The sequence below is a fragment of the Plantibacter sp. LMC-P-059a genome (assembly GCF_030209505.1).
Taxonomy (GTDB): domain Bacteria; phylum Actinomycetota; class Actinomycetes; order Actinomycetales; family Microbacteriaceae; genus Plantibacter.
This window is the reverse complement of sequence record NZ_JARVRZ010000006.1, coordinates 1-57,510: the sequence shown is the minus strand read 5'-3', so window position 1 is coordinate 57,510 and position 57,510 is coordinate 1. Positions and strand designations below refer to the sequence as shown.

Annotated in this window: 48 protein-coding genes (1 of these 48 only partly in view); 32 read left to right on the top strand and 16 right to left on the bottom strand. The window is 70.6% G+C overall.

Going from position 1 to position 57,510, the window contains the following annotated elements:
- The 3 genes from QRN27_RS13550 to QRN27_RS13540 form a co-directional block, all read left to right on the top strand.
- Nucleotides 1-921: the 3' portion of an ABC transporter substrate-binding protein gene (locus QRN27_RS13550; protein ID WP_056014135.1), read on the top strand. Its footprint begins 393 nt before the window's first position; only the last 921 of its 1,314 coding nucleotides appear in the window; its start codon lies beyond the left edge, outside the window; it ends in the stop codon at nt 919-921.
- A gap of 127 nt (nt 922-1,048) precedes the next feature.
- Nucleotides 1,049-2,182, top strand: coding sequence for a carbohydrate ABC transporter permease (locus QRN27_RS13545; RefSeq protein ID WP_056014137.1), 1,134 nt, complete (start codon nt 1,049-1,051; stop codon nt 2,180-2,182).
- Entirely contained in the window at nt 2,179-3,153 is a 975-nt protein-coding gene (locus QRN27_RS13540; RefSeq protein WP_194671033.1) for a carbohydrate ABC transporter permease, read from the top strand. The genes QRN27_RS13545 and QRN27_RS13540 overlap by 4 nt, the downstream gene beginning before the upstream one ends.
- Before the next feature lie 344 nt (nt 3,154-3,497).
- Here QRN27_RS13540 and QRN27_RS13535 read toward each other — a convergent pair whose 3' ends face one another.
- Nucleotides 3,498-4,208: an endonuclease domain-containing protein gene (locus QRN27_RS13535; RefSeq protein ID WP_285042679.1), complete on the bottom strand. Its 711-nt coding sequence runs from the start codon at nt 4,206-4,208 to the stop codon at nt 3,498-3,500.
- 410 nt (nt 4,209-4,618) lie between these two features.
- Between QRN27_RS13535 and QRN27_RS13530 the strand changes: the two genes are divergently transcribed.
- From QRN27_RS13530 to QRN27_RS13505, 6 genes are all read left to right on the top strand, one after another.
- A complete protein-coding gene (locus tag QRN27_RS13530) occupies nt 4,619-6,508 on the top strand; it encodes an ABC transporter ATP-binding protein (RefSeq protein WP_502929535.1) in 1,890 nt (629 codons plus the stop codon).
- A 206-nt stretch (nt 6,509-6,714) separates the two neighbouring features.
- A complete protein-coding gene (locus QRN27_RS13525; protein ID WP_285042677.1) occupies nt 6,715-8,952 on the top strand; it encodes an adenylate/guanylate cyclase domain-containing protein in 2,238 nt (745 codons plus the stop codon).
- The gene (locus QRN27_RS13520) at nt 8,949-10,370 is read left to right on the top strand and encodes a mechanosensitive ion channel domain-containing protein (protein ID WP_285042676.1); all 1,422 of its coding nucleotides are present in this window, start codon (nt 8,949-8,951) and stop codon (nt 10,368-10,370) included. The genes QRN27_RS13525 and QRN27_RS13520 overlap by 4 nt, the downstream gene beginning before the upstream one ends.
- A gap of 32 nt (nt 10,371-10,402) precedes the next feature.
- Nucleotides 10,403-11,065, top strand: coding sequence for a GntR family transcriptional regulator (locus tag QRN27_RS13515; RefSeq protein WP_285043110.1), 663 nt, complete (start codon nt 10,403-10,405; stop codon nt 11,063-11,065).
- A 122-nt stretch (nt 11,066-11,187) separates the two neighbouring features.
- A complete protein-coding gene (locus QRN27_RS13510; RefSeq protein ID WP_285042675.1) occupies nt 11,188-11,979 on the top strand; it encodes an aquaporin in 792 nt (263 codons plus the stop codon).
- A 165-nt stretch (nt 11,980-12,144) separates the two neighbouring features.
- Nucleotides 12,145-12,648, top strand: coding sequence for a hypothetical protein (locus QRN27_RS13505; RefSeq protein ID WP_285042674.1), 504 nt, complete (start codon nt 12,145-12,147; stop codon nt 12,646-12,648).
- A 101-nt stretch (nt 12,649-12,749) separates the two neighbouring features.
- On the opposite strand, the gene QRN27_RS13500 is transcribed toward QRN27_RS13505, so the two are convergent.
- From QRN27_RS13500 to QRN27_RS13490, 3 genes are all read right to left on the bottom strand, one after another.
- Nucleotides 12,750-12,959: an antitoxin gene (locus QRN27_RS13500; RefSeq protein WP_056014153.1), complete on the bottom strand. Its 210-nt coding sequence runs from the start codon at nt 12,957-12,959 to the stop codon at nt 12,750-12,752.
- 116 nt (nt 12,960-13,075) lie between these two features.
- Nucleotides 13,076-13,864 carry a DUF305 domain-containing protein gene (locus QRN27_RS13495; protein ID WP_285042673.1) on the bottom strand — a complete coding sequence of 263 codons (789 nt, stop codon included), beginning with the start codon at nt 13,862-13,864 and terminating at the stop codon, nt 13,076-13,078.
- A gap of 4 nt (nt 13,865-13,868) precedes the next feature.
- Nucleotides 13,869-14,573, bottom strand: coding sequence for a thioredoxin-like domain-containing protein (locus QRN27_RS13490; protein WP_056014157.1), 705 nt, complete (start codon nt 14,571-14,573; stop codon nt 13,869-13,871).
- Nucleotides 14,574-14,738: 165 nt separating this feature from the next.
- Between QRN27_RS13490 and QRN27_RS13485 the strand changes: the two genes are divergently transcribed.
- On the top strand, nt 14,739-15,992 hold the full coding sequence (locus QRN27_RS13485; protein ID WP_285042672.1) for an Nramp family divalent metal transporter: 1,254 nt from the start codon (nt 14,739-14,741) through the stop codon (nt 15,990-15,992).
- Between the two features lie 66 nt (nt 15,993-16,058).
- Here QRN27_RS13485 and QRN27_RS13480 read toward each other — a convergent pair whose 3' ends face one another.
- Complete coding sequence (locus tag QRN27_RS13480) at nt 16,059-16,736, bottom strand: metal-dependent transcriptional regulator (RefSeq protein ID WP_285042671.1); 678 nt, start codon at nt 16,734-16,736, stop codon at nt 16,059-16,061.
- Nucleotides 16,737-16,910: 174 nt separating this feature from the next.
- Between QRN27_RS13480 and QRN27_RS13475 the strand changes: the two genes are divergently transcribed.
- The 5 genes from QRN27_RS13475 to QRN27_RS13455 all read left to right on the top strand — a co-directional run bounded on the left by QRN27_RS13475 (nt 16,911) and on the right by QRN27_RS13455 (nt 22,891).
- Nucleotides 16,911-17,216 (top strand): hypothetical protein, encoded by a 306-nt coding sequence (locus tag QRN27_RS13475; RefSeq protein ID WP_285042670.1) that lies wholly within the window; start codon nt 16,911-16,913, stop codon nt 17,214-17,216.
- Between the two features lie 208 nt (nt 17,217-17,424).
- Entirely contained in the window at nt 17,425-18,789 is a 1,365-nt protein-coding gene (locus tag QRN27_RS13470) for a cystathionine beta-synthase (RefSeq protein ID WP_285042669.1), read from the top strand.
- A 119-nt stretch (nt 18,790-18,908) separates the two neighbouring features.
- Nucleotides 18,909-20,087 (top strand): cystathionine gamma-synthase, encoded by a 1,179-nt coding sequence (locus tag QRN27_RS13465; protein WP_285042668.1) that lies wholly within the window; start codon nt 18,909-18,911, stop codon nt 20,085-20,087.
- A 197-nt stretch (nt 20,088-20,284) separates the two neighbouring features.
- Nucleotides 20,285-21,787 carry an MFS transporter gene (locus tag QRN27_RS13460; RefSeq protein WP_502929528.1) on the top strand — a complete coding sequence of 501 codons (1,503 nt, stop codon included), beginning with the start codon at nt 20,285-20,287 and terminating at the stop codon, nt 21,785-21,787.
- A 216-nt stretch (nt 21,788-22,003) separates the two neighbouring features.
- Nucleotides 22,004-22,891 (top strand): DarT ssDNA thymidine ADP-ribosyltransferase family protein, encoded by an 888-nt coding sequence (locus QRN27_RS13455; protein WP_285042667.1) that lies wholly within the window; start codon nt 22,004-22,006, stop codon nt 22,889-22,891.
- A gap of 307 nt (nt 22,892-23,198) precedes the next feature.
- Here the strand turns inward: QRN27_RS13455 and QRN27_RS13450 are convergent, their stop codons facing one another.
- The 4 genes from QRN27_RS13450 to QRN27_RS13435 are packed head-to-tail and all read right to left on the bottom strand — an operon-like array spanning nt 23,199 to nt 27,629.
- Nucleotides 23,199-24,248, bottom strand: coding sequence for a LacI family DNA-binding transcriptional regulator (locus QRN27_RS13450; protein ID WP_285042666.1), 1,050 nt, complete (start codon nt 24,246-24,248; stop codon nt 23,199-23,201).
- Between the two features lie 59 nt (nt 24,249-24,307).
- Nucleotides 24,308-25,288, bottom strand: coding sequence for a sugar phosphate isomerase/epimerase family protein (locus QRN27_RS13445; protein ID WP_285042665.1), 981 nt, complete (start codon nt 25,286-25,288; stop codon nt 24,308-24,310).
- Nucleotides 25,285-26,472 (bottom strand): dihydrodipicolinate synthase family protein, encoded by a 1,188-nt coding sequence (locus tag QRN27_RS13440; RefSeq protein WP_285042664.1) that lies wholly within the window; start codon nt 26,470-26,472, stop codon nt 25,285-25,287. The genes QRN27_RS13445 and QRN27_RS13440 overlap by 4 nt, the downstream gene beginning before the upstream one ends.
- Entirely contained in the window at nt 26,469-27,629 is a 1,161-nt protein-coding gene (locus tag QRN27_RS13435) for a Gfo/Idh/MocA family protein (protein ID WP_285043108.1), read from the bottom strand. Before QRN27_RS13435 ends, QRN27_RS13440 begins: the two co-directional genes overlap by 4 nt.
- A 358-nt stretch (nt 27,630-27,987) precedes the next feature.
- On the opposite strand from QRN27_RS13435, the gene QRN27_RS13430 reads away from it, so the two are divergent.
- The 6 genes from QRN27_RS13430 (at nt 27,988) to QRN27_RS13405 (ending at nt 35,253) form a co-directional block, all read left to right on the top strand.
- Complete coding sequence (locus QRN27_RS13430; RefSeq protein ID WP_502929527.1) at nt 27,988-28,944, top strand: carbohydrate ABC transporter permease; 957 nt, start codon at nt 27,988-27,990, stop codon at nt 28,942-28,944.
- Entirely contained in the window at nt 28,937-29,863 is a 927-nt protein-coding gene (locus QRN27_RS13425) for a carbohydrate ABC transporter permease (protein WP_502929526.1), read from the top strand. Before QRN27_RS13430 ends, QRN27_RS13425 begins: the two co-directional genes overlap by 8 nt.
- A gap of 118 nt (nt 29,864-29,981) precedes the next feature.
- Nucleotides 29,982-31,295, top strand: a complete 1,314-nt coding sequence (locus tag QRN27_RS13420; protein ID WP_285042663.1) for an ABC transporter substrate-binding protein — start codon at nt 29,982-29,984, stop codon at nt 31,293-31,295.
- A 96-nt stretch (nt 31,296-31,391) separates the two neighbouring features.
- Nucleotides 31,392-32,327, top strand: coding sequence for a DUF6807 domain-containing protein (locus QRN27_RS13415; protein ID WP_285042662.1), 936 nt, complete (start codon nt 31,392-31,394; stop codon nt 32,325-32,327).
- A 74-nt stretch (nt 32,328-32,401) separates the two neighbouring features.
- Entirely contained in the window at nt 32,402-33,766 is a 1,365-nt protein-coding gene (locus tag QRN27_RS13410; RefSeq protein ID WP_285042661.1) for a Gfo/Idh/MocA family protein, read from the top strand.
- Nucleotides 33,763-35,253 carry an acetylesterase gene (locus QRN27_RS13405; RefSeq protein WP_285042660.1) on the top strand — a complete coding sequence of 497 codons (1,491 nt, stop codon included), beginning with the start codon at nt 33,763-33,765 and terminating at the stop codon, nt 35,251-35,253. Before QRN27_RS13410 ends, QRN27_RS13405 begins: the two co-directional genes overlap by 4 nt.
- 153 nt (nt 35,254-35,406) lie before the next feature.
- Here QRN27_RS13405 and QRN27_RS13400 read toward each other — a convergent pair whose 3' ends face one another.
- Genes QRN27_RS13400 through QRN27_RS13385 form a run of 4 tightly spaced genes read right to left on the bottom strand, consistent with a single transcriptional unit; the run spans nt 35,407 to nt 39,981 of the window.
- Nucleotides 35,407-36,873: an aldehyde dehydrogenase (NADP(+)) gene (locus tag QRN27_RS13400; protein ID WP_285042659.1), complete on the bottom strand. Its 1,467-nt coding sequence runs from the start codon at nt 36,871-36,873 to the stop codon at nt 35,407-35,409.
- Nucleotides 36,874-36,932: 59 nt separating this feature from the next.
- Nucleotides 36,933-38,024, bottom strand: coding sequence for a mandelate racemase/muconate lactonizing enzyme family protein (locus tag QRN27_RS13395; RefSeq protein ID WP_285042658.1), 1,092 nt, complete (start codon nt 38,022-38,024; stop codon nt 36,933-36,935).
- 2 nt (nt 38,025-38,026) lie between these two features.
- Entirely contained in the window at nt 38,027-38,968 is a 942-nt protein-coding gene (locus QRN27_RS13390; protein ID WP_285042657.1) for a 5-dehydro-4-deoxyglucarate dehydratase, read from the bottom strand.
- A gap of 14 nt (nt 38,969-38,982) precedes the next feature.
- The gene (locus QRN27_RS13385) at nt 38,983-39,981 is read right to left on the bottom strand and encodes an NAD-dependent epimerase/dehydratase family protein (RefSeq protein WP_285042656.1); all 999 of its coding nucleotides are present in this window, start codon (nt 39,979-39,981) and stop codon (nt 38,983-38,985) included.
- 125 nt (nt 39,982-40,106) lie between these two features.
- Here QRN27_RS13385 and QRN27_RS13380 point away from each other — a divergent pair, with 125 nt between their 5' ends.
- From QRN27_RS13380 to QRN27_RS13365, 4 genes are read left to right on the top strand one after another with little or no spacing between them, the layout of a single operon-like run.
- Complete coding sequence (locus QRN27_RS13380; protein WP_285042655.1) at nt 40,107-42,143, top strand: DUF6807 family protein; 2,037 nt, start codon at nt 40,107-40,109, stop codon at nt 42,141-42,143.
- Nucleotides 42,140-43,300, top strand: coding sequence for a Gfo/Idh/MocA family protein (locus QRN27_RS13375; RefSeq protein WP_285042654.1), 1,161 nt, complete (start codon nt 42,140-42,142; stop codon nt 43,298-43,300). The genes QRN27_RS13380 and QRN27_RS13375 overlap by 4 nt, the downstream gene beginning before the upstream one ends.
- A complete protein-coding gene (locus tag QRN27_RS13370) occupies nt 43,297-44,352 on the top strand; it encodes a M24 family metallopeptidase (RefSeq protein WP_285042653.1) in 1,056 nt (351 codons plus the stop codon). The genes QRN27_RS13375 and QRN27_RS13370 overlap by 4 nt, the downstream gene beginning before the upstream one ends.
- 4 nt (nt 44,353-44,356) lie before the next feature.
- The gene (locus tag QRN27_RS13365; protein WP_285042652.1) at nt 44,357-45,469 is read left to right on the top strand and encodes a glycerate kinase; all 1,113 of its coding nucleotides are present in this window, start codon (nt 44,357-44,359) and stop codon (nt 45,467-45,469) included.
- A gap of 21 nt (nt 45,470-45,490) precedes the next feature.
- Here the strand turns inward: QRN27_RS13365 and QRN27_RS13360 are convergent, their stop codons facing one another.
- The 3 genes from QRN27_RS13360 to xylA form a co-directional block, all read right to left on the bottom strand.
- A complete protein-coding gene (locus QRN27_RS13360) occupies nt 45,491-46,531 on the bottom strand; it encodes an NADPH:quinone reductase (protein ID WP_285042651.1) in 1,041 nt (346 codons plus the stop codon).
- A 253-nt stretch (nt 46,532-46,784) separates the two neighbouring features.
- On the bottom strand, nt 46,785-48,215 hold the full coding sequence (locus QRN27_RS13355) for a xylulokinase (protein ID WP_285042650.1): 1,431 nt from the start codon (nt 48,213-48,215) through the stop codon (nt 46,785-46,787).
- Nucleotides 48,216-48,347: 132 nt separating this feature from the next.
- On the bottom strand, nt 48,348-49,538 hold the full coding sequence (xylA, locus tag QRN27_RS13350; RefSeq protein ID WP_056776530.1) for a xylose isomerase: 1,191 nt from the start codon (nt 49,536-49,538) through the stop codon (nt 48,348-48,350).
- A 187-nt stretch (nt 49,539-49,725) separates the two neighbouring features.
- On the opposite strand from xylA, the gene QRN27_RS13345 reads away from it, so the two are divergent.
- From QRN27_RS13345 to QRN27_RS13315, 7 genes are all read left to right on the top strand, one after another.
- Nucleotides 49,726-50,760, top strand: coding sequence for a LacI family DNA-binding transcriptional regulator (locus QRN27_RS13345; RefSeq protein ID WP_285042649.1), 1,035 nt, complete (start codon nt 49,726-49,728; stop codon nt 50,758-50,760).
- 200 nt (nt 50,761-50,960) lie between these two features.
- The gene (locus QRN27_RS13340) at nt 50,961-52,151 is read left to right on the top strand and encodes a Gfo/Idh/MocA family protein (RefSeq protein ID WP_285042648.1); all 1,191 of its coding nucleotides are present in this window, start codon (nt 50,961-50,963) and stop codon (nt 52,149-52,151) included.
- Nucleotides 52,152-52,201: 50 nt separating this feature from the next.
- Complete coding sequence (locus QRN27_RS13335; protein WP_285042647.1) at nt 52,202-53,512, top strand: extracellular solute-binding protein; 1,311 nt, start codon at nt 52,202-52,204, stop codon at nt 53,510-53,512.
- 7 nt (nt 53,513-53,519) lie between these two features.
- On the top strand, nt 53,520-54,446 hold the full coding sequence (locus QRN27_RS13330) for a carbohydrate ABC transporter permease (RefSeq protein WP_056014229.1): 927 nt from the start codon (nt 53,520-53,522) through the stop codon (nt 54,444-54,446).
- Nucleotides 54,446-55,399, top strand: coding sequence for a carbohydrate ABC transporter permease (locus tag QRN27_RS13325; protein ID WP_082498793.1), 954 nt, complete (start codon nt 54,446-54,448; stop codon nt 55,397-55,399). Before QRN27_RS13330 ends, QRN27_RS13325 begins: the two co-directional genes overlap by 1 nt.
- A 48-nt stretch (nt 55,400-55,447) precedes the next feature.
- Nucleotides 55,448-56,143: a ThuA domain-containing protein gene (locus tag QRN27_RS13320; protein ID WP_194671002.1), complete on the top strand. Its 696-nt coding sequence runs from the start codon at nt 55,448-55,450 to the stop codon at nt 56,141-56,143.
- Nucleotides 56,144-56,204: 61 nt separating this feature from the next.
- Nucleotides 56,205-57,338, top strand: coding sequence for a Gfo/Idh/MocA family protein (locus QRN27_RS13315; RefSeq protein ID WP_285042646.1), 1,134 nt, complete (start codon nt 56,205-56,207; stop codon nt 57,336-57,338).
- Nucleotides 57,339-57,510: the final 172 nt, after the last annotated feature.

Here is a 57,510-nt window from a genome sequence, read left to right as displayed (position 1 = left end):
TGGGCTCGCTACGGCACCGTCAACGACACGCTGTACGGCGCTCCGCTCATGGCGAGCGTCAAGGGCCTCATCTGGTACCAGCCGTCGAAGTTCGCCGAGTGGGGTGTCGAGGTCCCGAAGACCTGGGACGAGCTGCTCGCCGTGACGAAGACCATCCAGGAGAAGACCGGTGCGGCTCCCTGGTGCGCCGGCTTCGGCTCCGGCGACGCTTCGGGCTGGCCCGGCACGGACTGGATCGAAGACCTCGTCCTGCGTCAGCAGGGCCCGGACGTCTACGACGACTGGGTGGCCAACAAGGTCAAGTTCACCGACCCGAAGATCAAGGAAGCCTTCGACTCGGCCGGCGAGATCCTCAAGAACCCGGAGTACGTCAACGCCAGCTTCGGCGACGTGACCTCGATCAACTCCACGGAGTTCGGCGACGTCGCCCCGGCACTCGCGTCCGGCGCCTGCGCGCTGCACCACCAGGCGTCGTTCTTCTCCGGCTTCCTCGAGGACGCCGGCGCGACCGTCGCTCCCGACGGTGACGTGTGGGCCTTCGTGACCCCCGGCATCGAAGAGGGCGAGACCGCCGTCACCGGTGGTGGCGAGATCGTCGGCGCGTTCAGCGACGACGAGAGCACCGTCAAGGTCCAGGAGTACCTGTCGAGCGCCGAGTGGGCGAACAGCCGCGTGAAGCTGGGTGGCGTCATCTCCGCCAACAACGGCCTCGACCCGGCCAACGCCTCCACGCCGATCCTCAGCCAGGCGATCGAGATCCTGCAGGACGAGAAGACCACGTTCCGCTTCGACGCCTCCGACCTGATGCCCGGTGCCGTCGGCGCCGGAACCTTCTGGAAGGGCCTCGTGAACTGGATCAACGGCGACGAGACCGACCAGGTGCTCAAGGACATCGAAGCCGGTTGGCCGTCCGCCGAGTAGTCGACAACCGGAACTGCTGCTCATGAGCGGAAGCGTCGGAGGGTGATCACCCTCCGACGCTTCCGCCTCGGCAGTGGATCCCCCTAGGGTTCACTCAGGGTCCAACGCCGTACTCGAAAGGCTAGCTATGTCAGGTTTCCTCAACTGGTTGGGCGGACTCCCACCGCTCGCCCAGATCCCGATCGTCGTCATCGCCTTCGCCGCGGTGGTCGCCCTCCTCCTCTTCTTCGTGGACATCGCTCCGCGCAAGGGCACGCTCTACACGGTCATCCGCCTGGCGTTCTGCGTCCTGGTGCCCGTCATCGTCGTCCTGTTCTTCGGCTCCTTCCTCTGGGCCGCGGCCGTCGCCGCCGTCCTCGGTGGAGTGCTCTTCCTGCTCGACTACCGGTCGAAGAAGGGCGTCGGCTACCTCGTGCAGCTCGTCGGCTTCCTCGCTCCGGCGTTCCTGCTGCTCCTCATCGGCCTCATCCTCCCGACGATCAACACCACCATCGCCGCCTTCATGTCGGCCTCGGGCAAGAACTTCGTCGGACTGAACAACTTCATCTGGCTGTTCACGCAGCCGAGCGCCATCCGGACCGTCGTCAACACGATCATCTGGGTGCTCCTCGTCCCCGCGCTGTCGACGGCGTTCGGTCTCGCGTACGCGGTGTTCATCGACAAGTCCCGCGGCGAGAAGTACTTCAAGATCCTCGTCTTCATGCCGATGGCGATCTCCTTCGTCGGAGCGTCCATCATCTGGCGCTTCATCTACGCCTACCGTGAGGCCGACGCCACTCAGATCGGTCTGCTCAACCAGATCGTCGTCTGGTTCGGCGGCACCCCGGTGCAGTGGTTGCAGAACGAGCCGTGGAACACGCTGTTCCTCATCGTCGTGCTCATCTGGGTGCAGACCGGATTCGCGATGGTTGTCCTGTCCGCCGCGATCAAGGGCGTCCCGACCGAGCAGATCGAAGCCGCCGAGCTCGACGGCACCAACGGTTGGCAGCGCTTCACCAACGTCATCGTCCCCGGTATCCGCTCCTCGCTGGTCGTCGTCGTGACGACGATCTCGATCGCGTCGCTGAAGGTCTTCGACATCGTCCGCACCATGACCGCCGGCAACAACGGCACCTCGGTCATCGCGAATGAGATGTACACCCAGTTCAAGAACTTCGAGAACGGCCGGAGTGCGGCGTTCGCCGTGATCCTGTTCATCCTCGTGCTGCCGATCGTCATCTACAACGCACGGCAGATCAAGAAGCAGAGGGAGATCCGATGAGTGCTGTGCAGCCGATCGAACTACCGATCGACGAATCCACCAAGAAGCAGCTCGAGCAGGGTGAACGCGGCATCGAGGCCGCGAGCCGACGGACGAAGAAGCGCCTCACGAGCCGTGGTGCGACCATCGCCGCGGTCGTCATCGCGGTGCTCTGGACCATCCCGACGTTCGGACTCTTCGTCTCTTCGTTCCGGCCCGAGCAGCAGGTGAAGACCACCGGTTGGTGGACGATCTTCGCCGACTTCCAGGTCACCATCGACAACTACGTGCAGGTGCTCCAGGCCGGCAACTCGACGCTGAACCTGGCGGGGTCGTGGGTCAACTCGATCGCCATCGCCATCCCGGCGACGCTCCTCCCGCTCGTGATCGCGAGCCTCGCGGCGTACGCGTTCGCGTGGATCGACTTCCGTGGCAAGAACTTCCTGTTCATCATGGTGTTCGCCCTGCAGGTCGTGCCGATCCAGATGGCCCTCGTCCCGCTGCTGTCGACGTTCTCCCGTGGGCTGAACGTCTTCGGCCTGCAGGTCGGTGAAGGCCTGGACGCGAGCGGCACGTTCGCGCAGGTGTGGATCGCGCACACCATGTTCGCGCTGCCGCTGGCGATCTTCCTGCTGCACAACTTCGTCGCCGAGATCCCTGGTGAGGTCATCGAGGCGGCCCGGGTGGACGGTGCCGGTCACGGCCAGATCTTCTTCCGGATCGTGCTGCCGCTGACGATGCCCGCCATCGCGTCCTTCGCGATCTTCCAGTTCCTGTGGGTGTGGAACGACCTCCTGGTCGCCCTCATCTTCGCGGACGGCGAGGTCGCGCCGATCACGAAGCTGCTCGCCGAGATCACGGGTACCCGAGGCAACGAGTGGCACCTCCTCACGGCCGGTGCGTTCATCTCGATCCTCGTCCCGCTCGTGGTGTTCTTCGCCCTGCAGCGCTACTTCGTCCGCGGGCTCCTGGCCGGTTCGACGAAGGGCTGACCCGACGCCGCGGTTCGATCCTCCGATCGACAGCGTCGTCGGTGCGCCGATGCCCCGGGAGCTCACGCTCCTGGGGCATCCGTGCATCTGCGGGCCGTGCTGCGGTTCACAATTCAGGACCATGCCCGCGTGTCGGGCCTGTCACCGGGTTACAACGTTCGACGCGCCGGGTCCGTCCTGAGTTGTGAACACAGAGACGTGGATGGGGGAGTTCGGCGGCAGCGTTCACAATTCAGGCAAGCTTCAGCGTGCCCCACCCGTTCGAGCGGATGGTGGTCGCGACACGCGGTGACGCTCCTGAGTTGTGGACCGAGAGCAGCGGCGCGTCGAACGACCGGAGGTGTTCACGACTCGGCGAGAGCCGAGCGTACGGCGCCTTCGACGGCGTACCAGTCGTCCATGACCATCCGGTAGGTGAAGCGGAGGACGCGGTACCCGCGGATCGCGAGCATCGCGTCCCGCCACCGGTCCTGCTCGTGGGCATCGGGTGTGTCGTGAAACTCGCGTCCGTCCCACTCGATCACGACCCGCCCGCCCAAGACGAGGTCGACCCGCCCCACTCCTGCGATGGGTACTTGATGTACTCCGCGGATGCCCACGCGCTCGAGGCGGATCCGACCGATGGTCTCGAGGAAGCTGTGGCAGCCGCTCTCTCGTCGTGGGAGGGCGTCGAAGAAGCGGCGGGGGAGCTCCCGCAACCAGTCCTCGAGACGTGCTGCACCGCGCGGATCGATGTTGATGAAGGAGTCGAACGCGGCCACGGCGATGTCCGGGTGCTGGCAGGCCGCGATCTGCAGGGTGGTCTCGTACGGCGAGGTCAGGAGCTTCGGGCGGTCAGGTCTGGAGAGGGGCGAGTGCCAGTGCAGGACGAGACCTTGCAGGTCTCGGAACTCCTCGGCACTGGGGTACGTCGTCCGATCGTCGGGGTGGCGGAGTCGTGAGGCGTTCTCCGGAAGGCTCACATGCAGCTCGCCCCTCCTTGCGACGGCCCAGCCATGACGCTCGGCGGCGGAGACGCAGCCCAGGCGGCCACCCACCCGGACGGCACGGATCAATGCGGGATCTGCGTCGGGAGCCGCGTACCAGCCTCGGCGCGGACGAATGAGCAGGCCGGTCGCCACTGCGAAGGTCAGTTGTCGTCCTGTGAAACCGTGGTCGATCAGTTCACGCCGAGTCACCACCTGTCCCAGGCGCTCGACTGCGCTCGCGAGTCCGATCATCACCTCAGCGTCGTCGTCTCACCGCAGGGGCAGCGAGCGTCCTCGTGCTTGGTGTCTGGAGTGGAGCAGATCGACCGGCTGTGGAGCGCCCTCGTATCGGTTCACAATTCAGGACCGGGCGCGGCGCGTCGGCCAGCGGGCACACAAACGGAGGCGAAACGCCGGGTCGCTCCTGAGTTGTGAACTGGCGGGGGAGGACCGGGGGCGGGGAGGTCGGTGGGCGGGGATAAGGTGGCGGGATGAGCATGCACGGGGGACGGGGCGGACCACGCGGTGGTGCCCCCGGCGGCGGTGGGCCCCGCGCCGGCAGCCGCGTGAGCGGCGGCGACACCGAGGCGCAGAAGGCGCTCAACGCCGAAGCTCCGAGGATCCCCGACCTCGGCAAGCGCATCGTCGCGCTGTTCGTCCCGTTCCGCTCGAAGATCATCCTCACGATGGTGCTCGTCGTCATCGGCGCGGCCCTCGCGGTGCTGCCACCGCTCCTCGTCAAGCAGGCGTTCGACGTCGGCCTGTTCCCCACCGACGGCGGCTCCCCGAACCTCGTCGCCCTCGCGGAGATCGTCGGCGTCATGGTCGCGCTGTTCATCATCGCGGCCCTCCTCGGCGTCTGGCAGACCTACCTCACCGCCACCGTCGGCAACAGCGTCATGGGTGCCCTGCGCATCAAACTGTTCTCGCAACTCCAGGCGATGGAGCTGAGCTTCTTCACCCGCACGAAGACGGGCATCATCCAGTCGCGCCTGCAGAACGACGTCGGTGGCGTCGCGAACGTCCTCACCAACACGGTGTCGAGCGTGCTCGGCAACACCGTCACCGTCATCTCCGCCCTCGTCGCCATGCTCATCCTCAACTGGCAGCTCACGATCGTCGCGCTCATCCTCATGCCGATCCTCGTGGTCGCCCAGCGCCGGGTCGGCCAGGTGCGTGCGCGGATCGCGACGAAGACGCAGGAGTCCCTGTCGGAGATGACCGCGATCACCCAGGAGGCGTTGAGCGTCTCCGGGGTCCTGCTCGCGAAGAGTTTCAACCGGCAGGACACCGAGGTCGAGCGTTACAGCGCCGAGAACCGCACCCAGATCCGCCTCCAGGTGAGCCAGGCGATGAGCGGCCAGTGGTTCTTCGCGATGGTCAACATCTTCCTGTCGTCCATCCCCGCGATCGTCTACCTCGTCGCCGGTTACCTCATCACCGGGGGCGTGACCGACGTCACCGCAGGCTCCATCGTCGCGTTCACGACGATCCAGGCGCGCCTCCTGTTCCCGCTCATGGGCGTCATGCGCGTCGCCCTCGACCTGCAGACCTCCGGCGCCCTGTTCGCCCGCATCTTCGAGTACCTCGACCTCAAACCGTCGATCGCCGACCGCCCAGGGGCAGCGCCGCTCCCGGACACCGCCCCGGAGATCCGCTTCGACGACGTCACCTTCCGGTACGCGGACGCACAGGACGACTCCACCCCGACGCTCGACGGCGTCTCGTTCACGATCGAACCCGGACAGTTCGCAGCGTTCGTCGGGCCGTCTGGCGCCGGGAAGACCACGATCTCCTACCTGATCCCGCGCTTCCAGGAGGTCTCCGGCGGCCGGGTCACGGTCGCGGGGGCGGACGTCCGCGACGTGACCCAGGCCTCGCTCGTCTCACGCATCGGGATCGTCAGCCAGGAGACCTACCTCTTCCACGCGACGATCGCGGAGAACCTCCGGTACGCGAAGCCCGACGCGACGGCCGAGGAGCTCGAGGCGGCCTGCCGCGCGGCGAACATCCACGAGGCGATCATGCGCTTCGAGGACGGCTACGACACGCTCGTCGGCGAACGCGGCTACCGGCTGTCTGGCGGGGAGAAGCAGCGCATCGCCATCGCCCGCGTGCTGCTGAAGGATCCCGAGGTACTCATCCTCGACGAGGCGACGAGCGCGCTCGACACGATCTCCGAGCGGGTGGTGCAGCTCGCCCTCGACGACGCGACCCGCGGACGCACGACCGTCTCCATCGCCCACCGCCTGTCCACGATCGTGCATGCCGACGTCATCTTCGTCCTCGACCGCGGGCGCATCGTCGAACGGGGCACGCACCAGGAGCTCCTCGCCGCCGGTGGCGTGTACGCGACCCTCTACGCGCAGCAGGCCGTCACCGCCTGACCCGGACGTCGCCCGACGCACGCTCCGCGCGCCGACGGTTCGCCGAGCCGGCGGTTCGAACGTGCAGGCCACCGTCGCGCGGTTCGTGGACGACCGTGGCCCAGCCATTGTGGGTCCGGGTCGCGGATGGCTAGAGTGAGCGCCATCGTGACCCCCGAAGGAGGGGGTCCGACCGCGCACCGCCGGATCGAGTAGGGGACTCGTCGATGACCGCAGCTGTGGACGCACCATCAGGATCCTCGCCCGACGGCGCCGCACCGACCGACCCGCCGGGGCCGCCGATCCCACCCGCGCCGTCCTCCGCGGCCCGTCAACGTGGACTCGGTCGCGGTCGGTTCGGCCGCCCGGGCTTCAGTATCCAGTCGAAGCTCCTCGTCATGCTGTTGCTCGTCAGCGTCGGTGCGTCGGTCGTGACCGGGATCGTCGGCTACCTGTCCGGTAGCGACTCGCTCCGGCAGGCGTCGTTCGAGCGGCTCACCGAGGTCCGGGAGTCCCGCGCCCGCGAGATCACCAACTACTACGAGCAGACGCGCGACTCACTCGTCGTCTACACGCGCGGCACCACCGTGGTGGACGCCATGAACGGCTTCCACGACGCCTTCCACGAGTTGGAGGAGCAGCCCGAGGACGCGGCACGCACCGCCACGGTGACGTCGTTCTACGAGGACACCTTCGCGCCGGAACTCGCCGAGCGCACCGGGGACGAGGCCGACCCGTCTGCGTTCATCCCGACGAACCCGGCCGAGACCTACCTGCAGTCGGTCTACACCCCGGACGACCTCGACTACGACACGGCCATCGCCGTCGACGACGCCGGCGACGGCAGCGCCTGGTCGGCCGTCCACGCCCGGTACCACGACTACTTCCGCGAGATCATCGACCGCTTCGGCTACGAGGACGCGCTGCTCATCGACGACGAGGGCGACGTGGTCTACAGCGCCTACAAGGGACCGGACCTCGGCACGAACGTGCTCACCGGGCCCTACCGGGGCGGGGTCCTCGAGGACGGCTTCACGGCAGCGCTCCGGTCGAACGCGATCGACTACGTCGGCATCACGGACTTCGAGCGGTACCAGCCGTCGCTCAACGTGCCGACGCAGTGGATCTTCTCCCCGGTCGGCCAGGACGGACGGATCGACGGGGTGATGGCGTTGCAGGTCCCGATCGGGGCGATCAACGACATCATGACCGGGTCCGGCGAGTGGGAGCAGGACGGCCTGGGGGAGACCGGCGAGACCTACCTCGCCGGCCCCGACCAGCTCATGCGGTCGACGTCCCGCCTGCTGATCGAGGACCCGAAGGCCTACGAACGCACCGCGATCGCCGCCGGGACACCGCCCGAGACGGCAGCACGTGCGGTGGCCGTCGCAGGGACCGTCCAGATCCAGCCGACCCGCACCGTCTCGGTCGAGCGGGCCCTCGCCGGTGAGACGGGCACGACGATCGGACGCGGCTACCTCGGCGAGGAGAACCTCACCGCCTACACGCCGGTCGACATCGACGGGCTGCAGTGGGTGCTCGTCGCCCGGATCGATTCCGCCGAGGCCTTCGCCCCGGTCACCGACTTCACCCGCAACCTCATCATCTCCGTGCTCGCGATCATCGTCGTCGTGTCGCTCCTCTCGCTCCTGCTCGCCCAGGTGTTCGCCCGCCCGGTGCGATCGCTCGTCGGCGCGGTCCGGCGCGTGGCCGGCGGTGACTACAGCGTCGAGGTGCCGAACACGCGGCGAGACGAGTTCGGCGACCTGGGTGCGGCCTTCAACGACATGAGTCGGAGCCTGCGAGTGAAGCAGGAGCTCATCGACGAGCAGCGCGCCGAGAACGAGCGGTTGCTGCTGACCCTGATGCCCGCGACCGTCGCGAAGCGGTACAAGGACGGGGAGGAGACGATCTCCGAGGTCCACCAGGACGTGTCGGTCATCTTCGCCGACCTCGTGGGGTTCGACGACCTCACCAGGGGCCTCGACTCCGAACGGGAGCTCTCCCTCCTGAACGGCCTCGTCCGCAGCTTCGACGAGGCGGCCGAACGACTCGGCATCGAGCAGGTACGGACCCTGCGGGAGGGGTACCTGGCGAGCTGCGGACTGATCGTCCCGCGCGTCGACAACGTCCGTCGCACCCTCGACTTCGCGCTGGAGATGCGCACCATCGTCGAGCGGTTCAATGCGCAGCACCAGGCGAACCTGACCCTCCGGGTCGGCGTCGACGCAGGCGTGGTGACGAGCGGACTCGTCGGTCGGACGAGTCTCGCCTACGACATGTGGGGTGACGCCGTGAGCCTCGCCAACCGGGTGCAGTCCGTGGCGGGGACGGCGGGCATCTTCGTCAGTCAGCGCGTCAGGGACCGGCTGCAGGACACCGTGACGTTCGAGGCCGCCGGCACGGTCGAGACGCGGGAAGGTCCGCAGGCGGTCTGGCGGGTCGTCGCGGGGCCGACCTCGTGACCGAGGTGTGGCAGGAGCCGTGGTTCCCGTGGGCCGTCGGGCTCGCGGTCGGTGTCCCGGTGCTGCTGATCGTCCTCACGGAGGTGCTCGGGGCGCTCAGCCGCCGCGGGAACGCCGCGGCGAAACCGGTCCGCCTCCTGCGCAACTTCGTCGTCCCCGTCGGCGCCGTCTTCGCGCTCCTGGTCTTCGCGACGGCGAGGGCGGACGACATCACCTGGGTGCGCATCGTCGGGACGCTCCTCGGCTTCCTGCTGATCCTGCTCATCCTCTCGGCGTTCAACGTCGCCCTGTTCGCGAACGCCGAGGAGGGGTCCTGGCGCGATCGGATCCCGTCCATCTTCGTCGACCTCGCCAGACTGGCCCTCATCCTCATCGGCCTGGCGATCCTGTTCTCCTGGGTGTGGGGAGCCGACATCGGCGGGCTCGTCACCGCACTGGGTGTCACCTCGATCGTCATCGGCCTCGCCCTCCAGAACGCCGTCGGCGGGGTCATCTCCGGGTTGCTCCTGCTGTTCGAGCAGCCGTTCCGCCTCGGTGACTGGCTCGACACGGGCAGCGTGCGTGGCCGGGTGGTCGAGGTGAACTGGCGCGCGGTGCACCTCGACACCGGCAACGGCATCCAGATCGTGCCCAACTCCTCGCTCGCGGGGGCCTCGTTCACGAACCTCAGCCAGCCCGTCGGCGCGTTCACGGCGAGTGTCGAGGTGACCTTCTCCACCGACGACGCGCCCGACGACGTGCTGCGGTTGCTCCGAGAGGTCGCATCGGCGCTCCCGATGCTCGAACCGTCGGACGAGGTGTCCGCCTCTTACCTCGGCGCGGCACGGTTCTCGGTGACCCTGCCGGTGACCGGCCCGTCCGCCGCCGACGAGGCGGTCGCCCGCTTCCGCGCGTGGCTCTGGTACGCGGCCAGGCGCCGCGGCCTCGCGCTCGACGGCGACGGCACCGACCCGATCGCGACCCCGGAGCGACTGGGAGCGGCGCTCGTCACCCTCGCCCCCACCCTCCACGCCCGCGAGGAGGACCTCGACGAGCTGGCCGGGAGCTGCACGCTCGAGCGGTACGGGCCGGGGGAGACCGTCCAAGCCGCCGGGACCGTCCCGGACGCCATCCGCTTCCTCATCGAGGGCGGCGTGCAACTCGCCGTCCCGACGAAGGACGGGCTCATCACCTTCCAGTACCTCGGCACGGGCGACGTCATCGGCCAGACGGCCCTGACCCGGGAAGTCGCCATGGCCGCCGCGATCGCCGACGGCACGACCCTGGTCCTCAGGATGCCCCTGTCCAGCATCGACCGACTCGTCCGCACCCGGCCCCGGCTCGCCCAGGAGATCGGTGCCTCCATCGACCACAAGCACCGACAGGCGCAGGCGGCGCTCGCCGAAGCCGGGATCGTCCGCGGTACGATCGGCCGGTAGCCAGCCGTCGTCACCATCGGAGCGTGAGCCAGATGTCGAACCCCGACCACCCGCAGGGGACCCGCTCCGCGCCCGGCGACACGACGGACCGGATCCGTGCCGCGATCTACGACGGCACGCTCGCCTCGGGTGAGCTGCTCATCGAGGAGGAGTTGCAGGCCTGGCTTGGGGTGCCGGCGGAGGACGTGCGCGCCGCCCTGACCTCGCTCGAACAGCTCGGGCTCGTCGAGACCGCCCCGCAGCGGCACACGCGCGTGGCGCAGCCTCGGGTCGAGGACCGGACCGCGGTCCTCCAGACGCTCGGGGCCCTCGTCAGCGGCGTCGTCCGCGTCACCGTGCCGACGCTCACGGCGGGGCAGCGGGCGGAGCTCATCGCCTTCGTCGAGCACACGATGGCGACGGTGGAGGCCGAAGACGCCGACGCGCATGGCCGGTGCATCTGGGGCCTCGTCGACCGGTTCCTGAAGCACTGTGCGAACCCGGTGCTCGTCGCGGCGACGGCGGACGTGATCGGAGCGCTCGCGTATCGGCTCGCCGCCACCCGTTCCGCCGAGACGGTCGAGTGGGCCGATCTCCGCGTCGGGTACCCGCACCTGCGGTCGTCCATCGCGGCCGGTGACGCCGTCGGGGCGGAGCTCGCGATGGAACACGTCTTCCGGCTGCAGGTGCCGCTGCACGACCTCGAAGTCCACTGACCGACGGCCCCGCGAGACGCGCGGGACTGTGCCGGTCGGGACGCGTGGCAATAGTCTGCTGATGACGCGGTTCCCGCCAGCCGACCGCATCTCCGTCGTCACCCCGAGCGAGAAGAGACCAGATGTCCTCACCGGAAGTCCAACCCTCTGTCGAACCGACCACCATGGCGCAGCTGGTCGCCGAGCTCGCCGGCACCTTCCTCCTCGTCTTCGGACTCGTCGGCACGGCCACGTTCTCCGCGTTCTTCGGCGAGGAGACCTCCAACCCCCTCGGCGTCGGGTTCCTCGGGGTGGCGGTCGCCCTCGGGCTCTCGGTGACCATCGCCGCCTACGCCTTCGGCCCCATCTCCGGCGGGCACTTCAACCCGGCCGTGACGCTCGGCCTCGCGGCTGCCGGCCGGTTCCCCTGGCGGGCGACCTGGACCTTCGTCCTCGCCCAGCTCGTCGGCGCGTTCCTCGGCGCGCTCGCGGTGTTCGGCCTGGCGGCCGGCGGGCCGGACGGTTTCCTCGACCGCGCGGTCTCGAGCGGCTTCGTCTCGAACGGCTTCGGTGAGCTCTCACCGGGCGGGTTCGGACTTGTGTCGGCCATCGTGGTCGAGGTCGTCATCACCGCCGTCTTCCTGTACGTGATCCTCGGCGTGACCCACAATCGGGCGGCGCCGGGTTTCGCGCCCATCGCGATCGGCGCCACGTTGACGCTGCTGCTGCTCGTCGCGATCCCCATCGACAATGGATCGGTCAACCCGGCCCGCTCGATCGCGACGGCCGTCTTCGCCGGTGGTGACTGGCTGGCGCAGGTGTGGGTGTTCATCGTGTTCCCCGTCATCGGCGCCCTCATCGCCGGATTCAGCTACCGGATCCTGTTCGGGGGCACACGTCCGGTGGGTGCTCGGCCCGTCGCGAACCGCGGCTGATCCCGCCGATAGCCACCTGCACCCCGTCTGCCCGAGGCAGGCGGGGTGCGTCGTTTCGGGGGCGGCACCCCGCGAACGCGGGCAACCCGCATTGGGGGACGCGCTTTCGGGAGGCACCGTCCATGCTTGAGGTTCGAGCGCCAGATCCTTGGAGGGGCGATGACGATGACCGAACGCGAAGCCCCCACGACCAGGTGGGCGGATCCGCTGACCGCCGACGGCGAGGTGGCCGACGCGCCGCTCCCGGCGGACGTCGCCTGGGAGCTGCTGCAGGAGGCACTCGTCGAGGACTTCATCGACGACCTCCCTCGTCCCGTGCGCACGGCCGAGCTCGCAGCACGGCTCCACGTGAGCCGGGCGTCGCTGATGACGAACATCCGTCGTGGCAACGTGATCGCCAGCCGTCGGTCCGGCCGTTGGGAGATCGACACGGTCGCGAGCCGCACGTACCTCCGCTCGGCGATCCTCAGCCTGGGCGAACGCCGTCGCACCCTGAGCGGCGTTGACGAGGACCGATCCACCAACGTGCAGTTGACGCTCACCGGCCGGGCCTCGGCGGTGCTGTCGGACCTCATGCAGGACACGCACCTGTCGGCGCCGGAGCTCGTGGCGATCGCCCTGGACCGGTTCCGGAGCGCAGCCGCCGACACGGACGCCGAAGCGAGCTGACGACGCCGAGGTGTGTCGGACGTCGCGTCTGACGCCGGACACGCGAATCGGCCGGCCGCACGTGGTGCGTCGGCCGGCCGATCGGGTGGTGCTGGTGCGGACTACTCCGTGCCGACGGCCTTGTCGGCTGCGTCGCGGGCACCGTCGATCTGCTCGTCGAACTTGCCGCCGGTGACCTTCTTCGCCGCGTCGGCGACGCCGCCGAGCAGCTTGTCGCTGATGTCCTCGGCCTGCTGGCTCGTGAGGGCGTCCTTGACCTTGTTGTCGTTCAGGAACTCCTGAGCCTTCTTGGTGATGTCTTCGATTCCCATGCGTCGCTCCTGTTCGTCGGGCCCACTCGGGCGTACCGCTCATTCTCGGCCCTCTGGCGGATTCTGGCTAGACCTCGTCGGGGAGCTCCCAGGACCTCCATCGCTCCCGCGCAGGGTCAGTCGGCGAGGGGGACCGGGCCTCCGCGGTCGTCGAGCATGCGCGTCATGAGGTCGATCTCGGCCTGCTGACTCGCGATGACCGCACTGGCGAACGCGAGGGCGGTGGCGTTCGTGGTCCGCGGCTGCAGCGCCTCCGCCATCTCCACCGCACCCCGGTGGTGCGCGATCATCAGGGTGAGGAACAGTCGCTCGGCCTCGAGCCCCGACGACGCCGTGAGCTGGTCGATCTGTGCCGGCGTGGCGAGGCCGGGCATCGGATCGCCCGGGGTGTGGCTCGTGCCGGGCGTCGACGAGTCGCCGCCGTGGGCGTGACCGCTGGCACCCGCGAGGGTGGGGAGCGTCATCCAGGTCATGTCCGGCTGGCGTGAGCCCTGCGGCAGGTTCCACTGCACGAGCCAGTCGTAGAGCTGCCCGGACTGCTGGGCCTGGGTGGTCGCGATGTCGTACGCGAGGGTGCGGACGTCCACCGCGTCCGTCCGATCACGGATGATCATGGCGAGCTCGACACCCTGGTTGTGGTGCACCTGCATGTCGCGCGAGAAGCCGGCCTCCGCGCTCGTGGTCGAAGGCGTCGGGTCGGCGAGTGTGCTCAGCCGGCCCACCGAGAACCCGATGGCCGCGGCGACGACGATCGCGACGATCGCCATCGCCGCGATGACGACGCGGGTGCGGCTCGAGCCCCCAGCGGCCTGCTCGGCGTCGAACGCGGCGAGCTCCTCGTCGCTGACGCCGCCGTCGTCTTCGATCGCGTCCGGCGGGACTGCTGCGGAGGGCTCGGTCGTCACCGGATCAGACCTTGCCGGGTCCGTCGATCGCGCCCGTGCAGGCCGCGCCGGGCTCTGGGACGTTGTTGCTCTTCCAGAACTCCTCGAAGAAGTCGGCGATGCGCGAGTCGCTCGCGTTGTTGACCTGCAGCTGCGAGTTCCAGCCGCTCAGGACGATCGGCGACGGGAGGTCGGACTTCGGCGACAGCACGACGTACGTGGTGGGGAGCAGCTCCTTGAGCTTCGTGAGCTCGGCGTCGCTGATGGACGGGTCGTAGGTGACCCAGATCGCGCCGTGCTCGAGGGAGTGGACCGCGTTCTCGTTGGTCTGCTCCTCGGTGTAGACGCCGCAGTTCAGCCAGTACTGGTTGTGCGGGCCGCCGGCCGGCGGGTTCTGCGGGTAGTCGACGGTGCCCTCGACGTGCTCGGAGGTGTTCGTGAAGAGTTCGACGCCGGCGATGTCGGCTCCCGTGCCGGTACCGCCGCCGGGGTAGCTCGCGTTCTTCGGCAGCGTGAGGATGACGCTCGTGATGAGGACCGCGATCACGGCCACGCCGCCGACGACGCCGGCCCAGACACCGATGCGACGGTTGCGGTTCTTGCGCTTCTGCGCCTGTTTGAACGCGGCGACCTTCGCCTGGCGCTGGGCTTCGCGTTCCTGTTTCGCGCTCTGCTGCTTGACGGCGGGCGGGACGGGAGCGTTCTTGGGGCGGTCTGCTGCGGGGGTCACGGGGGCCTCTCGAAAAGTTGTATGCGTAACTATCGAACCAGACGGCGTTCTCGGCGTCGTCCGGGCACCCGACGATGCGCAGTCGATTCTCAGCCTCATCCAAGCAGACGGCTTGGGAATCCGAGAGTTAGACGCGTCTAACAAATGTAGCTCGGCATTGCTAACATGGCTCGTGTGACCACCGACCTCACCGCTCCGAAGACCCGCGCACCCCGGGGCCCGAGGCTCCTCTTCCTCCTCGGCCCGGCCTTCGTCGCGGCGATCGCCTACGTCGACCCCGGCAACGTGGCAGCCAACCTCACGGCGGGTGCGCAGTACGGCTACCTGCTCGTGTGGGTGCTCGTCGCCGCGAACGCCATGGCCGTGCTCGTCCAGTACCTCTCGGCGAAGCTCGGACTCGTCACCGGCAAGAGCCTGCCGGAGTTGCTCGGCTCACGACTGCGCACCGGGCCGCGTCGGCTCTACTGGGTGCAGGCGGAACTCGTCGCCGCCGCGACCGACCTCGCCGAGGTGATCGGCGGCGCCGTGGCGCTGTACCTGCTCTTCGGGATCCCGCTCGTGCTCGGCGGCGTCATCGTCGGGGTCTTCTCGATCGTGCTCCTCGCCGTGCAGAACTGGTACGGCCAGCGGCACTTCGAATTCGCGATCCTGACGCTCCTCGCCGTGATCGCCGTGGGCTTCCTCGCCGGCCTGTTCGTCAGTCCCGTCGACTGGGGTGCTGCGGCCGGTGGCCTGGTGCCGCGGTTCGAGGGCACGGCGACGGTGCTGCTCGCTGCGAGCATGCTGGGGGCGACGGTCATGCCGCACGCGATCTACCTCCACTCCTCACTCAGCCGCGACCGGCACGGCGTCCAGACGAGCGACGGTGCCATCCGGCGGCTCATCGTCGCCACCCGTTGGGACGTCGCCTCGGCGCTCGTCCTGGCTGGAGCGGTCAACATCGCGATGCTGCTGCTCGCGGCCGCGTCGCTCGGCGGGGTCGAGGGGACCGACTCGATCGAGGGTGCGCACGCAGCGATCACCGCGGCGCTCGGGCCGGTCATCGGCGTGATCTTCGCCATCGGCCTGCTCGCCTCCGGGCTCGCCTCGACCTCGGTGGGTGCCTACGCGGGAGCGTCGATCATGGGCGGGCTCCTCAAGGTGCGCATCCCGTTGCTCGCTCGACGGGTGGTCACCCTCATCCCGGCACTCGCCATCCTGGCGGCGGGCATCGACCCGACCACCGCCCTCGTGCTCAGCCAGGTGTTCCTCAGTCTCGGGATCCCGTTCGCGCTCATCCCGCTCGTGCGCTACACCGGCGACCGGCGGATCATGGGCGTCCACGTCGACCAGCTCGTCACGAGGGTGCTCGCCTGGATCGTCGTCGGACTCATCGTGGCGTTGAACGTCGCCCTCATCGTGCTGACGTTCTTCGGCTGACGGTCACCTCGACGAGGCCCGTCCGGTGGCTGGGTCGGCCAGCCGCTGCGGCGGAGTGGCCGACGGTCAGGCGCCGACGGTGACCCAGACGGCGTCGGCGGCGAGGCGGCCGAGCGTGAGACGCGTGCCGGTCGCGGTCAGGCGGAGTCCGAGTTCGCCCGCGAAGGCACGGTGGTCGTCGACGGCGAGCTCGGTGTCGAGGACGATGCCGAGCGTGCTCAGGTGGCGGAGCGTCTCCGGGTCGGCGTCCGAGATGCGGCACACCGTCAGGGCGCTGTCCGACGGGGCCTCGTTCAACCGGACGGCGTCCGGCCGGTGCGGGGTGCCGTCGGCCGAGGGGATCGGGTCGCCATGTGGATCGCGGATGGGGTGACCGAGCGCCGCGTCGATGCGCTCGATCATGGTGTCGCTCGCCGCGTGCTCGAGGATCTCCGCCTCGTCGTGCACCTCGTCCCACCCGTAGCCGAGCATCTCGACGAGGAACGTCTCGATCAGTCGGTGCCGACGGACCATCGCGACCGCGTGCGCCTGGCCGGCCGGCGTGAGCTCGATGCTGCCGTACGGCTCGTGCACGACGAGCCCCTGGGCGGCCAAGCGCTTCACCGCGTCGGAGGCGGTCGCGGGGCGGACGCCCATGCGGTCTGCGAGCAGCTTGACGGTGGCGGACTCGTCCGCCCATTCCGAGGTCGTCCAGATCGTCTTGAGGTAGTCCTGGGAGACGGAGGAGAGGCCGGAGACGGACATGCGTCCAGTCTAGGGAGGCGGCGGCGGTCCACCGGGCGGCCGTCAGCGGGTCACCGGCCGTTCAGATGGGCCTGGCAGAATGGTCGGCGACACCCCCGAACGGGGCACCCGGCTGCTACGGTCGAGTTCCCCAGCCATCCGCACACCGATCCACTCGACGAGAAGGGCCATGCGATGCCTCAGGCGCTCAGCAGCTCGACCGCACGACTCGGATCCGGTGCGCGCGCGACGCTCGAACTCGTCGCGGCGGCGATGGCCGGGGACGGACACCGTGCGCCGGCCGAGCAGGATGGCACGCCCACCCGTCGTCCGATGGAACTCACCCTCCGCCGCTTGCCGGCGATCATCGCGGTGCTGCTGCTGGCTGCCGTGATCCTCACGGTCATCGGCGTCCTCGTCGTGCTCTCGCTCGTCGCGCGCGTGCTCGCCGCCGGTGTCGCGGCCCTCGGCCCCCGGCCCCACCTCGTCGCCCTCCGCTGACGCCTCCGCCGGCTCCTTGTGTCGGCCGCGTCATCGGGCTGCACTCCGCAGACGCTCCGGGTAGGCTGGGCGACATGCGTCTCCGCCTGTCGTGTTCCTGCTGTCCCCGCTGAACCGTCCCTACCGGGATGCCGCCTCAGCCGTCCCAGCCATCCGGTGACGCACGCGAGAGTCGTGCGGTGACGCACCACAGGAACAGATTGCAGACATGAACTACGCAGACTCCGTCCTCGATCTCATCGGGAACACCCCACTCGTGAAGCTCAACCGGGTCACCGAGGGCATCGCCGCCACGGTGCTCGTCAAGGTCGAGTACCTCAACCCCGGTGGTTCCTCGAAGGACCGCATCGCGACGCGCATCATCGACGCCGCCGAGGCCTCCGGACAGTTGCAGCCGGGCGGCACGATCGTCGAACCGACCTCCGGCAACACCGGCGTCGGCCTCGCCCTCGTCGCCCAGCAGCGCGGGTACCGGTGCGTGTTCGTGCTGCCGGACAAGGTGGGCGAGGACAAGCGCAACGTGCTCACCGCCTACGGTGCCGAGATCGTCGTCACCCCGACCTCCGTCGCACCGGACAGCCCCGACTCCTACTACAGCGTCTCCGACCGCCTGACGGCCGAGATCCCCGGCGCGTTCAAGCCCAACCAGTACGCGAACCCGAACGGGCCGCTCAGCCACTACGAGTCCACCGGTCCCGAGATCTGGCGCGACACCGAGGGCCAGATCACCCACTTCGTCGCCGGCGTCGGCACCGGCGGCACCATCTCCGGGACGGGCAAGTACCTCAAGGAGGTCTCCGAGGGCGGCGTGCGCATCATCGGCGCCGACCCGGAGGGCTCGGTCTACTCGGGCGGCACCGGGCGCCCGTACCTCGTCGAGGGCGTCGGCGAGGACTTCTGGCCGTCGGCCTACGACCCGTCCATCCCGGACGAGATCATCGCGGTCACGGACGCCGAGTCGTTCGCGATGACGCGCCGCCTCGCCCGCGAGGAGGGCCTGCTCGTCGGCGGCTCCAGCGGCATGGCCGTGCAGGCGGCGCTCGTCGCCGCGCGCGAGCTCCCGGCGTCCGCCGTGGTCGTGGTGCTCCTGCCCGACGGTGGCCGCGGCTACCTCGGCAAAATCTTCAACGACTCGTGGCTGGAGTCCTACGGCTTCAGCGAGGTCGCGGACGACCGCACCGTCGGCGACATCCTCCGTGGCAAGGGCGACGCGATGCCCGGCCTCGTGCACGTGCACCCGAGCGACACCGTCCGCGACGTCATCGACATCATGACGGAGTACGGCGTCTCCCAGCTGCCCGTCCTGAGCGCCGAACCACCCGTCGTGATGGGTGAGGTCGCCGGCGCGATCGACGAGGCCAGCCTCATGGCCGCCGTGTTCAGTGGCACCGCCTCGATGACGGACGCGGTCAGCGGCTTCGTCGGCGACCCGTTGCCGCTCATCGGCGTCGGCGCGTCCATCCCAGCGGCCCGCACGGCCCTCGGCTCCGCGCCCGCGTTCCTCGTCACGGACGGTGGCAAGCCCGTCGGCGTCATCACGCGGCACGACCTGCTCACCTACCTGGCGGGCTGACGATGGACGGCATGCCACGCCGCCTGCCGGACGCCGGACGATGTCGGGCCCGCGCCTGACCCCGGACCGTCCGGCGGCCCCATCCGACACCCCCGCATCCTGAACCGAAAGAGTCACCCATGAGCAAGCACGACCACGGCTTCGCCACCCGCAGCATCCACGCCGGCCAGGAGTTCGACCCCACCACCGGGGCGATCATCCCGCCGATCTACCAGACGTCCACGTTCGTGCAGGACGGCGTCGGCGGGCTCCGCGGCGGCTATGAGTACAGCCGTTCCGCGAACCCCACCCGCTCCGCGCTGGAGACGCAGCTCGCCGCCCTGGAGGGCGCGAAGCACGGCTTCTCGTTCGCCTCCGGCCTCGCGGCGGAGGACGCCCTCATCCGCACCGCGCTCCGCCCCGGCGACCACATCGTCATCGGCAACGACGTCTACGGTGGCACCTACCGCCTCATCAACCGCGTGCACGGCGCGTGGGGAATCGAGCACACCGTCGTCGACCTCGGCGACCTCGCGGCCGTCGAAGCGGCGATCATCCCCGGCCGCACGAAGCTGCTGTGGGTCGAGACGCCGAGCAACCCGCTCATGAAGATCAGCGACATCGCGGCGCTCGCCGCCCTCGCCCACCGCCACGAGGTGCTCTCGGTGGTCGACAACACCTTCGCGTCCCCGGCGCTCCAGCAGCCGCTCTCGCTCGGCGCGGACATCGTCGTGCACTCCACCACCAAGTACCTCGGTGGACACTCCGACGTCCTCGGCGGCGCCATCATCATGAACGACGACGAGCTCGCGGAACAGCTCGGCTTCGTGCAGTTCGCCGCCGGTGCCGTCTCGGCGCCGCTCGACGCCTGGCTCACGACCCGCGGCATCAAGACGCTCGCAGTCCGCATGCGCCAGCACAGCGCGAACGCGCAGGCGATCGCGGAGCACCTCGAGGGCCACCCGGCCGTGGAGCGCGTGTACTACCCGGGTCTCGAGAGCCACATCGGCCACGAGCTCGCCGCCAAGCAGATGTCCGGGTTCGGCGGCATGCTGTCGCTCGCGCTCGTCGGTGGCCCGGCGGCGGCGAAGCGGCTCGTCGAGAAGACGAAGCTGTTCGCGCTCGCGGAGTCGCTCGGTGGTGTCGAGTCCCTCATCGGACTGCCGGCGCAGATGACCCACGCCTCGGTCAAGGGCACCGAGCTGGCCGTGCCGGAGAACGTCGTCCGGCTGTCGGTGGGCATCGAGGACGTCTCCGACCTCATCGCCGACCTCGACCGCGCCCTCGCCAAGGTCGTTAAGGCGAGCGCCAAGCACTAGTCGTCGTCAGAGACCCCGTTCCCGTCCCGTTCGTCTCCGTTCGCAATTCAGGACCGCCTCGGCGTGTCCGGCGCTGACGAAGCCGCCTGCCCGCGGCGCGCCGGGCGCGTCCTGAATTGTAGACGGGAGCGGGGAGCGGGTACCCATCCGGATCACGGCTTGACCTCAACTCGACTTGAGGTTCTAGGCTCGGACCTGTGACCGCAGCCTCCCCGCAGACCTCCCCGACACCCGTGCCGACGGACACCACCGACGACGGCATCTTCGGACGTCGGTTCCTCCTGATCACCATCGGCGCCTGTGCGCTCGTCTTCCTCGGCGCGTTCGAATCGCTCGCCGTCACCACGATCATGCCGCTCGTGAGTGCCGAGCTCGACGGTGAGCAGCTCTACGCCCTCGCCTTCGCCGGCCCGCTCGCCGTGAGCGTCATCGGCATGGTCGCGGCCGGCTCCGTCGCCGACCGCATCGGACCCGTCCAGCCGCTCCTCGCCTCGGTCGCCCTGTTCATCGTCGGGCTGCTCCTCGCGGGGACGGCGACGACCATGTGGACGCTCGTGGCCGGGCGCCTCGTGCAGTCCCTCGGCTCCGGGGCGATGACGGTCGCGCTCTACGTCCTCGTCGCACGCATCTACCCGCCCGCGCTCCACCCGCGGATCTTCGCCGGGTTCGCCGCCGCGTGGGTCGTCCCCTCGCTCATCGGACCGTTCCTCGCCGGTGTCGTCGCCGAGCAGTTCACCTGGCACTGGGTGTTCCTCGGCGTGGTCGGGCTCGTCGTGATCGCGACCGTCCTGCTCCTCCCGGCCCTGCGGATGCTCCGCGCGGCGGCGGCCGAGCGCGCCGATCGACAGGCGGCGGAAGCGGCAGCGACCGGCGGCCCGACGGTGGCACCCGGATCGACGACCGGCGCCGACGTCCGCCGGCTCGGCTGGGCCGTGCTCGTCGCCGCGGCGGTGCTCGCGGTCAACGTCTCGACCGAGTTCTCCGGCTGGACCGCGTGGCTCCTCCCGATCGTCGGTGCGGTCGTCGCGCTCCTCGCCCTCCGCCCGCTCGTCCCGCTCGGCACGCTGACCGCCCGGCGCGGACTGCCCACCGTCATCCTCGTCCGCGGTCTCACCTCCGCCGCGTTCTTCGGCGCCGAGGTCTACGTGCCGTACCTGCTGACCCGCGAGCACGGGCTCACCCCGGCACTCGCCGGACTGGCGCTGACCGGCGGGGCCATCGCGTGGTCGGTGTCGTCCTGGTTGCAGGGACGCCTCGGGGACCGGTTGTCGAACGCGAATGCCGTGCAGATCGGCTCGTCACTCGTGACGGTCGCCGTCGCGGTCGCGCTGCTCGCCGCGCTCCTCGGCCTGCCGCCCGTGGTGCCGATCGCCGCCTGGGTGGTGAGCGGTGGCGGGATGGGGCTCATGTTCCCGCGCCTCAGCGTCATGACGCTCGCATACTCGGACGAGCGCTCCCAGGGGTTCAACAGTGCGGCCATGTCGATCGGCGATGCGATCGGCGGTGCGCTCGCCCTCGCAGCGACCGGGCTGGCGTTCACCGCGCTCGACGGCTCCGTCGGCCTCGCGGGTGCGGGGTGGGTCGCCTCGGGTGGGGTCGCATTCGCCGGATGCTTCGCGATCGCGCTGCTCGCCGGGGTCGCGGCCGTGATCGTCGCGCGACGCGTGCGTCGGCCGGAGCCGTCCCGCACGGACGGGTGAGCCGGAACGCCGTCGCCTGGGTAGTGCTGCGGTGCGTGGGGGGTAGCGTCGCCCACGCATCGCTGCAGTGCCCAGGGGGCGGTGGTTGGAGCCCATTCGGGCCGTTCGCGTGCGCGAGGGTTCCCGAAGCCGCGTACCCTTGATGCGTACGTCTCGGCTCGTCCCCCCAGTGACCGCTCCTCGTGTCTCGGAGCCGGAGACTGCAGAAGGACTCTCTTGAGCGACGAATGCAAACACGGTTTCGACAACGGCCTCTGCGCGACCTGCTTCCCACCCCCGCCGCGTGAGGTGCCGGTCGCCGAAGCGCCGGCCCCCAAGGTCCGTCGGTCGACCGTCGCACCCTCCCTGCGCGAGCCGGCCCCGACCCGCGTCCGCGCCGCAGCGACCACGAAGACGGCCACCCGTGCCGCCGCCGCGTTGCCGGTCGTACGCGTCGGCGAACAGCGCCTGTACCACGTCACCCACATCCGCAACCTCGAGCGCATCCTCGAGACCGGGAGCATCCTCCCCGTCGCCTCCGCGGCCCTCCCCGACGGCCCCGTCGTCGACATCGCCGCCCCCAGCCACCGCGACGCACGCCGCACCATGGTCCTCGCGGGCACCGAAGGCCTGACCCCGGCCGACTTCGTCCCCTTCTTCCTCACGCCGGACGCCGACCTCTGGGCCGGCATCCGCGCCGGCGAGGGCGACATCCGCCTGTCCGCCGACGCGCTCGCCTCCGCCGTGAACGACTACGTCGTGCTCGTCACCACGATCGACGGCGCCTCGGTGCACCCCGGCGAGTTCGACGCCGACACCGGTCGGCCGTCCCGCGCACGGGTCGTAGTCGCAGACGGCGACGCGTCCCACGTGCTCACGAGCATCGGCGCCAACGCGATGACCGCCGACCGCATGGTGCAGCGCTTCGCCACCGACGAGGACCCAGGCGCGCTCCGCCGGGCCGAGGTGCTCATCGAGGACGCCGTCCCGTTCGACCGGATCACCGTGATCGGCGTCGCGACCGTGAACGTCCGCGAACACGTCAAGCGCCTCGTCGCCGCCGCCGGCCTCCGCACGAAGGTCGCCGCCTACACGCCCTGGTTCCAGGAGCACGTCGCCGAGTAGGCGGGAGCGCTACCCGTCCGTCCCCGGTCACAACTCCTGCTGGACGTCGCCGGAACCAGCTGCCCGGGCCGTGTCGGGCGGTCCAGCCGCCCGCAGCAGGAGTTGTGCGCGGAGCGAATGCGCACGTCGACTGCGCGGAGGCGAACGCCTCTCCTTCCGACGGCACCGCACTCCGGGCACGCTGCCGTGCGCAACTCCTGCTGCACGGCCCCAGGACCAGCGGGTCGGACGCTGCAAGGCCGGATCGGGGCGAGCTGCAGGAGTTGTGCACGGAGGAACACCCCGGGATAGGGGACGGACTGGCCGCTCAGGCGCGGGGCGGGGTGCTCTCACGGAGCACGACGGTCGCGCCGACCGGTTCGACCGTGGTGCTGTCCGTCGCCGGGTCGAGCGCGAGCCGGACCGCGTGCTCGCCGACCTCCTCGAGTGGCACCGCGACCGTGGTGAGCGCGGGCGTCACATCGCGTGAGGTCGCGATGTCGTCGTAGCCCGCGACCGCGATGTCCGTCGGCAGGGAGAGTCCCGCCGCCCGGAACGCCGACATCGCCCCGATGGCCATGACGTCGCTGACGGCGAAGACCAGCTCGACGCCCTCGAGCCCCTGCTCGAGGAGTTGCTCGGCGCCGTGACGCCCGCCGTCGCGGCTGAAGTCCGCCCGGACGATCCTCGACGGGTGGATCGCGATCCCGTGCTCGGCCAGGCCGTCGGCGAAGCCGCGCACGCGTTCGCGGGCGGTGAGGAGCCGGTCGTCACCCGCGATGACGGCGAACCGACGGTACCCGGCGGCGACGAGGGCGCGCGCCAGCTCCCGGGCGCCGGTGGCGTTGCCGAGTTGCACCGTGGCGAACGGCAGCGTGCGCTGCGAGACGAGCACCACCCGGCCGCCCGTGGACTCGTACGCCGCGAGCTCCTCGGCCAGCCGATGTTCGGAGGCGACACCGTCCCACCGGCTGCCGGTGAGGATGATCGCCCGTGGTCGCTGCCCCCGGAGCACCCGCACGAGTTCGAGCTCCCGCTCCGCGTCGCGATGCGTGACGGCCATCGTGGTGGCGATGCGCTGTTCGTCGGCCGCGCGGATCGCCCCGGCCGCGATCGACGAGAAGTACGGGTCGGCGATGTCGCTCACGAGGAGCGAGATCGTCGTCGACAGTCCCTTCGCGACCGCCTGGGCGGAGAGGTTCGGCGTGTAGTTCAGCCGGAGCGCGGCGTCGAGCACGCGGCGACGGAAGGACTCGTTGACCGTGCGGGTGCTGCCGTTCAGGGCGCGCGACGCGGTGGCGAGGGAGACCCCCGCCTCACGGGCGACGTCGTGCAGCGTCGGCGGGACCGGCGTCGCACGGTGGTCGTCGACCGTCATGGTGCTCCTTCGTACTGGCGGCTGCTGAGACACACTCTGCCACAGGGCGGCCGTGGGGATCAGGGGTGGAGATCCGCGGCATCCGTGGGATCGAGGTGCGGGACGACCGCCGACTGGAACGTCTCGACGGTGCGCCTGACGACCGCGTCGAACGGGGCGTCCCAGATCTCCTGGTTGAAGAGCTCGACCTCGACGTCACCGGTGTACCCGGCTGCCTCGACGGCGCGGGTGAGCGAGGCGAAGTCGACGACGCCGTCGCCCGGGTAGTGCCGGGCCAGCAGGACGTCCGCGGGCAGTGGCGTCGCCCAATCGCAGGCCTGGTAGCTGGAGATCCGGCCGGTCGCGCCGGCGCGGGCGATCTGCTCGAGGACCAGCGGATCCCACCAGAGGTGGAAGGTGTCGACGACGACGCCGACGGCCTCCGGCGCGAACTGCTCGGCGATGTCGAGCGCCTGACCGAGCGTCGAGATCACGGCACGATCCGAGGCGTACATCGGGTGCAACGGTTCGATGGCGAGCTGGACCCCGGACTCGAGGGCGTGGTCGGCGAGTTCGCCGATCGCGTCGCGGACGAGCTCTCGGGCGCCGACGATGTCGCGGGACCCCTCGGGGAGGCCACCGACGACGAGGACGAGGGCCGGGGCGCCGAGGGCTGCGGCCTCGTCGACCGCGGTGCGGTTGTCGTCGATCGAGGCGCGGCGGTGCGGACCCTCCGGCATGGTGAAGAACCCGCCACGGCAAAGGCTCGACACGCGCAGCCCCGCCTCGGCGAGGAGCCGGGCGGACGCGGCGACGCCGAACTCCTGCACCGGCTCCCGCCAGGCGCCGAAGCTCGTGACGCCGGCGGCTGCGACGGCCGAGACGGCCTCGGGCAGGGTCGCGTACTTGATGGTCGCCTGGTTGATCGAGAGTCGCGGGTGCGGGGCGGTGCTGCCGCCCACCGCTCCCTGGGCCTGTCCCTCCGGTTCCTGCGCCTGTCCCTCCGGTCCCTGCGCCTGTCCTTCCGGTCCCTGAGCCTGTCGAAGGGCGGTGCTGCTCATCGGGCTCCTCCCGCACTGGTCAGCGTGCCGACGACACCGGCCGTGCGCAGCAGGCCCGTCCAGCGCTCGGCGGCGAGCTCCGGGTGCTCGAGCGCGCCGGCGGCGTCGGCCAGACGGACGATCTCGGACAGGTGCGGCAGGCTCCGCGCCGCGTGCAGACCACCGACCATCGAGAACGCCGGCTGGTGTCCGTTCATCCAACTGAGGAAGGCGATGCCCGTCTTGTAGTAGTAGGTGGGTGCGGCGAAGATATGGCGGGACAGGGCCTCGGTCGGGCGGAGGATCCGCTCGTACCCGGCGGTGTCGCCCGCGTCGAGGGCCTGGATCGCCGCGGAGGCCGCCGGGGCGATCGCCGTGAACGCGCCCAGCAGCGCGTCTGAGTGGCCCTGCTCGTCGCCGGCGATGAGGTCGACGTAGTTGAAGTCGTCGCCCGTGAACATCGTGGCCCCGGAGGGGAGTCGGCGGCGGACGGCGATCTCCGCGTCCGCGTCGAGCAGACTCATCTTGACCCCGGCGACGTGGTCCACGTTGTCGGTCATGATCTGCAGGAGGGTGTCCGAGGCGGCTGCGACGTCGGTGGACCCGAAGTACCCGGCGAGGCTCGGATCGAACGCGGTGCCGAGCCAGTGGAGGACCACGGGCGACTGCGCCGCGGACAGGACGCGGTCGTAGACGCGTCGGTAGTCGTCGGCACCCTGCGCTGCCCGGGCGAGGTGCCGGCTCGCCATGAGGACCGTCCCGGCCCCGGCGTCCTCAGCGAACGCGAGTTGTTCGAGATAGGCGTCGGCGACCGCGTCGAGCGAGACCTGCTCCTCGGCGAGGTGGTCGGTGTTCACGCCGACGACGAGCGCGCCGCCCACCGATGCGGCCTCGGCGGCGCTCCGCGTGATGAGCTCGCGGGTGGCGGCCGTGTCGAGCCCCATGTTGCGTTGGGCGGTGTCCATCGCGTCGGCGACGCCGAGGCCGAAGGACCAGACGTGGTGCCGGTAGGCGAGGGTCGCATCCCAGTCGAGGTCCGCCGGGGCACCGGGGACGTTCTCGCCCCAGGCCTTCGGCACGACGTGGGCGGCCGCATATGCGGTGCGACTCGACAGCGGGGCGGTGGGGCGCGAGGCGGCGACCGGTTCACGGAGGTCGAGAGACGTGACCTCACCCTCCGCTGAGAGCAGGGAGACGCTGGTCATCGGGCGACCGACGCTTCGAGGGACGCGAGCTCGTCGGCCGAGCCGTCGCCCGCTGCGAGCGTGACCTCGGGGAGGTCGAGACGACGACCGGTGCGCGAACTCTCGAGCCCCAGCTCCGCGAGCAGCACGCCGCGTGCACCCGCGAGCAGGTCGAACTCGTACGGTCCGTCCTCGACGACATGGCGGAGGAACTCCTCCCACTGCGTCTTGAAGCCGTTCTCGAACACGTCGTTCGTGGGGACGTCCTGCCAGTCGGCCGCGTAGTCGTGGTCGTCGGCGAGGTCCGGGTTCCACACCGGCTTCGGCGTGACGTTTCGCGGCTGCACCTTGCACCCGAACAGCCCGGCGACGGCGGAACCGTGCGTGCCGTCCACCTGGAACTGGACGAGCTCGTCGCGGTCGACGCGGACGGTCCAGCTGGAGTTGAGCTGGGCGACGACGCCACCCTCGAGTTCGAAGATGCCGTAGGCCGCGTCGTCGGCGGTCGCCGCGTAGGCTTCGCCACGCTCGTCGAAGCGCTCCGGGATGTGGGTCGTCGCCTTCGCGTAGACCGACTCGACCCGGCCGAAGAGGTTCTCGAGCACGTAGCTCCAGTGCGGGAACATGTCGACGACGATGCCGCCGCCGTCCTCGGAGCGGTAGTTCCAGCTGGGGCGCTGCGCCGGCTGCCAGTCGCCCTCGAACACCCAGTAGCCGAACTCGCCGCGCACGGAGAGGATGCGGCCGAAGAAGCCGGAGTCGATGAGTCGCTTGAGCTTCCGGAGGCCGGGCAGGTAGAGCTTGTCGTGCACGACGCCGTTCTTGACGCCGGCCTCGGCCGCGAGGCGCGCGAGCTCGAGGGCCTCCTCGAAGGTCTCGGCCGTCGGCTTCTCGGTGTAGATCGTCTTGCCGGCGGCGATTGCCTTCCGGAGCGCCGTCGCCCGGGCCTTGGTGACGAGGAAGTCGGCGTAGATGTCCCACCGTGGGTCGGCGAGGACCGCGTCGAGGTCGGTGGAGGTGTGCTCGACACCGTGCTTCGCGGCGAGTTCGTCGAGGGTGGCCTGGTTGCGGCCGACGAGGATGAGTTCGATCTGACGACGGCTGCCGTCGGAGAGCTGGACGCCGCCCTGCTCCTGGATCGCGAGCAGCGACCGCACGAGGTGCTGCCGGTAGCCCATGCGCCCGGTGGCGCCGTTGACGATGATCCCGATGGTCTGCTCTGACACGGTGGCTCTTTCTCTTGATCGCGTTGTGGCCCTGCGGCGACGATGCCGTCAGGAAAGCGTTTACCGGTCACTGTAGGACGAGTAGTGCCGACGAGGCAAGGGATCGTGCCGATCTGATCCGAACCGATCAGAAATCGCACAACGATGCCGGATGAATCGTTGCATCGGTCGTCAGGGCCGTGATAGAACTTGATGCAGCTCAGCCGGGAAACGCTTTCCGGCAGTGTCATCAACGACGATCGACAAGGAGGTCCGACGTGTACCGTGCAGCTGCAACGGCGCCCAGGACGACGTTCACGAGGGGCACTCGGTGAGCGCGCTCGGCGAGCTCCGCAAGCTCAGCGCAGGCAAGCGACCACAGACCGCGGCCGAGAAGGCCTTCATCAAGAAGGACAACCGCCGCGACAACAAGGCGGCGTACCTGTTCCTCCTGCCCTGGCTCATCGGCCTCGCGGTCATCACCGTCGGCCCCATGGTCGCCTCGCTCGCTCTGTCCTTCACGAAGTACAACCTGCTGCAGGCACCCAAGTTCATCGGCATCGACAACTTCATCCGGATGATGGGCGACGAGCGACTCCACAACTCGCTCGGCGTCACCTTCGTGTACGTCTTCGTCTCGGTGCCGCTCCAACTCGCGGCCGCCCTCGCGCTCGCGGCGCTCCTCGACCGCGGACTCCGCGGCCTCGCGATCTACCGATCCATCTACTACCTGCCGTCGCTCCTCGGATCCTCCGTCGCGATCGCGGTGCTGTGGAAGCAGGTGTTCGGCGGCGAAGGGCTCGTGAACCAGTTCATCGCGATCTTCGGGATCGAAGGACGCAGCTGGATCGCCGACCCGTCGACGGCCCTCTCCACCCTCATCACGCTCAACGTGTGGACCTTCGGGGCGCCGATGGTGATCTTCCTCGCCGGCCTCCGGCAGATCCCCGTCATGTACCACGAGGCCGCGCAGATGGACGGGGCGTCCAAGTGGCAGCGCTTCACCAAGATCACCCTGCCGCTGCTCACGCCGATCATCTTCTTCAACCTCGTGCTGCAGATCATCCACGCGTTCCAGGCCTTCACGCAGGCCTTCATCGTGTCGGGCGGAACGGGCGGCCCGGCCGACTCGACGCTGTTCTACACGCTGTACCTCTACAACCGCGGCTTCTCGAACTTCGACATGGGCTACGCCTCGGCCATGGCCTGGTTCCTGCTCCTCATCATCGGAGTCTTCACCGCGATCAACTTCTGGGCCTCGAAATACTGGGTGAACTACGATGACTGACACGCTGACCACACGGTCCATCACGACGGACAGCAAGAACCGCAGTCGCGAGGCCAAGGAGGCCGAACGCCAGTACCGCCGCGCACGCGGGTGGTCGCCCTGGAAGTCCGTGCTGAAGCACGCCGGGCTCATCCTCGTCGGGTTCATCATGCTCTACCCGGTGATCTGGCTCGTCGTCTCCTCGCTCCGGCCCACGGAGGAGATCTTCCGGAACCCCGGGATCGTCCTCGACAGCTTCGAGGTGAGCAACTACAGCGAGGGCTGGAACACGCTCTCGGAGCCGTTCCACGTGTTCCTGCTGAACTCGGTGCTCATCGTCCTCGGCTGCATCGTCGGCAACCTCGTGTCCTGCTCGATGGCGGCGTACGCGTTCGCCCGGCTGAAGTTCAGCGGCAAGCGGTGGTGGTTCGCGGCGATGCTCATGACGCTGATGCTGCCGATCCACGTCATCATCGTGCCGCAGTACATCATGTTCTCCCAGCTCGGCTTCGTGAACACGTACCTGCCGCTCATCCTGCCGAAGATCCTCGCGACCGACGCGTTCTTCGTCTTCCTCATGGTGCAGTTCATCCGCGGCATCCCGAAGGAGCTCGACGAGGCGGCCCGCATCGACGGCTGCGGACACCCCCGCATCTTCGGCGTCATCATCCTGCCCCTCATGGTCCCGGCGCTCGCGACCACCGCGATCTTCACCTTCATCTGGACGTGGAACGACTTCTTCAGCCAGCTCCTCTACCTGACGAAGCCCGAGATGTACACGGTGCCGCTCGCGTTGCGGGCCTTCATGGACGCGCAATCGTCGACCTCGTGGGGGCCGATGTTCGCGATGAGTGTCGTGTCGCTCCTGCCGATCTTCCTCGTCTTCCTCTTCGGTCAGCGGTTCCTCCTGAAGGGCATCGCGACGACCGGCGGCAAGTGACGCGGTCCTCACCGACCGGCAGCACCGGAACACCTGTACCAGCCCGACCAGCACCAGACCCAGCACCACCGGATCCAGCGACACCGGATCCGCATCGATCGATTCGAAAGGGAACAGCATGAGCATCAGCAAGCACGGCAGAGCCGCCGGCTTCATCGCGACGGGAGCCGTCGCCGCGCTCCTCCTCGCCGGTTGCAGCGCCGGAGGCGACGCCGCGACCGAACTGTCCGACGAGCCCGTCACCCTCCGGTTCACCTGGTGGGGCAACGACGCCCGCACGGCGGCCACCCAGGAGGTCATCGCGGCCTTCGAGAAGGAGTACCCGAACATCACCATCGAGCCCCAGTTCACGGACTGGGCCGGGTACTGGGACAAGCTCGCCACCGAGACGGCGGCGAACGACACCCCCGACATCATCCAGATGGACGAGAAGTACATCGCCACCTACGGCGACCGGGGCGCCCTGCTCGACCTCAAGACCGTCGGCGACCAGCTCGACCTCAGCGACTTCCCCAAGGAGACGCTGACCTCGGGGACCGTCAACGACTCGCTCTACGGCGTGCCCTCCGGCATCACGAGCTACTCCATCGTCGTGAACCCGACCCTGCTGGCCTCGGCCGGCATCGAGATGCCCGACGACGAGACCTGGACGTGGGACGACTTCACCGCGCTGAGCGAGCAGGTCTCGGCGGCCGGTGGTGGCTCGATCTACGGGTTCCAGCCCTTCGGCTTCGAGGACGGCGGCCTGAACAACTGGGCGCGCCAGCACGGCGACGAGCTCTACAACGACAAGGGCGAGGTCTCCATCAAGCCGGAGACGCTCGCGTCCTGGTGGAGCTACCTCCTCGAGCTGGTGAACGACGGCGCGACGCCGCCCGCCTCGGCGATCGTCGAGAAGCAGGCCGGCGGTCTCGCGGAGTCCTTCACGGCGACCAACGCCGCGGCGTTCGCGCCCTGGTGGAACAGCCAGCTGACGGCGCTCACCGAGGCGAGCGGTTCGCCGCTCGAGCTGCTGCGCATCCCGACCGTGGACGGTGGCGCCGACGGCTCCGCGTACTACAAGCCGTCGATGTACTGGTCGGCGTCCTCCCGGACGGCCCACCCGGCCGAAGCCGCGCTGTTCATCGACTTCCTCGCGAACAGCGAGACGGCCGCCGACTCGCTCCTCACCGAGCGCGGTGTCCCGGCGAACACGAAGATCCGCGAGTACATCACGCCGAAGCTGGCCGAGACGGACCAGGCGGTCGTGGAGTTCCTCGACGGTCTCGCGGACGACATCGGCGAGCCGCCGACCGTCACGCCCGCCGGTGGCAGCGCGATCGAGGCACTCGTGAAGCAGTACACCGAGCAGGTGCTGTTCGGGAAGAACACGCCCGACCAGGCTGCCGAGGGGTTCATCAAGGACCTGAAGGCCGCGGTCGCCGCGGGCTGACCCGGCGCCAGCCCATCCGTCGACGGGCTCGGGGAACGGAACCTCGTCCCCGAGCCCGTCGACGGCCCAGCATCCGACCGACCGGAGGACTCCGTCGTGATCGAGCACCACCCGTCGACGGGCCTCGCCCTCACCCACGAGGTCGGTTCGGCCGTCACCGTGCACCTCGACGGCGTCGAGATCCTGCGGTACACCTACCGCCCGGACACCGTCCAGCGCGAGTCGCCGAAGCCGTACCTCCACCCGGTGCGGACCGCCGGCGGCGCCCTCGTGACGCTGGCGCGACCGCACGACCACGTGTGGCACACCGGGTTCGCCTGGGCGCTGCCGCACGTCGGCGACGACAACTTCTGGGGCGGGCCGACGTTCACCGGCACCGCCTACGAGCAGCTCGAGAACAACGGCCGCTCCGAGCATGTCGCGGTCACGGCCGTCAGCGCAGAGCCCGATGAAGCGAGGTTCGCGCACACCCTCGCGTGGATCACCGAGGGCGGTCGGCGTATCGTCGACGAGGAGCGCGCGCTCACCGTGCGACCGGTCGCCGACGCCTGGACACTGACGTTCGAGACCCGGATGCGCAACGTCTCCGGTCGCGAGCTGTCGATCGGTTCGCCCACGACGAAGGGGCGGGAGAACGCCGGCTACGGCGGCCTCTTCTGGCGGGGTCCGCGCTCGTTCACCGGAGGGACCCTCTACACCCCCGACGGGAGCGGCGGCGACGAACTCCGCGGCACGAGACACGCGTGGATGGGCTTCACCGGCCTGCAGGACGGCACCGCGGCGGCCTCGAGCGTCGTCATGGTCGACGACGAACGGAACCCGGCGCACCCACCGCAGTGGTTCGCCAGGACCGAGGAGTTCGCCGGCCTCTGCCCTGCGCCGTTCTTCAGCGAGGAGCTGCCGTTCCGCGACGAGGAGACCCTTGAGTTCCGGTATGCGGTCGTCATCGCCGACGGAGACGGCGCCGACGGCCGGGCGGCATCACTCGCCCGATCCGGTCGCGACGCCCTCCGCCGCACCCCACCCGCCTGACCCGTGGTGAGAGGCGGTCTCGTCCCGCCCGCCGACATCGCCACCGCAGCACCGACCCGGAAGGACCATCGCGCATGACCACGACCCGCGAACGCTACGCCCTCATCGGCACCGGACACCGGTCCCAGATGTACCTCGACGCCATCGTCGGCCCGCACGCCGACGTCGCGGAACTCGTCGCCTGGAGCGACAGCAACCCGGGCAGGATCGACCACTACGAGCGCCTGCTCGCCGAACAGGGCGTGGCGCTGCCCGCGCGCTACGGCCCCGACGACGTGGAACGGCTCATCACCGAGCAGCGCGTGGACCGCGTCATCGTGACGACCCCGGACTACACGCACGCCGAGATCGTCTCGCGGGCGCTCCTGGCCGGTGCCGACGTGATCGTCGAGAAGCCCCTCACGATCGACCGCGACGGCGTCGAACGGATCGCCGCGGCAGTCGCGGAGAGCGGCCGGAACGTCGTGACGACCTTCAACTACCGCTACAGCCCCCGCAACTCGGAGCTGCGGCGGATCGTGCAGGACGGCCGGATCGGCCGGGTGACGAGTGTGCACTTCGAGTGGGTGCTCGACACCGTCCACGGGGCCGACTACTTCCGCCGCTGGCATCGCGAGAAGGAGCACTCCGGCGGTCTGCTCATCCACAAGGCCTCCCACCACTTCGACCTCGTCAACTGGTGGATCGGGGCACGCCCGGCCTCCGTGTACGCGTCCGGGGGCCTGCGGTTCTACGGCGACGTCAATGCTGCCGAGCGGGGCCTCGGGCAGCGACCGGAGCGGGGGTCGGTGCCCGACGACGCCGAGGCGGCCGCTCGTGGGCGGTCGTCCGACCCGTTCGTCCTCGACCTCCGGGACGACCCGCGACTCGAGTCGCTGTACCTCGACGCCGAGCAGCACGACGGCTACCTGCGCGACCGCGACGTCTTCTCGCCCGGGATCAGCATCGAGGACAACCTGTCCGTCCTCGTCGACTACGACGGGGGCGCCTCACTCAGCTACTCCCTGAACGCGCACGCGCCGTGGGAGGGGTACCGTGTCGCGATCAACGGGACGGAGGGGCGGGCCGAACTCGAGGTGGTCGAACGCGCCGCGGTGCTCGTGGGGAGCGACGGCCGCGTCGTGCTCGACCCGAGCCTGCACGCGGACGCCGCTGGGGCTGGGACGGGAGCCGGTACGGGCCGCCCGGTGCGTTCGCGTGGTGAGCGCCTCGTGCTCCAGCGGCACTGGGAGGAGGCCGAGGAGGTCGCCATCCCCGAGGGTGTCGGTGGCCACGGCGGCGGCGACGCGTACCTCCTGCGCCACCTGTTCGACCGCATCACCGAGGACGAGCTGGGACGCCCCGCCGGGTACGACGACGGTGTGCGGGCGATCTCCGTCGGCATCGCCGGCAACGAGTCGCTGCTGACCGGTCGTCCAGTGGCGACGATCGCGCCATGAGCGCCGGGCCGGGCGTGGTTGGCTCAGCCTCCGAGCCCGCGGTGTCCGGCAGGGTCGCCGGGTCGGAGCCGGGCGCGGCCGCGGAGCCCATCTCGTTGCCCGAGCCCGCCCCGGTCGCTGAGTCGGCCCTGGTGGCGGAGCCCACCCCGTTCCGCGAGCCTGCTCCAAGCCCCGAATCCGAACCGGCCAACGGAACCGACCCGGTCACCGGAACCGACCCGGTCACCGGAGCCGACCCGGTCACCGGAACCGACCCGGTCACCGGAACGGACCCGGTCACCGAGCTTGTCGAGGTGCGCTCGCTCGCGCCTGCGCCGGGCCGGGACCCCGCGCTGCATGCGCTCGCGGCCCGATCCCGCGAGGCGGCCGGGCAGGTCGACTCCGCGGCCCAGTCGCGTGCCGCCACGCGTGGTCGCCTCGCCGAGGTCCTCGGGCTGCTACCGCGCCCGCGGATCGCGGAACCCGCCGAGCGGCTCGGGGAGTGGACCCGCGACGGTGTCGACGGGGTCGAGCTCCGCTGGTCGACGGGCTTCGGTGCGCCGACCTCGGCGTGGCTCCTCCGGCCGGCCGGTGAGACGGGCGCCCTGCCCGGCGCCCTGGCGCTGCACGACCACGGCGGTTTCACCCGGGTGGGGCGGGAGAAGCTCGCCGACGGCCCCGTCGGGGTGCCCAGTACGCTGACGGTCTCCCGCGAGGAACTGCAGGCGTTCCGCGACCGCTACTACGGTGGTCGCGCGGTCGCGTCCGACCTCGCCCGCGATGGGTTCGCAGTCCTCGTGCACGACGCCTTCGGCTGGGGATCCCGACGGACGCCCGACGACGCGATCGCCGACCGGTTCCATCGGAGCGTCGACCTGCAGCTCGCCGGTCGTCGGGCCGAGTCGATCCGGGACGGCGCGGCGGCCGCCGAGGTGACGCCCGGGCAGCGGTCCGAGCTGCTCGCAGCCGCGAACGAACCGCAGCTCGCGAAGGAACTGGGCGTGCTCGGCACCTCACTTGCCGGCCTCGTCCTCCGAGACGACCTCATCGCCATCGACCAGCTCGCCGCCGCGCACGGTGTCCGTGCCGACGCCGTGGGCTGCTTCGGGCTCTCCGGCGGTGGCGCGAGGGCGGTCCTGCTGGCGGCCATGGACGATCGGATCCGTGCCGCGGGCGTCGTGGCGATGATGTCGACGTTCGCGGGAGTGCTCGACGGGCATGCCGATCAGCACTCCTGGTCGTTCCTGTCGCCCGGGCTCTCCCGTGTCGGAGACTGGCCGGCGCTCGCCGCCCTCCATCCGACGCTCCCGCTGCTCGTGCAGTACGCCGAGCGTGACGAGCTGTTCGAGCGGGCGGGCATGCGTGACGCACACGCGATCCTCACGGAGCGGTACCGGGCCGGTGGTCGCCCTGGCGCGTACACCGGCACCTTCCACGATGAACCGCACCGCTGGTCGGTCACCATGCAGGCCGAGCTGCGCGCCTGGCTCACTGCCGCCCTCGCCTGACCGGCCTGCCCCGGATCGTCTCGTCCCGACCCGCTGTTCATCTCGTCCCTAACTCAGGAGAGTTGCGGTGTGTCGGGGCTTGGGCGGGGCCGGGTGGGGCAGGCACGCCGGGGGAGTCCTGAGTTAGGGACGGGGTGGGACGGGGGGAGGTGGTCAGGGTCTGGTCGGAAGCTCCAGGACGCCGTCGACGCGGCGGGGGAGGCGGAGCGGGTTCGACTCGTGGAGCGCCTCGGGGAGCACGTGCTCGGGGGCGTCCTGGTAGACGATCGGACGCTGGAACCGGCGGACGGCGGTCGCCCCGACAGAGGTGTGGAGTGACGTGGTCGCCGGCCACGGCCCACCATGGTGCTGCGCCCAGCCCACCGCGACACCCGTGGGCCAGCCGCCGAAGAGCACGCGGCCGGCGAGCGGTTCGAGCCGCGACACCAACTCGGTGACGTCCTCGTCCGCCGCCGCGTGCACGGTGGCGGTCAGGGCACCGCCCACCGCGGCCAGGACCGTGTGGAGATCCCTCTCGTCGGCGTACTCGATGATGAGCGTCGCCGGGCCGAAGATCTCCTCGAGCAGGACCTCCGGGTCCTCCAGCACCGTCGCGGCGGTCGTCGCGAGGACGGTCGCGACGCCCGATTCCGGCGCTCCCGCGTCGCCTCCGAGGAGCGTGCGCACCCCCGGGTGCGCGGCGGCACGAGCAGCACCGCTCTGATAGGCGTCGGCGATGCCCGGCGTCAGCATGCGCCCCACGGCCGTGCCGTTCGCGGCCTCCGCGACGAGTTCGGCGAACCCGCTCCCCGCCGGCACGAGGACGAGGCCGGGGTTCGTGCAGAACTGCCCGACCCCGAGCGTGAACGATCCGGCCAGCCCGCGCGCGAGCGCCTCGGCGCCGTCGGCGAGCGCCGCCCCCGTGATCACGACCGGGTTCGTGCTGCCGAGCTCGCCGTAGAACGGGATCGGCGCCGGTCGCTGCGAGGCGAGGTCGAACAGGGCCCGGCCACCGGCGAGCGAGCCGGTGAATCCGACGGCGGTGACCGCCGGGTGCTGGACGAGCGCGGTGCCCTGCTCACGACCCTCGACGAGCGCGAACGTCCCCTCAGGGGCGCCGGCATCACGCAACGCCTCGGTGACGATCTCGGCGGTCAGCCGGGAGAGTCGCGGGTGCGCCGAATGGGCCTTCACGATCACCGGGCAACCGGCGGCCAGCGCCGACGCGGTGTCACCGCCGGCGACCGAGAACGCGAATGGGAAGTTCGAGGCGCTGAACACGGCGACGGGGCCGGTGGGCCGCAGCATCCGCCGCAGCTCCGGCTTGGGCGGGGTGGCGGCGGCGTCCGCGTGGTCGATCACGACCTCCAGGAACGCGCCGTCGCCCAGGACCGCGGCGAACAGTCGTAGCTGCCCGGTCGTGCGCGCGACCTCGCCTGCGAGTCGCGTCGTCCCGAGGTGGGACTCCTCGTCGGCGAGCGCGACCAGCTCGGTGACCCGCCCGTCGAGGGCGTCGGCGACCGCCTCGAGCCAGGCGGCGCGCGTCGACGGCGAGGATGCCGCAAGGTGGGGTGCTGCCGCGGCGGCGAGTGACGCGGCCTCATCGACGGTCGTGGTGATGCTGGTCGTGCTGGTGCTCATGAGAACTCCTCGGGACTGGTGTGGTGTCGGCGGAACTGACCGGCGGCCGGACAGGTGGTTCAGCGGGCGGCGTCGACCCCGACGGGCTGCTCGCGGATGGTGAAGCCGAGGCCTGGCCGGGCCTCGACCCGCGCCCAACCCCGGCTGATGGTGACCGGTCCTGGCGCGTCGATGGCACCGATCGCCACGAAGTCCGCGTCCTCCACGTCCTCGATCTCGACCGTCTGCGGCAGGGCGAGCGCGAGTTGCCCCGAGAGGTCGGGGAGGAGGTGCGGGGCGAGGGTCAGCCCGGCGTCCTCGACGAGCTCGGCGATCCGGAGGAACGGGGTGACACCGCCCACGCGGACGACGTTCGGTTGCAGGACATCGGCCACGCCGCGGTCCACGAGGTCGCGGAACCGATGGATCGTGTGCACGTTCTCGCCGAGCGCGATCGGGATGTCCGTCGCCTGGCGCAACCGCTCGTACCCGGCGGTGTCGTCGGAGCGCAGCGGCTCCTCGATCCAGGCGGGGTCGACGACGGCGAGGCGTTCGAGTGCCGAGGTCGCCCGTTCGAGGTCCCAGCGCTGGTTCGCGTCGATCATGAGCCGACGGTCGGGGCCGAGCAGCTCGCGCACCATGGTGAGGCGGTCGAGGTCCTCGGCGACGTCGGGCTTCCCGACCTTCACCTTCACCGCGTCGTGACCCGACGCGATCCATCGACCGACCTGCGCCGCGAGGGCGTCGGCGTCGAGGTGCAGGTTGACGCCGCTTCCATAGGCACGGACGGTCTCGCGTCGACGACCGAGCAGCTCGGCCAGTCCGAGTCCCGCCCGCCGCCCGCGGAGGTCCCAGAGCGCCGTGTCGAGCCCGGCGAGGGCGATGGTCGTGATCCCGCCGCCGCCGGCCTCGTGCAGGTGCGCCCAGAGCTGCGGCCAGAGCACCTCGGGTTCGATCGAGGAGCCGAGCGCGGCGGCCGTGATGTCGTCGTCGAGGAGGGCCCGGACCGCGGTCGCGCCGATCGTCGGCGTCCACGTGAAGCCGGAACCGGTCGCGCCCTCGTCGTCGACGACGTCCACGCGGATGAGGTGCAGCCACGGCGCTTCCGGCACCCAGGGCCGCGGCATCGTGAACCGCTGCAGGGTGGTGGTGATCGAGGCGATCGCCGGCATCGTCAGCGTCCTGCTGCGAGGGTCGCGTGTTCGGCGACGAGCTCGGCACCGGTCGCGAGGAGCGCCGCCAGCCGGTCGGTCTGCTCCGGTGTCGGGTCGACGAACGGCGACCGCACCGAGCCGACGGGCAACCCGCCGAGTCGGACACCGGCCTTGATGAGCGACACCGCGAACCCGGGCGTCTCGTCGCGGAGGGCGACGAGCGGGCGGTAGAACTCGCGCAGCAGCCGTTCGCGCAGGGGTTCGTCGTGGTCCGTGTAGGCCCGGTAGAACAGGGTCGCGAGCTCGGGCAGCATCGCGAAGACCGCGGAGGAGTAGAGCGGGATGCCGATGCCCCGGTAGGCCGCCTGGGTGAGCTCCGCGGTGAGCAGGCCGTTGAAGAAGGCGAAGTCCTCGCGGCCCTCCTCGTGCACGGCGAGCACGATGTCCTGCGCGGCGGCGACGTCGCCGACGCCGTCCTTGAAGCCGACGACCTGCGGGTTGCGCGCCAGGTGTCGCATCGTCTCGGTGGTGTACCGGGCGTTGTTGCGGTGGTACACGATCGCCGGGAGGCTCGTCGCCGCGAGGACGTCCTCGACGTACCCCTGCAGCCCGCGCGCCGGGCCGGTCACGAGGTACGGCGGCATGAGGAGGATCGCGTCGGCTCCGGCGTCCTCGGCCGCGACGGCGAGTTCCCTCGCGATCGCCACGCCACCGCCGGCCCCGGCGATGACCGGCACGGCCCCGTCGACGACCTCGACCGTCCGACGGACCACGCGCGCGGCCTCCGAGGGCGACATCGCGTGCAGTTCGCCCGTCCCGCAGGCGGGGAAGACTCCGCCGGGCCGGTGTTCGAGTCGCGACTCCAGGTGGGTGCCGAGGAGACCGAGGTCGACCTCGCCCGCCGCGTCGAAGGGGGTGATCGGAAAGTACAGGACGCCGTCGAAGGCGAGCGGTGCTGGCATGGTGGTGGTCCTCGTCATCTGGGGGTCGTCGTCGGTGTGTGCGCCGGGGTCGTGGTCTGGGTGTCGGTCGGAGCGTGGTGCCGTGGGCGACCGTCGGCGGCGAGCATGCCGTCGAGGCGGGCCCACTCCGTGGGGCTGAGGGCCGATCGCCAGCCGTGTCGAGGCCGCCAACCGAGGTCGGCGGTCGCCTTCGCGCTGCTGAACGCGGCACTGCGGTCGACGAGCGTCTCGGCGAACCCCGCGGTGCTCGGCACCATGGCGGGTAGCAGCCCGGAGAGCGGTTCGAGGGCGAGGGCGTCGTCGGCTCCGACGAAGTACACGCCACCGGAGTGCGGGGCTGCCGCGTGCTCGATCCAGGCCGCGACGAAGCGACCGGCGTCGCGGGCGTCGACGTAGTTGTAGAGGGACACGGCCGCGAGCGCTGGATCGGCGAGCCGGTCGACGATCGTGTGCCCCTGTTGTGTCGGTGCGCCCTCCCACTCCTCGGGGGAGACGACGAAGCACGGGCGGAACGCGCCGGTCACGACCGCGTCGCCGTGTGCTCGGGCGAGCATCGCGACCGTCGACTCGATGGCCACCTTCGATAGGGCGTAGGCGTTCCACGGGGCGACGGGGTGGGTCTCGGTGAGGGGGAGTGCCTCGGGTGCCCAGCCGTGCGGGGCCCCGTAGCCGATGACTGTCGGGCTGCTGGCGGCCAGGATTTTCGTGGCGCCGGCGGCGATCCCGGCGGTGAGGACGGTGAAGGCCAGGGCCTGGTTCACCGACAGGATGACGTGTTCGGGAGCGCTGAACGGCACGGCGATCGCGGCCAGGTGGACCACCGCGTCGGGCTGCAGGGCAGCGAAGCGTTCATGGGTGGCGTCGTGGTCGAGGAGGTCGGCCACCACGCCCTCGACGCCGGGGAGTCCCGGGTCGGAGCGGTCGACGGAGACGACGTCGTGGCCCGCGGTGACCAGTTCGGCGGCGACACTCCGCCCGAGTCGTCCGGCACCGCCGGTGACGATGATGCGCATCGGTGTCCTCTCTGACCACGCCTGCGTCGAGACCCTCGACGCCGAAACCGAGAAACCGGTTTCTCAGAGGAACCCTATAGGATGATTGCGAACCGCACCACCCGGCACGATCCGAGCGAGGACGCATGAGCAACCGGTTACCCGCAGCTGGGGCCACGCCGACCATCTCCGACGTCGCCCGGCGCGCGGAGGTCTCGAAGGCGACGGTCTCGCGGGTGCTCAACGGCAAGGCGACCGTCGACGCCGAGATCGCCGGCCGGGTCCTCGCCGCGGTGGACGCCCTCGGATACCAGCCGAGCATGCTCGCCAGGAACCTCTCCCTCGGGCGGACGAACACCGTCGGCGTCGTCGTGCCCGACCTCGAGAACCCGATGTTCCAAGAGATCCTGCGCGGCGTGACCCGGGCGGCAGCTGCCGACGGCTACCGCGTCCTCGTGACCGACACCGAGGAGGACCCGAGCGATGAGGCGGCCGCCGCCCGGGAGGCCCGCCGCCGGTGCGACGCGATCGTCCTGTGCTCGCCGCGCCTGGCCGAACCGGAACTGCGCGCCCTGCTCGCCGAGCTGCACCCGGTGGTCCTCGTCAACCGCGAGCTCGCCGACTCGCCGGTGCCCTCGGTGTCGATCGACTACGCGAGCGGGATGGAACAGGTGCTCGCCGAACTGTCGGCCCTCGGGCACCGGCGGGTCGTGTACCTGGCGGGGCCCGCCGCCAGCCAGGGCGACCGCCTCCGTCGGGTCGGCATCACGCGTGCCATCTCCGCACGCCGGGAGCTCACGGTCGACGTCGTCGCCGCGGGCTCCGCGCTGGTCGACGGCGCCGCGGCCGTCGACGCCGTGCTGGCGCTGGACGCGACCGCCGTGGTCGCCTTCAACGACCTCGTCGCCCTCGGGCTCGTGTCGGCGCTGCGCCAGGCCGGCGTGTCTGTGCCCGCCGACCTGAGCGTGGTCGGGTTCGACGACATCCCCTTCGCCGCCTTCGCCGTGCCCGCGCTGAGCACGGTGTCCGTCCCACGCCGCGAACTCGGAGCGGAAGCCTGGACCCGCCTCCGCGACACGATCGGGGGTGCGACGGGTGGTCACCCGCTCGTCTTCCGCCCGCGGTTCGTCGCCCGGGAGAGCACCGCGGTGCCGCGAAGCGTCGGCGAGGTCGCCTGGGTGGCCGCCGAGGAGCCGAACGCCCTCGTCGCCCGGCTCGGCGCTCGCGAACTCCTCGTCCTGCACGACGGCGGCGGGCTCGCCCGGGCGGACGCCCCGCGACCGTTCGCGCACCCCGTCACCTCCCTGGCCGGAACCGTCGTCACGGAGTCGGCACCGGACGACCACCCGCACCACTTCGGGCTCTCGATGGCCGTCGCCGACGTGGACGGCGTCTCCTACTGGGGCGGGCGAACCTACGTCGCCGGGCAGGGCTCGACGCTGCTCGACAACCACGGGGTCCAACGGGTGGTCGAGGTCGAAGCCGGGACACAACCGGACCCCGGCACGCTGCGGCAGGCCGTGGACTGGATCGGGCGCGACGGGACGACCCAGCTGCGGGAGTCTCGCGTCACGGTCGTCGAGGAGATCGCACTCCCGACCCCGACCGCCGCCGCCGCCGACGACGACGCCGACCGCGCGGACGACACCGCACCCCGCTCGGCCCTACGCGTCCTGGTCTCGAGCACCCTCAGCGCCGCCACCGGGGTCGTGACCATCGGATCGCCGGCCACGAACGGACGCGAGGGCGCCGCCTACGGAGGCTGGTTCTGGCGGCTACCGGCCGGCGCTCGACGATCGGTGCTGAGCGCCGACGGGCCCGGCGAGGCGACCGCTCACGGTTCCCGCGCGGCCTGGGTAGCGTTCGTCCTCGACGCCGTACCGGATGACGCCGCCCCCGATGCCGACACCTCCCGGCGAGCGGTCACCGTGCTCTTCCGACAGCCGGGTGGGCAGACCTTCCCCTGGTTCCTCCGCGCCGCCGAGTACCCCGGTGTCGGCGTCTCGCTCGCGACCACCAGCCGCACCACCATCACCGCCGAGAACCCGCTGACCACCGGTCTGGAGGCGGTCGTCGTCGACGCCGCGCTCGACGCCGGGCAGGCCGCGGCCATCCACCGGGCGCTCCTCGCTGCCGTGGACCGCCCCACCACCCAGCGACCCACCACCGGGAGTGACACATGACGACCTCGAATCAGCATCCCGTCCCCACCGTCGTGGTGGTCGGCATCCACGGCCACGGCGCCAGCCACGTCGACGCGGCCAGGGCGCTCGCCGAGACCGGCGCGATCCGGCTGGTCGGGCTCGTCGACCGCGCCTTCACGCCCGAGGACCACGCGGCCGGCGACGCCCCACTGTACGAGTCGCTCGACGACTGCTTCGCCGCCGGGCAGGTGGACGTCGTCATCCTCTCCACGCCGATCCACACCCACCTCGACCTGGCCGTCGCGGCGCTCGAGCACGGAGCCGACGTCCTGCTCGAGAAACCGCCGGTCACGTCGAACGACGAGCTCGACCACCTGCAGGCCGTCGCGGAGCGGACCGGCGGACTCGTGCAGGTCGGGTTCCAGAGTCTCGGGTCGCACGCCATCGGCCAGATCACCGAGCTCGTCGCCGCCGGGGAGATCGGCCCGGTCACGGGGCTCGAAGCGACCGGCACCTGGGTCCGTACGGTCGGGTACTGGACCCGCGCCGCGTGGTCGGGTCGACGCACGCTGAACGACGTGCCGGTGGTGGACGGGGTCGTGACGAACCCGCTCGCGCACGCGGTCCAGACCATGCTCCGACTCGGCGGGGTCACGGACCGCGCCGCCATCGCGACCATCGAGCTGGACCAGTACCGGGCGAACGACATCGAGGCGGACGACACCTCCGTCGTCCGCGTCACACCGCGCAGCGGTCCGACCATGACGGCGGCACTCACCCTCTGCGCCGAGGACACCACCGACCCGGTCGTCACGGTCCGCGGTGAACGCGGAGCGATCCGGTTCGTCTACACGAAGGACGTCGTCGAGGCGGTCGTCGAGGGTCGGCCCGTCCAGCAGTGGACGACCGACCGGACCGCGCTGCTCCCCGACCTCCTCCGGGCCAGGGTCGACGTCCGCGCGGGTGGGGAGGCGGCGCTCGTCAGTTCGCTGGCCGACGCCTCCGCCTTCACGGCGGTCCTCGACGCCGTGCGGTCGGCGCCCTCCCCGCACCCCATCCCCGCGGAACTCGTGGACTGGCGAGGGACGGGCGAGGACCGCCACCCCGTCATCCCGGGGATCGAGCGGTTCGTCGCCGAGGCGGCCACCACCGGGAGCACCTTCGCCGAGCTCGGCACGCCCTGGGCACGCCGATGAGCGACGCGCGGCCGGGTCCCGACGAGGACGACCGTCGGCGCAAACACGCCCGCCTGGTGGAGCTGCTCGACGCGCAGGCCGCCCGGGCGATCGTGCTGCGCTCGGCGGCGGCGGTCAGCTGGTACCTCGACGGCGCCCGCGTCCATGTGAGCCTCGCGGCCGATCCGATCGTCGCGGTCGTCGTCTCGCATGACGACGCGTGGCTGGTGGCGACCTCGAACGAGGCCGAGCGTCTGCAGGCCGAGGAACTGCCCGACATCCGGGTCACGACCGTGCCCTGGCACACGCCGATCGACACGGTGCTGCCGAGCGGCGCCGGGGTGCTTCGGGAGTCGGATGTCCCAGCCGAGCTGCGGGCGGCGCGGGCGTCGCTCCTGCCCGCCGAACTCGAGCGGTTCCGCTCGCTCGGCCGGGAGACGACCGCCGAACTCGAGACGCTCATCGGACGGCTCGATCCGAGCTGGACGGAACGCGCGGTGGCGGCGGACCTCGCGTCCCGCCTGGTCGCCGCCGGGATCGATCCGCTCGTGCTCCTGGTCGCCGGGACGGACCGCCTCGCGCACCGGCACCCGCTCCCGACCGACGGGCCGCTGGGCTCCCGCGCGATGGTCGTCGCCTGCGGGCGCCGGGACGGGCTCATCGTCAACCTCACGCGCTGGTTCGACGAGGGCGGTGCCGCACCGGAACCCTTCGCCACCGACATGCGTCGGATCCGAGCCGTCGAGCGCGCCTACCTCGACGCGACGGTGCCGGGCGCGACCCTCGCCGACGTCTTCCGCGCGGGCACCGCGGCCTACGCGGCCCAGGGCTTCGGCCCCGAGGAGTGGACCCGGCACCACCAGGGCGGTGCCGCGGGCTACGCGGGACGCGACCCGCGCGCCACCCCCGACACGACCGACGTCGTGCAGCCGTGGCAGGCGTTCGCCTGGAACCCGACTGCCCCCGGCGTCAAGGTGGAGGACACCGTCGTGGTCACGCCGGACGGGGTCGAGGTGCTGACCGACGCCGGGGCCGGCTCCACCGCCGTGGAACCTCCCCTCGTGGCAGGCTGAGGCCATGGCACCGCACATCGTCATCGCCCCGGACTCGTTCAAAGGCACCGCGACCGCGGCCGAGGTCGCTGCGGCGATCGCCGACGGCTGGCGCACGGTCCGGCCCGACGACACCGTGCAGCTCCTGCCGATGGCCGACGGCGGCGAGGGGACGCTCGACGCCTTCGCGGCCGCCGTGCCCGGAGCGCGCCGACACCCGATCACGGTCACCGGTCCGGTCGGTGAGTCGGTGGAGGCCGAGTGGCTCGAACTGCCCGACGGCTCGGCCGTCGTAGAGCTCGCCCAGACGAGCGGGCTGACCCTGCTCGACCCGCTGCAGCCGTTCGCGGCCCACACGACCGGCTTCGGGGAGGCCATCGCGGCGGCGCTCGATCACGGTGCCCGTCGCCTGCTCCTCGCGATCGGCGGCAGCTCCAGCACGGACGGTGGCGCCGGACTCCTCACCGCGCTCGGGGTCCGGCTCCAAGATGCGGACGGCGGCGGGGCGGTGCCGGGCAACGCCGGACTCGCGACGCTGGGCCACCTCGACGTCGGCGGCCTGCGGCCACTGCCGGAGGGCGGCGCGGTCATCCTCAGCGACGTCACCAACCCGCTGCTCGGCGACCGCGGGGCCGCAGCCGTCTTCGGCCCGCAGAAGGGCGCCGCCGCCGAGGACGTCGCGGTGCTCGACGCGAACCTGGCGCGGTTCGTGAGCCGGGCCGCCGCAGCGTTCGGGCCGGAGCGGGCGGAACGTGCCGCGGTCGAGGCCGGCGCTGGGGCGGCCGGCGGAGCGGGCTACGGCCTCCTGCTCTGGGGCGCGACGGCCACCTCGGGCGCGACCGGCGTCGGTGACGCGATCGGCCTCCCAGCCGCAGCGTCGACGGCCTCGGTCGTCATCACCGGCGAGGGGCGCTTCGACGACCAGACCGCCGACGGCAAGGTCGCCTCCCACGTCGCCGGCCTCGCTCGCGGCCGGACCATGCTCGTCGCCGGAGCGGTGGAGGCGCCGACCGAGGCGCAGTTCGCCGACGCCGTCTCGCTCACCGAGCTCGCCGGCGGGGTCGAGGCTGCGATGGCCGAACCGCTTGTGCACCTGCGTGCGGCAGGGGCGGCACTGGCTGCCCGGTACCGCCCCTGATCACGTCGTGCGCGGCATGCGTCACGCGGTGACGTCGATGAGGACCTTCCCGACCGTGTCGTCCTCGACGGCGGCGTGGGCACCGGCCGTGTCGGCGAGCGGGAACACCGTCAGCGGCAGGCCGTGCTCGCGGCCCACGTCGAGCGCGCCGGCTTCGATCGCCGCCGTGACGTCCTCGGCGGCGGCCTGGAGCGCCGCGTCGCCGACGGTGTAGAGCAGCATGAACTGGAGTCGCGTGTTGAGACCCATGTGCGGCCGGATGTCGAGCGTGACCTGGTCGCCGCCGTTGTTGGCGTAGCTGACCACCGTGCCGCGCGGGGCGAGGACGGCCTGGTCGAGCTCGAGGTTCTGCGCGATGGCGACCTCCACGACGAGGTCGACGCCCTGCGGTGCGACCTCGCGGATGGCCGCGGCGGTGTCGCCCTCGCGGTAGTTGACGACGTGGTGGGCTCCGGCGGCAGTCGCGAGCGCTGCCTTCTCGTCGTTGCTGATCGTGCTGACGACCGTCGCACCGGCCCAGCGCGCGAGCTGGATCGCCGCGTTGCCGACGGCACCCGCGCCGCCCTGGACGAGGACCGTCCGGCCGTCGAGGGCACCGGGGGAGAGCCGGGTCGGACCGTCCTGCGCGACCGTGAGCGCCCGGTGCGCGGTCATCGCCGGGACGCCGAGGCTGGCCCCGAGTTCGAAGGAGGCGGCGTCGGGCAGCGGGACCACCCGGGCGACGGGCTGGACCGTGAACTCCTGGGCGGTACCGAGGGGGCTCTCGTGGGCCGCGAGGTAGACCCAGACGCGGTCGCCGACGGCGAAGGTCGTGGTGCTCGCGTCGTCGGTGGTGGGACCGACCGCGTCGATCACGCCGGCGCCGTCGAGGTTCGGGACGACCTCCGGGAAGGGCATCGCACCGGAGGGGCCGCCGCCGCGCCGGGTCTTCCAGTCGGTCGGATTGACGCCGGAGAACGCGAGCTTGACACGCACCTCGCCTGGGCCGGGCTCCGGAATCTCGCGCTCGACGAGCTGGAGGACGGACGGGTCACCGTTGGCGGAGTAGATGATGGATCGCATACCGGGCCCAACGCCTCCGCCGAGCGGAAGATTCCACGCGCACTTCGACAGGCTCAGCGACCGAACACCCCTTGGTCCCTGAGCTTGTCGAAGGCCCGGCCGCCTCAGGGACCGACCCCCCCTGGTCCCCGAGCCTGTCGAAGGGCGGCGCTGCCTCAGGAACCGACCCCGCCTGGTCCCTGAGCTTGTCGAAGGGCGGACCACCTCAGCGACCGAGCCTCCTGGTCCCTGAGCCTGTCGAAGGGCTGCCGCGTCAGGCGCGGGCGGCGTACTGCGCCCGCGCGACCCCGGAGGTGTCGACCGCGCCCGCCGGCGCGTCGGCGACGTCGTCCGTACCGGCCATCGGCCACGCCGGGCGAGCGCCCGTCAGCGCCCAGGCCGCCTGCACGGCCGCGCCGTCGGCGACGTACTCGCCGGGGGCCGGCACCACGACCGGCGCGTCGAACACCTCGCGGGCGATCGCCTGCACGGCCGGGTTCTGCGCGGCACCGCCGATGAGGAGGACCCGCTCCGCGGTGACGCCCTGCGAGAGCACCGCGTCGAGGCCGTCGGCGAGCCCGCAGAGGAGCCCTTCGATCGCGGCCCGGGCGAGCCCCTCGCGCGTCGTCGACTCGAGGGTCATGCCGAACAGCGTGGCCGTCGCGTCGGGCCGGTTGGGGGTCCGTTCCCCCTCGAAGTACGGCTGCAGCACGAGTCCCCGGGCGCCGGCGGGGGCGTCGAGCGCGAGTCGGCCGAGCTCGGTGTGGTCGACGCCCAGCAGTGCGGCGACGGCGTCGAGGATCCGGGCGGCGTTGAGCGTCGCGATGAGCGGCAGGAACGCGCCGTCCGCCGAGGCGAAACCCGCGACGGTCCCGGAGGCGTCGCGCACGACCGCGGGGGTCACGGCGAACACGGTCCCGCTCGTGCCGATCGACACGACGACATCACCGGCCGTGGCTCCGAGCCCGAGTGCGGCGCCCGCGTTGTCGCCGGCGCCGGGGCCGATGATCGTGTCCGCGCCGACCAGGCCACCGTCGATCCCGGTCCCGGCCGACTCGTCCGGTCCGAGCACGCGGGGGAGGATCGCGTCGTGTCCGAGGGCCGCGACGAGCAGCTCGCGGTCGTACTCGCCGTCGGCGGGGGACCAGTAGCCGGTGCCGGAGGCGTCGGAACGGTCGGTCGTCAGCTCGGCGAGATCCGCGCCGAGCGGGCTCTCCTCGGCCGGGCCGAAGCCGCGCAGCCGCCAGCTCAGCCAGTCATGGGGAAGGGCGACGGCGGCCACCTCGGTCGCGTTGGCCGGTTCGGCGTCGCGCAACCAGCGCAACTTCGTGATCGTGAAAGAGGCGACGGGGACGCAGCCGGTGCGCCGGGCGAGCTCGTCCGCGCCGAACTCGGCGATGAGGTCGGTGGCGGCCGACGCGCTCCTGGTGTCGTTCCAGAGCAGTGCCGGACGGATGACGCGGCCGTCGACGTCGAGCGCGACCATGCCGTGCTGCTGGGCGGCGACGGACACGGCGGCGACGTCGTCGAGACCGCCCGCTGCGGCGGACGCCTCCTGCAACGCCGCCCACCACGCGGCCGGGTCGACCTCGGTGCCGGCCGGGTGCGAGGCCCGTCCTTCGCGGACGAGCGCTCCGGTGTCGGCGTCACGGATGACGACCTTGCAGCTCTGGGTGGATGAATCGATGCCGGCGACGAGCGTCATCGCTCTCCCTGTTCTCGGTGGTGGGGCGGTCGGGCGACCGCCTGGGCTGGTGTCGGTTGAGACGCGGACGGCGTCCCGTCCCCTGATCCTCTCGGACCGGAGGACGGAACGCCATCCTGGTGGGGTTCCCGTCTAGCGGGCACCCATGAGGTGCTCGACCGCGAGCTGCTGCAGGCGGACGAACCCGAAGCCCTTGCCGCCGAAGTAGGCGTCGGCGTCGAAGTCCTCCGAGGCGGAGCGGTCGGCGAGCAGCTGCTCGACCGTCTCGCCCGGGTTGAGCGTCGGCTCGCGCAGCTCGGGGACGCGCGAGGCTGCGAGTGCCTCCTGGACCTCTGGGTCGGCGCGGAACGCCTCGGCCCGCTCCTTGAGCAGGAGGTACATGCGCATGTTGGCCGCCGCGGAGTCCCAGACGCCCGTGATGTCCTCGGTGCGGCTCGGCTTGTAGTCGAAGTGGCGGGGGCCGTCGTAAGCCGGTCCGCCGTCTGCTCCACCGTGCTCGAGCAGGTCGACGAGCGAGAACGCGTTCTGGAGGTCGCCGTGGCCGAACACGAGGTCCTGGTCGTACTTGATGCCGCGCTGGCCGTTCAGGTCGATGTGGAACAGCTTGCCCTGGTACAGCGCCTGGGCGATGCCGGCCGTGAAGTTGAGGCCCGCCATCTGCTCGTGGCCGACCTCGGGGTTGATGCCGACGAGCTCGGGGCGTTCGAGCGTCTCGATGAACGCCATCGCGTGGCCGAGGGTCGGGAGCAGGATGTCGCCGCGCGGCTCGTTGGGCTTCGGCTCGATCGCGAAGCGGATGTCGTAACCCTTGTCGGTCACGTAGTCGCCGAGGAGGTTGACGGCCTCGCGGTAGCGCTCGAGCGCCGCCTGCACGTCCTTCGCGGAGTCGTACTCGGCGCCCTCGCGGCCACCCCACATGACGAAGGTCTTGGCCCCGAGCTCGGCGGCGAGGTCGAGGTTGCGGAGCACCTTGCGGAGGGCGAAGCGACGCACCGCGCGGTCGTTGGAGGTGAAGCCGCCGTCCTTGAAGACGGGCGCGCTGAAGAGGTTGGTGGTGACCATCGGGACGATGACGCCGGTGTCGGCGAGGGCCTGCTTGAGGCGGTCGATCTGCTTCTGCCGCTCGGCGTCGGTCGAGCCGAAGGCGAAGAGGTCGTCGTCGTGGAAGGTGAGGCCGTAGGCGCCGAGTTCGTTCAGGCGGGTGACGGCTTCGACCACGTCGAGGTCGGGGCGGGTGGGGCCACCGAACGGGTCGGTCCCGTTGTAGCCGATCGTCCAGAGGCCGAATGAGAACCGGTCGGCTTTGGTGGGGGTGAGAGGCATGCGGATGATCCTTCAGCGTCGTTGGCGAGCGGATGATTTGTTGTTAACCACAACTTATCGACCAGAATAGCAGATCGGGCTTCGGTCGTCACCGCTCGTTCGAAGCGAAATATTTCGTTAGCATGGCGGGAACTTCTCGACGACGCGATGGCCGCCCGGCCCGACGGCGAGGGATCGGAGGATCCGGATGAGTGACGACGTCGCGATGCAGCTCGGAGGAGCCGGCGGCCGCGCCACCCTGTCGCGCATCGCCCGCGAGGCGTCCGTGTCGGTGTCGACGGCCTCGAAGGTGCTCAACGGGCGCCCAGGGGTCTCGCCCGACACCCGGGAGATCGTCGAGCGCCTCCTCGACCGCCACGGCTACAGTCGCCGCGGCGCCGAACTCGCCCAGGGCTCGCTCATCGAGTTGGTCTTCGAGTACATCGACAGCTCGTGGTCGCTCGAGATCATCCGCGGGGTGGAGAAGGTGGCACGGCAACACGGGATGAGCGTCACGCTCACCGAGACCGGGGCTAGGCGGTCGACAGGCGAGGGCTGGGTGGAGAGCATCATCTCGCGGAAGCCCGTCGGCGTCATCCTCGTGTTCTCCGACATCGACCCCGCCTACCGCCGCCAGCTGCACACGAGGAACATCCCGGTGGTCGTCGTCGACCCGGCTGGCGATCCCGGCCCGGAGGTCGCGGCGATCGGCTCCACGAACTGGTCCGGCGGCATGGCGGCCACCCGCCACCTGATCGAGCTCGGGCACCGCAGGATCGGCCTGATCTCGGGGCCCCAGGACCTCATGTGCTCGCGGGCCAGGGTGTCCGGCTACCGCTCGGCACTCGAGGAGGCCGGCATCCCGCTCGACGAGTCGATCCTCCGGCGCGGGGAGTTCGTCCCGGAGGCCGGGCGCCTGCTGGCCCTCGAACTGCTGCAGCTGGACGACCGCCCGACCGCCATCTTCGCCGGCAACGACATGCAGGCGTTCGGCGTGTACGAGGCGGCGCGCTCCCTCGGCATCTCGATCCCCGAGGAGCTGTCGGTCGTGGGCTACGACGACGTGCCGCCCGCGAAGTGGGTGGGGCCGGCGCTCACGACGATCCGACAGCCGCTCATCGAGATGGCCGAGGAGGCGACGCGGCTGGTGCTGAAGCTCCGGTCCGAAACGGTCGACAACATCCGCCTCGACCTCGCGACCTCACTCGTCGTCCGCGGCTCCACCGCGCCGCCGGCCGCCTAGCCCGCCTGCTCACCCGCCCGTCCGCCGGTCCGCTGTCCGGTGTCGCCCGGCCTGCCCGGGGCTCGCTCGCGAAAAGTTTCCAATGGGTCAGGGAGAACTTGCGGCCGGTCGAGCGCCGGGGCTAGCTTCAGGGTCACCGCAGCGACGCGACCCGGAACACCGGGACCCGCGGCTGCGCGGACAGCTCGGGAGCGTCACACATGGGTGGAAGCGGACAGCCGGAACTCCGGGTCGCGATGATCGGCTACGGCTTCATGGGGGCCGCGCACTCGCAGGCCTGGCGGACCGCACCACGTTTCTTCGACCTCGACGCCGAGCCCGTCATGGCCACGATCGTCGGCCGCAATCCGGAGGCGCTGGAGGCGGCACGGGTGAAGTTCGGCTGGCAGTCGGCCTCGACTGATTGGCGCAGCGTCGTCGAGGACCCGTCCATCGACATCGTCGACGTCTGCACCCCTGGGTCGTCGCACGTCGAGATCGCCATCGCCGCCCTCGAAGCCGGGAAGCACGTGCTCTGCGAGAAGCCCCTGGCGAACAGCGTCGAGGAGGCGGAGCTCATGGTCGCCGCCGCCGAGGCCGCCAAGACCCGCGGTGTCCGCTCCATGGTCGGCTTCAGCTACCGTCGCGTGCCGGCCATCGGCTACGCCCGCCAGCTCATCGCCGAGGGCGTGCTCGGCGACGTCCGCCAGATCCGCGCGCTCTACCTCCAGGACTGGTTGACGGACGCGGAGGGCCCGATGACCTGGCGCCTCGACAAGGACCAGGCCGGTTCCGGTTCCCTCGGCGACATCGGTGCCCACGCCATCGACCTCGTGCAGCACCTGACCGGCGCGCAGCTCGACACGGTCAGCGGGACGCTCGCCACCTTCGTCACCGAACGGCCCCTGCTCGGCGAGACGGTGGGCCTCAGCGGGACCGCCTCCGACGAGCGCGGCGCGGTGACGGTCGACGACGCCGCCTGGTTCACGGCGAAGCTCGTCGGCGGCCTCGCGGACGGCGCCATCGGGGCGTTCGAGGCGACCCGGTACGCGACCGGCCGCAAGAACGCGCTCCGCATCGAGCTGAGCGGCTCCCGCGGCGCCATCGCGTTCGACCTCGAGCGGATGAACGAACTCGAGGTGTACGACGCGACCGCCCCCGCCGGCAAGCAGGGCTTCACCCGCATCGTCGTCACCGAGCCGGAGCACCCGTACATGGCCGCCTGGTGGCCGACCGGTCACGGCATCGGCTACGAGCACCCCTTCTCGCACCAGGTGCGCGACCTCGTCCAGGCGATCACCGCCGGCACCGATCCCGAACCGTCCTTCGCCGAGGGCCTGCAGGTCCAGCGCGTCCTCCGCGCCGTCGAGCGCAGTGCCGGGAACGGCAGCGCCTGGACCCCCACGAACTGATCCGACCCCATCGCACCACCAGCAGCAGCACCCACCAAGGAGAGAACGCAATGACGCTTCGTACTTCACCCCGCCGTCGGACCCGGATGGCCGCAGTCGCCCTCGGCGTCTCGGCCCTCATGCTCGGCGCGACCGCCTGCTCGAGCGGCGGTGGCGCGCCGAGTGGCAGCGCCACGCTCTGGGGCCTCACGGGCACCGACGAGGACACCGTCCTCGGCCCGTCGCTCAAGGAGTGGAACGCCGCCAACGCCGACGGCCAGGTCGCGGCGACCTACTTCCAGAACGACGCCTACAAGACCAAGATCCGTACCGCGGTCGGTGCCGGCAGCGCTCCGACCATCATCTACAGCTGGGCGGGCGGCACCCTGAACTCCTACGTGGACGCCGGCAAGGTCGCCGACATCACCTCGGAGACCGCGGACGCGAAGGGCAAGTTCCTCGAGTCCGTCTGGAACCAGGGCGTCATCGACGACAAGGTCTACGCGGTGCCCATGAACGCGACCACGCCGATCATGTTCTATTACAACAAGGACGTGCTGAAGTCGGCCGGTGTCGAGGTCCCGACCACCTTCGACGAGATCGTCGACGCCATCCCGAAGCTCAAGGCGGCCGGTGTCGCGCCGTTCTCCCTCGCCGGTGCCTCCAAGTGGCCGTCGCTCATGTGGGAGGAGTACCTCGTCGACCGCGTCGCGGGCCCCGAGGCGTTCAACAAGATCATGGCCGGAGAGGCCGACGCCTGGAGCGATCCCGGCATCATCGAGGCGAACGAGAAGATCCAGGAGCTCGTGAAGGCCGGCGCGTTCGTCGACGGCTACGCCTCGGTCACCGCCGACAGCAACGCCGACGTCGCGCTCCTCTACACGGGCAAGGCGGCCATGATGCTGCAGGGCGCCTGGGTCATGACGACCTTCAAGCAGCAGGCCGCGGAGTTCGCCGAGAAGGGGCTCGGTTACACGACCTTCCCGGCCGTGACCGGTGGCAAGGGCGACCCGTCGAACATCGTCGGCAACCCGTCCGGCTACTTCTCCATCTCCGCCGCGGCGACGAAGGAGCAGAAGGCCAGCGCACTGAAGTACCTCACGGACGGCGTGTTCGACAAGGGCTACATCGACCGCATGGTCGAGGCCGGTCAGGTCCCGCCGATCACCGGCATCGACGCGCAGATCGCTGACGCCGGTGGCGACTTCGGCACGACCGTGTACGACCTCACCAAGAACGCCAAGAACTTCCAGATGTCGTGGGACCAGGCGCTCCCGCCCGCACAGGCGACCGCGCTGCTGACGAACCTCGACCAGCTGTTCAACCTGCAGATCACCCCGCAGGAGTTCTCCGACAACATGAACAAGACGATCGGGCAGTGATCCTGCGATGACTGCAACCCGTCAACTGCACGGGGCCGGAGGGGCCGGTGCGGCAGCGATGCGCCGCCGCACCGGCCCCAGTGGCTGGATGGTCGCGCCGGCGCTGGGCTTCTTCCTCGTCTTCGCGATCATCCCGCTGATCGTCGCCCTGTACCTGAGCTTCACCCGCTGGGACGCCATCACGGATCCCGCGTGGGTCGGTCTCGACAACTGGGCCTCCGTCCTCGTCGATCCGGTCGCGATCGACGCGCTCGTCCTGACCCTCAAGGTCATCGTGATCTCCTGGGTCGTCCAGACGCCGATCAGTCTCCTGCTCGGCACGTGGACGGCCGGGAAGCAGCGCAACCGGGCCGTGCTCGGGGCGATCTTCTTCCTGCCCCTCCTGCTGTCGTCCGCGGCGACCGCCATCGCGTTCAAGGCGATCCTCGACCCGAACTTCGGTCTGTCGGCGTCGCTCGGCATCCCGTTCCTCAAGCAGGACTGGCTCGGCAACCAGCAGCTCGTGCTCTTCGTGGTGATCTTCATCATCGCGTGGCAGTTCGTGCCGTTCCACACGCTCCTCTTCCAGGGCGGTGTCCGGCAGATCCCCGCGTCGCTCTACGAGGCGGCGGAGATCGACGGGGCAGGGACGATCAAGCAGTTCTTCCACATCACGCTCCCGCAGCTGCGCTACACGCTCGTGACGTCGTCGACGCTCATGATCATCGGTTCGCTCACCTACTTCGACGTGATCTTCGTGCTCACGGGCGGGGTCCCGAGCGCGGGCACCCGCATCCTCCCGATCCTCATGTACGTGACGGGCTTCTCCGCGAGCCAGTTCGGGCAGGCGAGCGTCATGGCGATCATCCTGGCCGTCATCGGTCTCGCCATCGCGCTGCTCCTCACCAAGCTGAGCGGCTTCGCCAAGATGGACAGTCAGCAGGAGGGCCTCTGATGTCAGCCACCAACCCACTCACGAAGCCCGGCGCCCTGCCGACGGGGAGCCTCGACACCGTCAGCGTCTCCACCGCGGGGTCACGACGCGGTCGTCCGGCCGAGCACGAGACCAGAGGCCGACGTCCCCGCGGCGCGCGACGGAAGCCGAACATCCTCGGCGGCATCGGCGCCTGGATCTGGCTACTCATCATCGTGCTGCCGATCTACTACATCGTCATCACGAGTGTGCGTCCGCAGGCCGGGTTCTTCTCGAGCAACCAGCTCATCCCACCGACCGATCCGACGCTCGACGGCTACGCGCTCGTCCTGCAGAGCGACTTCTTCCTGTACCTCGGGAACAGCGTGATCATCACCGTCGCGAGCGTCGCGGTCACCGTGTTCGTCTGCCTCATGGCGTCGTACGCGATCGTGCGCACCAACTCGCGGTTCACACGGGGAGCGTTCTCGTTCTTCCTGCTGGGGCTCGCGATCCCGCTGCAGGCGACGATCATCCCGCTGTTCTACATGCTCAGCAAGGCGGGGCTCTACGACACGCTCCTGGCGCTCATCCTGCCATCCATCGGGTTCGCGGTGCCGGTGACCGTCCTCATCCTCTCGAACTTCATCCGGGACATCCCGAAGGAACTGTTCGAGTCGATGACCGTGGACGGTGCGTCGAGCTGGCGCACCCTCGTGTCGCTCGTGCTCCCGCTCGCCCGCCCCGCGATCGTCACCGTGGCGCTCTACAACGCGCTCAACGTGTGGAACGGCTTCCTGTTCCCGCTCGTGTTGACGCAGTCGCCGAGCAACCGGGTGCTGCCGCTGTCGCTGTGGACGTTCCAGGGCTCGTTCAGCGTGAACGTGCCCGCGGTGCTCGCCGCGGTGGTGCTCTCGACCCTTCCCATCTTCATCCTGTACCTGTTCGGCAGACGGCAACTGATCAGCGGCATGACCGCCGGTTTCAGCAAGTGACGCCCGATCGACCGACGCCGAATCCGACATATCCCCTGAGAGGAATACATGACTGACAAGCAGGCGCTCGTGGTCCGAGGCGGTTGGGACGGGCACATGCCCGTCGAGACCACCGCGGCCTTCATCCCCTTCCTGGAGGCGAACGGCTTCACCGTGCGCGTCGAGGACGGGACCGCCGTCTACACCGATGCGGACTACCTCGACACCGTCGACCTCATCGTCCAGATCAACACCATGAACACCATCGAGCCGGAGGAGTTCGCGGGCCTCCAGCGCGCCGTCCTGAACGGCACGGGGATGGCCGGCTGGCACGGCGGGATCGCGGACTCGTACCGGAACAACGCCGACTACCTCCACATGATCGGCGGGCAGTTCGCGCACCACGCCGGCAAGGACCCGGCGGAGCGGACCGGCGAGCAGTCCGACAACTACATCCCGTACACCGTGCACATCACCGAGTACGGCCGGCAGCATCCGATCACCGAGGGGATCGAGGACTTCGACCTCGTCACCGAGCAGTACTGGGTGCTGAGCGACGAGTACAACGACGTCCTCGCGACGACGACGCAGGAGGTGCGGCCCTGGGACGCGTGGAACCGTCCGGTGACGGCTCCCGCCATCTGGACGCGCCAGTGGGGGAAGGGGCGGATCTTCGTCTCCGCGCCCGGCCACCGCATCGAGATCGTCGAAGACCCGAACGTCCGCACCATCATCGAACGGGGACTGCTGTGGGCAGCACGCTGAACGGGACCGTCGAAGACCGGTACCAGAACGCCGGCCGCGCCATGATCGAAAGGGGACTGCTGTGGGCAGCACGCTGAACGACACCTCCACGACGACCGGGGGATCGGTCCTCCGGGTCGGCGTCATCGGGGTCGGCAACATCTCGCGCCAGTACTTCGCCGAGTTCCCCAAGTTGCCGAACCTGCGGCTCGTCGTCGTCGCCGACCTCGATCTCGCACGGGCGGCCGAGGTCGCTGCCGAGCAGGGGGTCCGGTCGTCGAGCGTCGACGAGTTGCTCGCCGACCCGGAGGTCGACGTCGTCCTGAACCTCACCATCCCGGCGGCCCACGCGGAGGTCGCGCGCCGCGCGCTCGAGGCCGGCAAGCACGTCTACGGCGAGAAGCCGCTCGCACTCTCCACCGCCGAGGCGCGCCCAGTGCTCGAGCTCGCGCAGGCGAAGGGGCTGCGGGTCGGCAGCGCGCCAGACACCGTCCTCGGGTCCGGTGTCCAGACGGCGCTCGCCGTGCTCGACGCCGGTGCCATCGGTCGGCCGATCGCGGCGGCGGTGGCGTGGAGTGCGCCGGGTCATGAGCTGTGGCACCCGGCACCCGCGTTCTACTACCAGCCGGGCGGTGGGCCGCTACTCGACATGGGGCCGTACTACCTGACGAGCCTCGTGTCGTTCTTCGGTCCTGTCGTGCGGGTGTCGGGCGCGGTCGCGCGCTCGGACCGGGAGCGGACGGTCGCCACCGGTGCGCTCGCCGGCACGCCGATCCCGGTGCACGAGGAGGTCGACACCCACGTGACGGCGATCCTCGAGCACGCGAACGGTGTCGTCTCGACGGTGACCGTGTCGTTCGAGGTGTGGGCCAGCCGGGTGCCGCTGTTCGAGGTGTACGGCACCGCGGGGACCGTCGCGGTGCCCGACCCGAACCGGTTCTCCGATCCCGTGGAGATCTCGACCGCGGACGACCGCACCTGGCGTGCCGTGCCCGACAGCGCCGGCTTCGTCGACGCCGGACGCGGGGTGGGGCTGTCTGACCTCGCCGAGGCGATCGAGCAGGATCGGCCGCACCGCGCCTCGGGCGACCTCGCGTTCCACGTGCTGGAGATCATGGAGGCGATCATCGTCGCCGGTCGTGAGCACCGGGTCGTGGAGCTGACGAGCACCGTGGAGCGTCCCGCACCCGTGCAGCAGACGGTCGCCGTCGGCTGACGCCCGGTCCCGGGAGCCTGCCACCTCGGTCCCTGAGCCTGTCGAAGGGCGGTCCCCGGAACCCGTCGCCTCGGTCCCTGAGCTTGTCGAAGGGCGGTCCCGGGAACCCATCACCCTGGTCCCTGAGCTTGTCGAAGGGCGGTCCCGGGAGCCTGCCACCTCGGTCCCTGAG

What these genes read in the sequence shown, in the direction of transcription:
- QRN27_RS13545 (WP_056014137.1), top strand. Translation starts at nt 1,049, where the DNA reads ATGTCAGGTTTCCTCAACTGGTTGGGCGGACTCCCACCGCTCGCCCAG.
- QRN27_RS13540 (WP_194671033.1), top strand. Translation starts at nt 2,179, where the DNA reads ATGAGTGCTGTGCAGCCGATCGAACTACCGATCGACGAATCCACCAAG.
- QRN27_RS13530 (WP_502929535.1), top strand. Translation starts at nt 4,619, where the DNA reads ATGCACGGGGGACGGGGCGGACCACGCGGTGGTGCCCCCGGCGGCGGT.
- QRN27_RS13525 (WP_285042677.1), top strand. Translation starts at nt 6,715, where the DNA reads ATGACCGCAGCTGTGGACGCACCATCAGGATCCTCGCCCGACGGCGCC.
- QRN27_RS13515 (WP_285043110.1), top strand. Translation starts at nt 10,403, where the DNA reads ATGTCGAACCCCGACCACCCGCAGGGGACCCGCTCCGCGCCCGGCGAC.
- QRN27_RS13510 (WP_285042675.1), top strand. Translation starts at nt 11,188, where the DNA reads ATGTCCTCACCGGAAGTCCAACCCTCTGTCGAACCGACCACCATGGCG.
- QRN27_RS13505 (WP_285042674.1), top strand. Translation starts at nt 12,145, where the DNA reads ATGACCGAACGCGAAGCCCCCACGACCAGGTGGGCGGATCCGCTGACC.
- QRN27_RS13500 (WP_056014153.1), bottom strand. Translation starts at nt 12,959, where the DNA reads ATGGGAATCGAAGACATCACCAAGAAGGCTCAGGAGTTCCTGAACGAC.
- QRN27_RS13485 (WP_285042672.1), top strand. Translation starts at nt 14,739, where the DNA reads ATGGCTCGTGTGACCACCGACCTCACCGCTCCGAAGACCCGCGCACCC.
- QRN27_RS13480 (WP_285042671.1), bottom strand. Translation starts at nt 16,736, where the DNA reads ATGTCCGTCTCCGGCCTCTCCTCCGTCTCCCAGGACTACCTCAAGACG.
- QRN27_RS13475 (WP_285042670.1), top strand. Translation starts at nt 16,911, where the DNA reads ATGCCTCAGGCGCTCAGCAGCTCGACCGCACGACTCGGATCCGGTGCG.
- QRN27_RS13470 (WP_285042669.1), top strand. Translation starts at nt 17,425, where the DNA reads ATGAACTACGCAGACTCCGTCCTCGATCTCATCGGGAACACCCCACTC.
- QRN27_RS13465 (WP_285042668.1), top strand. Translation starts at nt 18,909, where the DNA reads ATGAGCAAGCACGACCACGGCTTCGCCACCCGCAGCATCCACGCCGGC.
- QRN27_RS13450 (WP_285042666.1), bottom strand. Translation starts at nt 24,248, where the DNA reads ATGACGGTCGACGACCACCGTGCGACGCCGGTCCCGCCGACGCTGCAC.
- QRN27_RS13445 (WP_285042665.1), bottom strand. Translation starts at nt 25,288, where the DNA reads ATGAGCAGCACCGCCCTTCGACAGGCTCAGGGACCGGAAGGACAGGCG.
- QRN27_RS13440 (WP_285042664.1), bottom strand. Translation starts at nt 26,472, where the DNA reads ATGACCAGCGTCTCCCTGCTCTCAGCGGAGGGTGAGGTCACGTCTCTC.
- QRN27_RS13435 (WP_285043108.1), bottom strand. Translation starts at nt 27,629, where the DNA reads ATGGGCTACCGGCAGCACCTCGTGCGGTCGCTGCTCGCGATCCAGGAG.
- QRN27_RS13425 (WP_502929526.1), top strand. Translation starts at nt 28,937, where the DNA reads ATGACTGACACGCTGACCACACGGTCCATCACGACGGACAGCAAGAAC.
- QRN27_RS13420 (WP_285042663.1), top strand. Translation starts at nt 29,982, where the DNA reads ATGAGCATCAGCAAGCACGGCAGAGCCGCCGGCTTCATCGCGACGGGA.
- QRN27_RS13410 (WP_285042661.1), top strand. Translation starts at nt 32,402, where the DNA reads ATGACCACGACCCGCGAACGCTACGCCCTCATCGGCACCGGACACCGG.
- QRN27_RS13405 (WP_285042660.1), top strand. Translation starts at nt 33,763, where the DNA reads ATGAGCGCCGGGCCGGGCGTGGTTGGCTCAGCCTCCGAGCCCGCGGTG.
- QRN27_RS13400 (WP_285042659.1), bottom strand. Translation starts at nt 36,873, where the DNA reads ATGAGCACCAGCACGACCAGCATCACCACGACCGTCGATGAGGCCGCG.
- QRN27_RS13395 (WP_285042658.1), bottom strand. Translation starts at nt 38,024, where the DNA reads ATGCCGGCGATCGCCTCGATCACCACCACCCTGCAGCGGTTCACGATG.
- QRN27_RS13390 (WP_285042657.1), bottom strand. Translation starts at nt 38,968, where the DNA reads ATGCCAGCACCGCTCGCCTTCGACGGCGTCCTGTACTTTCCGATCACC.
- QRN27_RS13385 (WP_285042656.1), bottom strand. Translation starts at nt 39,981, where the DNA reads ATGCGCATCATCGTCACCGGCGGTGCCGGACGACTCGGGCGGAGTGTC.
- QRN27_RS13380 (WP_285042655.1), top strand. Translation starts at nt 40,107, where the DNA reads ATGAGCAACCGGTTACCCGCAGCTGGGGCCACGCCGACCATCTCCGAC.
- QRN27_RS13375 (WP_285042654.1), top strand. Translation starts at nt 42,140, where the DNA reads ATGACGACCTCGAATCAGCATCCCGTCCCCACCGTCGTGGTGGTCGGC.
- QRN27_RS13370 (WP_285042653.1), top strand. Translation starts at nt 43,297, where the DNA reads ATGAGCGACGCGCGGCCGGGTCCCGACGAGGACGACCGTCGGCGCAAA.
- QRN27_RS13365 (WP_285042652.1), top strand. Translation starts at nt 44,357, where the DNA reads ATGGCACCGCACATCGTCATCGCCCCGGACTCGTTCAAAGGCACCGCG.
- QRN27_RS13360 (WP_285042651.1), bottom strand. Translation starts at nt 46,531, where the DNA reads ATGCGATCCATCATCTACTCCGCCAACGGTGACCCGTCCGTCCTCCAG.
- QRN27_RS13355 (WP_285042650.1), bottom strand. Translation starts at nt 48,215, where the DNA reads ATGACGCTCGTCGCCGGCATCGATTCATCCACCCAGAGCTGCAAGGTC.
- xylA (WP_056776530.1), bottom strand. Translation starts at nt 49,538, where the DNA reads ATGCCTCTCACCCCCACCAAAGCCGACCGGTTCTCATTCGGCCTCTGG.
- QRN27_RS13345 (WP_285042649.1), top strand. Translation starts at nt 49,726, where the DNA reads ATGAGTGACGACGTCGCGATGCAGCTCGGAGGAGCCGGCGGCCGCGCC.
- QRN27_RS13340 (WP_285042648.1), top strand. Translation starts at nt 50,961, where the DNA reads ATGGGTGGAAGCGGACAGCCGGAACTCCGGGTCGCGATGATCGGCTAC.
- QRN27_RS13335 (WP_285042647.1), top strand. Translation starts at nt 52,202, where the DNA reads ATGACGCTTCGTACTTCACCCCGCCGTCGGACCCGGATGGCCGCAGTC.
- QRN27_RS13330 (WP_056014229.1), top strand. Translation starts at nt 53,520, where the DNA reads ATGACTGCAACCCGTCAACTGCACGGGGCCGGAGGGGCCGGTGCGGCA.
- QRN27_RS13325 (WP_082498793.1), top strand. Translation starts at nt 54,446, where the DNA reads ATGTCAGCCACCAACCCACTCACGAAGCCCGGCGCCCTGCCGACGGGG.
- QRN27_RS13320 (WP_194671002.1), top strand. Translation starts at nt 55,448, where the DNA reads ATGACTGACAAGCAGGCGCTCGTGGTCCGAGGCGGTTGGGACGGGCAC.